The sequence below is a fragment of the Lysinibacillus sp. NPDC096418 genome, assembly GCF_044762775.1.
GTDB lineage: Bacteria > Bacillota > Bacilli > Bacillales_A > Planococcaceae > Lysinibacillus.
This window is the reverse complement of sequence record NZ_JBIWEY010000014.1, coordinates 1-57671: the sequence shown is the minus strand read 5'-3', so window position 1 is coordinate 57671 and position 57671 is coordinate 1. Positions and strand designations below refer to the sequence as shown.

39 protein-coding genes and 1 pseudogene (1 of these 40 running past the window's edge) are annotated in these 57671 nt (G+C 35.4%); 30 read left to right on the top strand and 10 right to left on the bottom strand.

Features of this window, described 5'->3' with window-relative positions:
- A protein-coding gene (locus ACIQZG_RS12465) for a DEAD/DEAH box helicase (RefSeq protein WP_402755512.1) crosses the window boundary here: on the bottom strand, positions 1–2002 show its 5' portion. 773 nt of this gene lie to the left of the window's left edge; only the first 2002 of its 2775 coding nucleotides appear in the window; it begins with the start codon at positions 2000–2002; its stop codon lies beyond the left edge, outside the window.
- Positions 1999–3573 (bottom strand): hypothetical protein, encoded by a 1575-nt coding sequence (locus ACIQZG_RS12460; RefSeq protein WP_402755511.1) that lies wholly within the window; start codon positions 3571–3573, stop codon positions 1999–2001. Before ACIQZG_RS12460 ends, ACIQZG_RS12465 begins: the two co-directional genes overlap by 4 nt.
- A 161-nt stretch (positions 3574–3734) precedes the next feature.
- On the opposite strand from ACIQZG_RS12460, the gene ACIQZG_RS12455 reads away from it, so the two are divergent.
- From ACIQZG_RS12455 to ACIQZG_RS12355, 21 genes and pseudogenes are all read left to right on the top strand, one after another.
- The gene (locus tag ACIQZG_RS12455; RefSeq protein WP_402755510.1) at positions 3735–4208 is read left to right on the top strand and encodes a transcriptional regulator; all 474 of its coding nucleotides are present in this window, start codon (positions 3735–3737) and stop codon (positions 4206–4208) included.
- Positions 4209–4424: 216 nt separating this feature from the next.
- The gene (locus ACIQZG_RS12450) at positions 4425–5258 is read left to right on the top strand and encodes a flagellin N-terminal helical domain-containing protein (RefSeq protein ID WP_402755509.1); all 834 of its coding nucleotides are present in this window, start codon (positions 4425–4427) and stop codon (positions 5256–5258) included.
- A 242-nt stretch (positions 5259–5500) separates the two neighbouring features.
- Positions 5501–6454 carry a nuclease-related domain-containing protein gene (locus ACIQZG_RS12445; protein WP_402755508.1) on the top strand — a complete coding sequence of 318 codons (954 nt, stop codon included), beginning with the start codon at positions 5501–5503 and terminating at the stop codon, positions 6452–6454.
- Between the two features lie 241 nt (positions 6455–6695).
- Positions 6696–7964, top strand: coding sequence for a nucleotide sugar dehydrogenase (locus tag ACIQZG_RS12440; protein ID WP_402755507.1), 1269 nt, complete (start codon positions 6696–6698; stop codon positions 7962–7964).
- On the top strand, positions 7964–8680 hold the full coding sequence (locus tag ACIQZG_RS12435) for a WecB/TagA/CpsF family glycosyltransferase (RefSeq protein WP_402755506.1): 717 nt from the start codon (positions 7964–7966) through the stop codon (positions 8678–8680). The genes ACIQZG_RS12440 and ACIQZG_RS12435 overlap by 1 nt, the downstream gene beginning before the upstream one ends.
- 428 nt (positions 8681–9108) lie before the next feature.
- A complete protein-coding gene (locus ACIQZG_RS12430; RefSeq protein ID WP_402755505.1) occupies positions 9109–12753 on the top strand; it encodes an S-layer homology domain-containing protein in 3645 nt (1214 codons plus the stop codon).
- Between the two features lie 298 nt (positions 12754–13051).
- Complete coding sequence (locus ACIQZG_RS12425; protein ID WP_402755504.1) at positions 13052–13549, top strand: tetratricopeptide repeat protein; 498 nt, start codon at positions 13052–13054, stop codon at positions 13547–13549.
- Between the two features lie 17 nt (positions 13550–13566).
- Positions 13567–15126, top strand: a complete 1560-nt coding sequence (locus ACIQZG_RS12420) for an O-antigen ligase family protein (protein WP_402755503.1) — start codon at positions 13567–13569, stop codon at positions 15124–15126.
- Positions 15110–16036: a Wzz/FepE/Etk N-terminal domain-containing protein gene (locus ACIQZG_RS12415; RefSeq protein WP_402755502.1), complete on the top strand. Its 927-nt coding sequence runs from the start codon at positions 15110–15112 to the stop codon at positions 16034–16036. The genes ACIQZG_RS12420 and ACIQZG_RS12415 overlap by 17 nt, the downstream gene beginning before the upstream one ends.
- A gap of 22 nt (positions 16037–16058) precedes the next feature.
- Positions 16059–17870, top strand: coding sequence for a polysaccharide biosynthesis protein (locus tag ACIQZG_RS12410; RefSeq protein WP_402755501.1), 1812 nt, complete (start codon positions 16059–16061; stop codon positions 17868–17870).
- Positions 17871–18035: 165 nt separating this feature from the next.
- Complete coding sequence (murJ, locus tag ACIQZG_RS12405) at positions 18036–19586, top strand: murein biosynthesis integral membrane protein MurJ (RefSeq protein ID WP_402755500.1); 1551 nt, start codon at positions 18036–18038, stop codon at positions 19584–19586.
- A gap of 1 nt (position 19587) precedes the next feature.
- Positions 19588–20412 carry an aldolase/citrate lyase family protein gene (locus ACIQZG_RS12400; protein WP_402755499.1) on the top strand — a complete coding sequence of 275 codons (825 nt, stop codon included), beginning with the start codon at positions 19588–19590 and terminating at the stop codon, positions 20410–20412.
- On the top strand, positions 20405–20977 hold the full coding sequence (locus ACIQZG_RS12395; RefSeq protein ID WP_402755498.1) for a sugar transferase: 573 nt from the start codon (positions 20405–20407) through the stop codon (positions 20975–20977). Before ACIQZG_RS12400 ends, ACIQZG_RS12395 begins: the two co-directional genes overlap by 8 nt.
- A 70-nt stretch (positions 20978–21047) precedes the next feature.
- Complete coding sequence (gene asnB / locus ACIQZG_RS12390; RefSeq protein ID WP_402755497.1) at positions 21048–22850, top strand: asparagine synthase (glutamine-hydrolyzing); 1803 nt, start codon at positions 21048–21050, stop codon at positions 22848–22850.
- 15 nt (positions 22851–22865) lie between these two features.
- Positions 22866–24029: a UDP-N-acetylglucosamine 2-epimerase gene (locus tag ACIQZG_RS12385; RefSeq protein WP_402755496.1), complete on the top strand. Its 1164-nt coding sequence runs from the start codon at positions 22866–22868 to the stop codon at positions 24027–24029.
- Between the two features lie 188 nt (positions 24030–24217).
- Positions 24218–25198, top strand: a complete 981-nt coding sequence (locus ACIQZG_RS12380; RefSeq protein WP_402755495.1) for a hypothetical protein — start codon at positions 24218–24220, stop codon at positions 25196–25198.
- Between the two features lie 679 nt (positions 25199–25877).
- Positions 25878–26924 carry an N-acetylneuraminate synthase gene (neuB, locus tag ACIQZG_RS12375; protein ID WP_402755494.1) on the top strand — a complete coding sequence of 349 codons (1047 nt, stop codon included), beginning with the start codon at positions 25878–25880 and terminating at the stop codon, positions 26922–26924.
- A complete protein-coding gene (neuC, locus tag ACIQZG_RS12370) occupies positions 26917–28053 on the top strand; it encodes a UDP-N-acetylglucosamine 2-epimerase (RefSeq protein WP_402755493.1) in 1137 nt (378 codons plus the stop codon). The genes neuB and neuC overlap by 8 nt, the downstream gene beginning before the upstream one ends.
- A 109-nt stretch (positions 28054–28162) precedes the next feature.
- Positions 28163–29284, top strand: a complete 1122-nt coding sequence (locus ACIQZG_RS12365; RefSeq protein ID WP_402755492.1) for an N-acetyl sugar amidotransferase — start codon at positions 28163–28165, stop codon at positions 29282–29284.
- Positions 29285–29338: 54 nt separating this feature from the next.
- Positions 29339–30034, top strand: a complete 696-nt coding sequence (locus ACIQZG_RS12360) for an acylneuraminate cytidylyltransferase family protein (RefSeq protein ID WP_402755491.1) — start codon at positions 29339–29341, stop codon at positions 30032–30034.
- A gap of 288 nt (positions 30035–30322) precedes the next feature.
- Positions 30323–30910: pseudogene (locus tag ACIQZG_RS12355) on the top strand (ABC transporter ATP-binding protein).
- 81 nt (positions 30911–30991) lie between these two features.
- Here the strand turns inward: ACIQZG_RS12355 and ACIQZG_RS12350 are convergent.
- Both ACIQZG_RS12350 and ACIQZG_RS12345 read right to left on the bottom strand, forming a co-directional pair.
- Positions 30992–31252, bottom strand: a complete 261-nt coding sequence (locus ACIQZG_RS12350; protein ID WP_402755490.1) for a hypothetical protein — start codon at positions 31250–31252, stop codon at positions 30992–30994.
- Between the two features lie 474 nt (positions 31253–31726).
- Positions 31727–31906: a hypothetical protein gene (locus ACIQZG_RS12345; RefSeq protein ID WP_402755489.1), complete on the bottom strand. Its 180-nt coding sequence runs from the start codon at positions 31904–31906 to the stop codon at positions 31727–31729.
- Positions 31907–32138: 232 nt separating this feature from the next.
- Here ACIQZG_RS12345 and ACIQZG_RS12340 point away from each other — a divergent pair, with 232 nt between their 5' ends.
- Entirely contained in the window at positions 32139–33167 is a 1029-nt protein-coding gene (locus ACIQZG_RS12340) for an acyltransferase family protein (RefSeq protein ID WP_402755488.1), read from the top strand.
- 69 nt (positions 33168–33236) lie between these two features.
- Here ACIQZG_RS12340 and ACIQZG_RS12335 read toward each other — a convergent pair whose 3' ends face one another.
- Positions 33237–34418, bottom strand: coding sequence for an alginate O-acetyltransferase AlgX-related protein (locus ACIQZG_RS12335; RefSeq protein WP_402755487.1), 1182 nt, complete (start codon positions 34416–34418; stop codon positions 33237–33239).
- Between the two features lie 10 nt (positions 34419–34428).
- On the bottom strand, positions 34429–35853 hold the full coding sequence (locus ACIQZG_RS12330; protein ID WP_402755486.1) for an MBOAT family O-acyltransferase: 1425 nt from the start codon (positions 35851–35853) through the stop codon (positions 34429–34431).
- Between the two features lie 393 nt (positions 35854–36246).
- Here ACIQZG_RS12330 and ACIQZG_RS12325 point away from each other — a divergent pair, with 393 nt between their 5' ends.
- Both ACIQZG_RS12325 and ACIQZG_RS12320 read left to right on the top strand, forming a co-directional pair.
- On the top strand, positions 36247–39141 hold the full coding sequence (locus tag ACIQZG_RS12325; protein WP_402755485.1) for an S-layer homology domain-containing protein: 2895 nt from the start codon (positions 36247–36249) through the stop codon (positions 39139–39141).
- 522 nt (positions 39142–39663) lie between these two features.
- Positions 39664–41157 (top strand): S-layer homology domain-containing protein, encoded by a 1494-nt coding sequence (locus ACIQZG_RS12320; protein WP_402755484.1) that lies wholly within the window; start codon positions 39664–39666, stop codon positions 41155–41157.
- A gap of 258 nt (positions 41158–41415) precedes the next feature.
- Here ACIQZG_RS12320 and ACIQZG_RS12315 read toward each other — a convergent pair whose 3' ends face one another.
- Together ACIQZG_RS12315 and ACIQZG_RS12310 are read right to left on the bottom strand one after the other, a co-directional pair.
- Positions 41416–42663 (bottom strand): HlyD family secretion protein, encoded by a 1248-nt coding sequence (locus tag ACIQZG_RS12315; RefSeq protein WP_402755483.1) that lies wholly within the window; start codon positions 42661–42663, stop codon positions 41416–41418.
- Positions 42663–43340: a hypothetical protein gene (locus ACIQZG_RS12310; RefSeq protein WP_402755482.1), complete on the bottom strand. Its 678-nt coding sequence runs from the start codon at positions 43338–43340 to the stop codon at positions 42663–42665. The genes ACIQZG_RS12315 and ACIQZG_RS12310 overlap by 1 nt, the downstream gene beginning before the upstream one ends.
- A gap of 347 nt (positions 43341–43687) precedes the next feature.
- Here ACIQZG_RS12310 and ACIQZG_RS12305 point away from each other — a divergent pair, with 347 nt between their 5' ends.
- From ACIQZG_RS12305 to ACIQZG_RS12285, 5 genes are all read left to right on the top strand, one after another.
- Entirely contained in the window at positions 43688–47659 is a 3972-nt protein-coding gene (locus tag ACIQZG_RS12305; protein ID WP_402755481.1) for a cell wall-binding protein, read from the top strand.
- Positions 47660–47727: 68 nt separating this feature from the next.
- The gene (locus ACIQZG_RS12300) at positions 47728–48390 is read left to right on the top strand and encodes an S-layer homology domain-containing protein (RefSeq protein ID WP_402755480.1); all 663 of its coding nucleotides are present in this window, start codon (positions 47728–47730) and stop codon (positions 48388–48390) included.
- 379 nt (positions 48391–48769) lie between these two features.
- The gene (locus ACIQZG_RS12295; protein ID WP_402755479.1) at positions 48770–49840 is read left to right on the top strand and encodes a CAP and S-layer homology domain-containing protein; all 1071 of its coding nucleotides are present in this window, start codon (positions 48770–48772) and stop codon (positions 49838–49840) included.
- Positions 49841–50065: 225 nt separating this feature from the next.
- Positions 50066–50998, top strand: a complete 933-nt coding sequence (locus tag ACIQZG_RS12290) for a C40 family peptidase (protein ID WP_402755478.1) — start codon at positions 50066–50068, stop codon at positions 50996–50998.
- 260 nt (positions 50999–51258) lie between these two features.
- Positions 51259–53148, top strand: coding sequence for an N-acetylmuramoyl-L-alanine amidase (locus ACIQZG_RS12285; protein WP_402755477.1), 1890 nt, complete (start codon positions 51259–51261; stop codon positions 53146–53148).
- 925 nt (positions 53149–54073) lie between these two features.
- On the opposite strand, the gene ACIQZG_RS12280 is transcribed toward ACIQZG_RS12285, so the two are convergent.
- Both ACIQZG_RS12280 and ACIQZG_RS12275 read right to left on the bottom strand, forming a co-directional pair.
- Positions 54074–54760, bottom strand: coding sequence for an S-layer homology domain-containing protein (locus ACIQZG_RS12280; RefSeq protein WP_402755476.1), 687 nt, complete (start codon positions 54758–54760; stop codon positions 54074–54076).
- 71 nt (positions 54761–54831) lie between these two features.
- Complete coding sequence (locus ACIQZG_RS12275; protein WP_402755475.1) at positions 54832–56004, bottom strand: hypothetical protein; 1173 nt, start codon at positions 56002–56004, stop codon at positions 54832–54834.
- 266 nt (positions 56005–56270) lie between these two features.
- Here ACIQZG_RS12275 and ACIQZG_RS12270 point away from each other — a divergent pair, with 266 nt between their 5' ends.
- On the top strand, positions 56271–57551 hold the full coding sequence (locus ACIQZG_RS12270; protein ID WP_402755474.1) for an oligosaccharide repeat unit polymerase: 1281 nt from the start codon (positions 56271–56273) through the stop codon (positions 57549–57551).
- Positions 57552–57671: the final 120 nt, after the last annotated feature.

Here is a 57671-nt window from a genome sequence, read left to right as displayed (position 1 = left end):
GATCTCGCTTTGTTCGACGCAGTAAAAACGGCTGAATTTTGGCACGTAGTTTTTGTTTATGTTTATCGGATTCATCACGTTCAATTGGCAAGATGAATTCTTCGTTAAAGCGTCCAAAGCTTCCTAAATAGCCCTTATGAATAAAATCAAAAATAGCCCATAACTCAGATAAACGGTTTTCAACAGGTGTGCCTGTTAAAGCAATATGATGAGCACCATGTAATTTACGAATGGCTCGAGATTGCAAAGTTTGCATATTTTTAATGTTCTGTGCTTCATCAAGTACAACCGTTGTCCAGTCGATTTCTTGTAAAAACTCAGTATCTTGTGACACTGTGCCGTACGTTGAAAGGATTACTTGTGGCATTTCTCGCTCGATAATCTGGCTGAAATCCTCACCCTTTGCTCGATTTGCCTGATAATGTGTATAGACTGTTAATGATGGTGCAAAACGAGCTAATTCCTTTTGCCAGTTACCAAGTACAGACGTTGGACAAATGATAATTGTAGGCTCTGTCGCGTTAGATGTCTCATATACGTGCAGTAAATACGAAATGAGCTGTACGGTTTTACCAAGTCCCATATCATCGGCTAAGCAGGCACCAAAGCTTTGTTCTCGCATAAAGACAAGCCACTCAAAGCCTTCTTGCTGATAAGGCCGCAGTTCCGCTTGTAGTGAAGCGGGTGGAGGAACAGCTGGTAAGCCTTTTTTCTCTTGTAGCTGATCCATATAAGATTTGAGTGATTTTTGTAGTTCAAATGCAAATAAGGGATCATCTCGCATGGCGTCATCTGCATCTTCTTCAAGAGGCGGGGACAAATCTTCCGGCATTTCACGGAAAAGTAATTCGCGTACTGTCCAGCTCTCATTCTCAGCTTGCTCCATAAGTGCGCGCATTTCCTGCATCCAGTTGGCGTCAACACGGAACCATTCTGTACCAATACGGATAAATTCACGTTTTTCATCGACCAGCTTTTTAAATTGCTCAGCTGAAATCGATTCACCATTCATTGAAAATTGCCATTTGAATGTCAAAATATCATCGAGTCCAGCAACTTTTTTTGTCGCAACATTTCCAGTACTTACACGTACATGCATTTTAGACTGTTTTAAATCTTTTAGCCAAGCAGGCAGTACGACATCAAAACCAAGTGCTTGAAGTTTTGCTAAATCTTCACGTAAAAACGCTCGCACCTCTAAATCTTCAAGTGTCAGGTAAATAAATTGGTCACTTCGGACATCTTCTATTGAAAGTAGCTCTACAATTTGAGTCTGCTGCTTTTCAATCTCTGAAGCGTCCTCCTGCCATTTTGCAGGTAACACATCTTGTATCGGGTACATACGCTTTCGAACTGCTGGGGTCCAATATGTTTTGGTCGTGGCAGAGCTTAGGACTGTTTCAAGGAGCCAAACATCAGCGTCGGGTTCTGGTTCGCTTAAGCGAAGTGATACTTTCACAGCTCCAGTTTGGCGGTCCTGCTCTAGCGGCCATCCTCCACGAGAGAAAAATGGCAGTAGTTTGGGTAAATCAGATATGAAAAGTCCAGCACTCATAAGCTTTTGTGACACTGCGGCATCAAGCAAAACGTGGTCAATGTCATCAATCTTAAATGTAAGTGATGAAAAATCATCTGCAATAACAGCGTGTTCCCACAGTGATGGTTCTTGCCAATAACGCTGTAAAGTTACAACCCGCTCTAATAAGGTATTACTGTTTTCGTCCATACCAGTCCAATCGATAAAAGGATGTTGGTAGCGAGTCGAAAAGATGTCCAGTAATTCGGCGGTAGATACTTCTACAGATAATTCGGTACGATTAGCGAGCAAGCCATAAACATTCGCTTCGTATTTGAAAAAAAGCGACGAGATGAGTGAACCAGCTTCAAGTGGTACGCCACCCGCTGTAAAGCCCTGCACCGCAAAATAACCATCACGAACTGCTTCGATATGGAGTTTGATTTTCTTCATAAAAGAGGATGGGGCATTGCTTAAAGTCATCATACTAAGTTTCCTTTCTCGATTTCTTCCTGTAAAGCACGTAGACGTTTAAATTCTGCACGAATTGTGTGCATATACGTTTCAAAATAGGTCGTTTTACCAGCACGTTTTGCGGCACTGCGCATACTTTTCCAAATTCGTACGGCTTGTTTATAATTCATACGCGATTTTTGTTCCACCTCGGTCATTGCATAAACGTGATAAAGGGGAAGAACTGTAGCCGGGGCTCCCTGTAAGACATCCTTTAATCCGCACATTTCTAAATAAGAAAGCGAAGATAAGTTTACTTGGTGTAAGGCGGCCCATTCCTCGTAACGTTCTATTTTTATTAGAAAGAACGAAAATGGCTGTAACCCGTGCATACCGAATGCGCTGTAAAGAGAAGCTTCCTCGTCTTCCGTTAACGTGATTTCTTCATAAAGGTTCTGTAAATTCCGCACATATTGCGCTCGCTGTGCAACTGGAACAACCTCTTGTAAAAAGGGAGTTAGCAATGGCAACATGGCACGTAAAATAGTTGTAAGTGAAGCCAGCTCACCCGCTCTTTTTGCAAAAAGAGCAAGTTCAAATAAATCAAACATATTATCGATAGAAATTTTAGTCATATTAGATTGCAATAACTGTTCTTTTTGCAATAATACATAAAACATGAGCTTAACCGCATGAAAAGATACGTCAGAATTGTCCTTTTCTAACGCTAGCATTGCTTCTAATTCCTTTTCGCGGCGGGGCTTTTCATAAAAAATCACAGCCCAAAGTAGCATATAGATTTGTAGACGGTTTGCAAAAAGGTCTTGTCGCTCTACTAAAAACTCTCGAGTGATTAGCTGCAATGTGTCATAGAAAGGGTCCGTTGCAAAGAGACGAGAGCGTGCATTAAACTCACTAAATGTATCTTCTAGCCCATGTATGCATTGTTCTATGAAATATTTCATATAATGTGTATCCAAAGGATGGCCCGGTGTTTCATTTAAATGGCGCCAAATCGTATTGAGTATCGTCAATTCCATAAATAATTTATAGAGTGGTTGCCATTCTCGTTCAAAGGGCATGTGCCGGCGAAGGCGTTCTAATGCATCTGTCCGAATCGCAGATAATCCGTAACCTTCAAGAACGCGCCCCGGCGGAAGTAGGCGTTTCATGACTTCATCAGCCATTGCTTGCCAGCTTTCAGGACTACGTTCATCAGCAAGTGTTTTCAATTGTACTGATTTTTGCGCCCGCCACGTTGCAGACCAATTTTGCACAGAATCGAAATATTGATAAAGTGCAAGCAATGCTCCGACCTTGTGGCGACACCATTTTTCCTGTGGGCAATTACACGTTAATGTTTCACGAGCAAAATCAATTTCTAGTGAAGCTGGTCTTACATCCTGCACGATTGCATATAATATAGAAGTCGTTGGATTGAAGCGTTCAAATGCAACTGATTTATTACGTACTGAAAAAACAGCACGACGCACGAGCTCCTCGTCTTCCGTAGAGGATGGGTGTAGATGTTGCTCAGCCTCCTTCAATTTTGCGAATATAAATTGTTGATGTTCCTTAGCCAATTGTGAAATAGACAAAGCCAAAACCTCTCCTCCAAAAAAAAGACTGTCTCTCCATTATACGTTTAAAATCGGCGCATGATAAGTCGAATGATTAGAAATATGAAAATAGTGGAAAAGCGTGTTAACAAAAAATTTTTTATATGTTAAAATCTGAATAATCAGATAAATAGGAGGGATGAAAAATGATGCACGTTCAATATATGAAACCGTTTTATACAAAAGTAACAGGAGAAAAGCTGCGTCTAGTCTTTGCCTATCAATATTTTTCGATTTTAAAAGATGATGAAATTTTTCACTTCATTCCCATTGAAGGTAAAGAAATGATTATCAATCTGCATACGCAACAAATCGAAAACCTATCTGAGGTATTTGTATTTCAAAAAGGGAACCGATTCATTCGACTACCTCTCTATCAGCTCTTACTGATTACAAATGTTCATGAACACCTTGTACCAATACTTGAAGGCGCAACACCGAAACTACCTGAACCGATACATTCCGCTGTACCGGTCAACGAAATTGATCAGCTGATGGCAGAAATCGAAGAAAAAAACGTTGATTATCTAATTGATCGAGCACTATTAAATCGTGATGAAGCACTGTTCTACGAATTACTACAACAAAGAAACATTCAACTCGGAGGTTTCGAAAATTGAATACACGATATATCTAACAAGCACCCTTTTCCTAATGAGAGAAAAAGGGTGTTTTTATCTAAATTTAAATTTGGGGGTTATCCTAGGCTACGGGTATGAGTGCTGAAATCTAGAAAGTGATTGTTAAAAAATTGGTGTCCGCTGATAAAACAGTCTGCAATAGTTCGTATTAGAACCGATATAAACCAAAATATGTAATATAAAGGATGTGGGGAGATGCTTGGGAAATGGTCGGCAACAGGGATGACTATATTAAATAATATGAATCGGCATTATAATGCGATGAATAAAGCACTTTTACGAATATCGACGGGTTATCGCATTAATAGTGCAGCAGATGATCCAGCGGGTCTAGCAATTTCTGAAAAAATGCGGTCGCAGATTCGTGGGTTGAATATGGCTGCGAAAAACATTCAAGATGGTATTTCATTGGTTCAAACGGCAGAAGGTGCTCTCAATGAAACGCACGCCATAATACAAAGAATGCGCGAATTGTCGATTCAAGCGGCTAATGATACGTTGACAGATAGTGACCGTGAACTTCTAAATCTAGAGTTCCAAGAGCTAAAAAAAGAAATCCAGCGTATATCAAAAGATACGGAGTTTAACAAAAAAACATTGTTGAATGGAGATTATTCAACAGATGGACTTAAGATTCAAGCGGGGGCAAATGCAGGGCAGACGATTGAGTTGTTCATTAATGGTATGGGTGCGGGAGCGCTTGGTCTTGATGATACAGTGTCGATTGCTACACGTGAGGATGCAGACAAAGCTATTTCTACGATGGACAATGCTTTGAAGTTGGTGTCGAGTGAACGTTCGCGGCTTGGTGCTTACCACAATCGTTTAGAGCACGCATACAATGCAACCGTGAACGCTGCGGAAAATTTAGCGGAAGCTGAATCCCGTATCCGTGATGCAGATATCGCGAAAGAAATGATGAACATGGTGAAGGCACAAATTTTATTGCAGGCAAGTCAATATGCAATGGCGATGCATATGAATCAAGCGCATTCGGTTTTAATGTTGTTGGATAGTGGGAGGAAATAATTCAATTTATAAAAATTCCTAAATTTGATATACAACTTAATTAATAATTAAGTGAAAAAATCAGCGGTTATAAGCGAAGTGACACTTATCTATAATTAAGTTGTTTATCGATTTGGAAAATCTCGCTGTTAACACTTTTGAAATAGCTACTCTATGGGAAAAGTTATAGAAAAAATGAACAAACTTTTAATTTAGAACACCCTATTTTATCTAACATTAAATCTTGTTAAGGAGTGATGTTATTGATTGTCAAGCCATTCACGTCATCACCATTCATACTAGGGTTTCGAGCACTAATTATGCGTTTGCCCCCGACACATCCGCAGTTTGAAAGGCTTCAACAAGAATTGAAAATAAAAGAAGCGGGTGATTTCGGCGAGCATTATATCATGCGAATTCTAGAAAGTTTTTCATCACTACAAGACTTCCACGCACTCCACAATGTGATACTTCCCACTACACTTCCTATGCAAATCGACATTCTCGTTGTTACACCAAACGGGATTATTCTATTAGAAATCAAAAATATTCGAGGTCAAGTTCGTTTCAAAAATAATCCTCGTCAACTAATTCGTACAACAGAAAAAGGGGATACCACTGTGTTTACTCATCCAGAGGTGCAACTTGAGCAGTATATGCAAGCGATGCATCAATTTTTTGAGACGCATCATATTTCAATGCCGATCTATGGTGCTATAGTTTTTCCATTTAATAATGCGACTATTTATCATGAGGGAGATGGCTTGCCGATATTAATGGGAAAAGAGTTGCCGCTGTATTTTCATAAGCTTTCCGGGGGAAAATACAAGCAATCGGTAAATGAAATCACGCGCATAATCTTGAAACATATACGAGATCGAAAGCCATTTCCACTATGTGACTACTATAACATCGAACAGAGGGACCTGCATAAAGGAATTCTTTGCGAAAATTGTGGTCAGTTCGGTATGCAAAAGCTAAAAAAGGGTTGGTATTGTAAGAAGTGTCAGCATGTAAATCCACATGCACATGTGGGAGCATTACGTGATTACTATATGCTAGTTGGTGGCACGATAACGAATCGGGATTGTCGTTATTTTTTGAATATTGATAGTCCTGATGTGGCAAAGCGTATTTTGCAAAAATCTTGTGCGAAACGAAGTGGTTCTGGTAAGTATAGGAAGTACCATTTATCCAGCTTATATAGACATCGCTGAAAGAAGTGTGAAAATAGCCGATAGACTTCGGATCACCGCCGATAGAACTTCAAACATAGCCGATAGACCATTACAAACCGCCGATAAAATCTCAAAAATAGCTGATAACCCCAACGAAACGACAAATTTATTCACAGTTTCGGCTGAAAGATGTATACTATAATGCAGAACAAATGCGATTGCATTCGAAATACACACATAAAATATCAACTCGTTTTTGAAACGAAAGGAAGTTTAGATGATGACAAAATCAATTTGTGTTATTGGGCTTGGCTATATTGGTTTACCAACAGCAGTAATGTTCGCCAATTACGGCATAAAAGTACACGGCGTGGATGTAAATCCGGCAGCGGTGAGAAGTATTCAAGAGAAAAAGCTTCATATTGAAGAGACGGACTTGCAAGAGCGTTTAAATAAAGCAGTTGATGATGGATTACTAACAGCATCAACGACACCACAAGAAGCAGATGTGTTCATCGTTGCTGTACCATCACCGATCAATTCAGATAATACAGCGAACTTAGAATATGTGCGTCAAGCGACGGCGTCAATTGTACCTTACTTAAGAAAGGGCAATTTAGTTATTCTTGAGTCGACAGTACCACCAAAAACGGTAGAGCACGTAATGTTACCGGAATTGGTGAAAGCGAATCTTGAGTTTGGACATGATCTATTTGTATCGCATTCACCTGAACGTGTAATTCCAGGTCGTGTTTTTGAAGAATTGGTAAACAATGATCGTATCGTTGGTGGTATTGATACAAAATCATCAGAACTAACAAAAGAACTTTATGAAACTTTTGTAAAAGGCACAATTCACATTACAGATGCTACGACAGCAGAGTTAGTGAAAGTAATGGAGAATACGTACCGTGATGTGAATATTGCATTTGCCAATGAGTTAGCGAAAATGGCTGATAAGTTGGACGTTAACATTTGGGAAGCCATTAAATTTGCAAACTATCACCCACGCGTAAATGTGCACTTCCCAGGCCCAGGTGTAGGTGGCCACTGTATCGCGGTTGACCCTTGGTTCCTAGTTGAACTTGGTGGCGAGCAAGCACAAATTATTCATATGTCTCGTAATACGAATGACAGTATGCCAAGTTATACAGCACAAAAAACACAAGCAATCCTAAATCAAAACAAAATTGCTGGTGGAAAGGTAGCTGTTCTTGGACTTGCCTTTAAAGGTAATGTTGACGATATGCGCGAAAGTCCATCGACAATTGTTATTTCGGAATTACAAAATTTGGGCTTAGATGTTGTATCATATGACCCTCACATTAAAGAAAATAAACATGACACACAAACACAAAGTCTAGAAGAAGCAACAAAAGATGCGGATATCATTGTTGTATTAACAGATCACAATGAATTCAAAACGTTACAAGCAGAAACTATCTCTGCAAAATCAAAAATCGTGTTTGATACGAAAAACTGTCTAAACCGTGAAAACTGGGAGCAAGCTGGCTTCGAGTTCCATTTACTAGGGGATGCGAAAAACTGATGAAAGAAACAGTACTTGGCATCAACGTTAACACGGAAGGCTATGATGAATTAATGGATATGGCATTTCAGCGTATTGAAAAGAAAGAAAAAGCGCTCGTTGTTGCCATTAATCCAGAAAAAATCATTAAAGCGAAAGAAGACCCAGCACTAAAAAAGCTTTTAAATGAAGCGGAATTTCAAATTCCAGATGGCATCGGCGTCATCCTCGCTTCAAAAATTCAAAAAGGGCAAATTCGTGAACGCGTGACGGGCGTCGATATGATGATGAAACTTTGTGAAGAAGCGGCTAAACGAGGTAAGCCAATTTTCCTTTATGGAGGGAAACCAGGTGTAGCAGATGCAGCGAAGGTGAAGCTTGAATCATTATTTCCTTCTATTAAAATAGTCGGCACACAGGACGGCTATGAAAAGGACGAGCAAGTTGTGATAGATCGCATTAACGAAGCGAAGCCAGATTTACTTTTCGTTGCAATGGGGAGCCCAAAACAAGAGAACTGGATAAACGCGAATCGTAACCAGTTGCACCCAACAATCTACCAAGGGGTTGGTGGATCATTCGATGTTCTCGCGGGCACAGTAAAGCGGGCACCGGAAATTTTCCAAAAGTTTGGACTCGAATGGTTTTATCGATTGTTGAAAGAACCCAAGCGTATCAAGCGTCAAATGGCTCTACCATTATTTTTATTTGAGGTAGCACGAAAAAAAAGACAGTAAAGTTGAAAAATTGTATTGTCGTTTGAATTGGAAAATGTTAGACTATACGTGTATAGGAATTTCCTCTATGAAATAATAGAATTCCCTGCAAGGAAAAACGGTTGGTAGCCCAAGCGAAAAAAGCTCAAGCATATTATATGCTTGAGCTTTTTTCGTGTACAATGAAACTAATTATTTGTATGAAATTGTTGGAAACTAAAATTTGTTAAAGAAAATGCGTAAATATACTTGAAAAAAGTCTGTAGATGACCGACAATAGGAAAAGAGAGTCGATATCCTTTATTTTCCGGAAATTTTTATGGAAGTTTCCTAAAATGTGATTGACAACTTTTGGCGATACAACTATACTTTTATGTGTAGTTGTTTATTTACTGCATTACCATGTAGTGTAAACATAATTTTTGAACTTAAGAGGAGGAAATTTTTCTATGGCTAACCAACCAAAGAAATACAAAAAATTCGTAGCAACGGCTGCAACAGCTACTTTAGTAGCATCTGCAATCGTACCAGTTGCTTCTGCAGCTGAATTCAAGGACGTGGCAGGCAATACCCACGCAGAAGCAATCAACGCACTAGCTGATCAAGGTATCATCAATGGATACTCTGACGGCACATTCAAACCAAACCAAACAATTAACCGTGGACAAGTGGTTAAATTATTAGGACGTTGGTTAGAAGCACAAGGTCAAGAAATTCCAGCTGACTGGAAAACTGAACAACGTTTCAACGATTTACCTGTAACTGCTGAAGCAGAACTAGTAAAATATGCTGCACTTGCTAAAGATGCAGGCGTATTTAATGGTTCAAACGGCAACTTAAACTACACACAAACTATGCAACGTCAACAAATGGCAGTTGTTTTAGTACGTGCTATTAACGAAATCGCTGGTGTAGATTTAATCGCTGCTTATAAAGATGCAGATTTCAAAAGTTCAATCTCTGATTTAGATAAAGCTTACTCAGCAGAACAACGTGAAGCAATCGTTGCATTAGAATACGCTGAAATTACTCAAGTAACTAGCTTTAACCCAGCTAACAGCGTAACTCGTGGTCAATTCGCTTCATTCTTATACCGTACGATGGAAATGGATATTGAAGTTGCAGTAGATGCTTCAGTTAAAGCAATCAACAACACAACTGTTGAAGTAACATTCGACGAAGAAGTTGAAGATGTTAAATCTCTTGACTTCGCAATCGAAGGCTTAGAAATTTCTAACGCTGCTGTTAAACAAACAAACAAAAAAGTTGTTGTTTTAACAACATCTGCTCAAACGGCTGACACAGAATACACAGTAACTTTAGATGGCGAAAAAATCGGTTCATTCAAAGGTCTTGCTGCGGTAATTCCAACAGCTATTAAAGTAGAAACTCAATCTTACCAAGCTAAAGTTGGTACTCAAGTATCTATTAAAGCTAACATCGGTCAAGCTGCTGCTGGCGTTCCAGTAACATTCAACGTACAAGCTACAGGTAACAGCTTAAACGAAAACAAAAAAGTAGAAGTTACTACTGATGCTAACGGCGATGCAGTATACACTTACACTCAATACGGCGTAGCTGGTATTGACAACGTAACTGTATACCCAACTGGTGCTCCAAGTTTACTAGGTTATGCAAAAGTATACTGGGGTAAAGAGCAAATCTTAACTGTTGATTCTGACAATAAAGTAGTTGATAACGGTTCTAACCGTACTTACAAAGTTAAGTATTTAGATCCAACAACTGGCCTTCCAGTACAAAACCAAAAACTTAACGTAACATTTAAAGAAAACTTAAATGATATCGATGCTTCTAAAACGAACGATACAACTGCAAGTATCCGTAAAGATGCTGGTAACTATGTAACTCCTTACCAAGATAATGCAAGTGTTACTGGTACGAATCGTGAGGAATCATTCCAAATCGTAACAAACTCTGTAGGTGAAGCTACTTTCGTAGTAACAGGTAAAAACACAACAGCTACTCCAGTAATTTATGCTGATGCTAATGCAAACAACCGCTTTGAAGCGACAGAATTACAAGTAACTGCTGGTAACGTGAAATTCCAAGGTGTTCAAACTCCTTACCAAATCACGTTTGTTGATCCAACAGCAGATCGCGTAGCTGCATTAAGTGATGAATACGGTCAACATAACCCAGTTGAATACAAATTAAAAGTTGTAACTGATCAAAAAGATAAAGATGGAAATCCACTTCCATACATTGGTGCAACAATTAAAGTAGCTATCCAACAAAACCAAGATAATACTTTAACAAACAACTCACCTGCTTTAATTTCTTCAACTGAAAATGGTTCTTACACAAGCACAGGTGTAGTATCTGTTATTACTGACTCTAAAGGAGAAGCAAAAGTTTACTTAAAATCAAATGTAGACAATTCAAAAGCAACTCCAGTAGCATGGATTGATTTAAATGCTGCAGGTCAAGTTGGCTATGTTGGTAACGATAGACTAGAAGATGGCGAACCATTTGGTGTAGCTCCATCTGTTACATTCTTAAAATCAGTTGTAGTAGGTCCAAAAGATGGATTAAATGCTCCAACTAAAGGTGCATTCGTTGATGGCGATGAAATGAAATGGTCGGCTTCTTTACTTAACCAAAGTGGTAAAGTATCAGAAACTGCTGGCATTAAAAATGCAACATTTACAATTAGAAATACATCAAATGCAATTCAAACAATTAACCCACGTTTAGTAGATGGTGCTGGTAATAACTATACTGGTTTAACAGTTACTTATAGTGGTTCTACTCAAACTCAAGCATTTACTAACGGTACTGCTATTACATTAGAGCCAGGTACTACTGTAACAATTCACGGTATTGCAAGTGGTTTTGTACCAACATACAATACTGTTACTGAATATTCATCTACAAATGATGCGGTATTAAATATTGTAGCACCAAATAAAGACGGTAAGTTATCTGTATCTAGCAGCGTAACAACTGTACGTAAAAATACTACTCAATCAGACTACCGTAACAACAACAACACGTACTCTTACGATGCAAAAGAAGCTGAATATCTTAAATCTACTGATGTAACACCTTTAACAACTGCTGCAACTGCAACAGTAACTGGTGAAGTAATTGGTTTCGAAGTTGAAGATAACAAATTTGGTGGCACTAACTATGGCCGTGTAGTAATTAAAGAGCGTTTCACTGGTGATGTTAAGCATTATTACTATAACAATGCTACAAGTTTCAGTGTTGCCTTAAACGCTGATTTCACAGGCACGGATAACGTTGCTAGTGCAAATAATGCTACTTTATTTGAAAACTTATTATCAATTGGGGATCAAATTCAAGTAAACAATTCTACAAATACATTTAACGGTGTGACACCTGATGTTCGTCTATTCAACAAAGACAACAGTACATCAACTACTCAAGCAAAAGGTAATGGTGTAATTTCTTCTAATTCATATGTTGGAGTTGGACAGCATGGTCAAGCAGCAAGCGATGCTTTAGCTGCTAAGTATGTGAGCGCAGATGTACAAAAAACAAACTTCTCGAATGCTAAGTTCGATTTAATTGTTGATACAACTACAACTACTGCTAGCACAGTTACAATTGACCTTGTTGGTACTGATACTGCAGAACAAATTGCTGCTAAAATCAATACTAAACTTCAAGGAGTTACAAATGCAGCAACTGCAACTGTAGTTGGTGGACGCGTAGTTATTACAGCAGTAAAAGATGGGTTAACTTCTATCGAAATTGCTAACTCAACGGTTCCAACATTATTTAACGATAAGAAGGAATTACCAGTTTCACAAACACCTGAAGCGTTCGGTAGATATGTTTATAGTTTCCTAGGTGCTGTAGATATTAAACCGGGTCAAACAGTAACTGTTAATAACCTAACGTATACAGCAGGCACTGCAACAACTGGTAACTATACGTTCAACGCAACTGGAAGCTTAGCACAAGATTTACAAGCGTTAGCGACAGTAGTTACACTTACTGATTCTACAATTGATGCTATTTCAGATGCTGCATTAACAACAATTACTTTAACTGAAGAAGCTGGTAAAGCAGGCAAAGCTTCATTCGGTCCGATTGTAATTAAATAATTATTGTTTTTTCAAAACACTAGTTATATAAGAAAAGACTTTATAGAGTACACTCTCTATAAAGTCTTTCTTTTTGTTATTGTAGATTTTGAAAAAAACAGTGACAAATGAATTGATAAAGAAGAAAGTGTATTGAATAGTACTCGTGAGGTGTTGTTCCTCACGAGTATTTTATATACAGTTAAAAATGTATGTAACGAGTTATTTGTTTTATAAGTTATGCAACATGCATCTTATTGTTTATAGTATAATGGCTATATGTGAAAAAAATGGTATAAACTAAGGAAGGTTGGAATAAATGAAATTTACTGATCCTATTAGAAAATATATCTTATCTGGTATGGTTGCGTTTATCGTTATTGGTTTAATCGTTGCAAACGTAATGGCAAGCAAGCAGGACGAGAGATTTGCTGCTAATGAAGCGTTATATAACCATGCAATCCAGCTCCAAAGTAGCGGGAATATAGAAGAAGCATATGAATCTATCTCACAAGTATTGAAAAACAAACCCGATTCTGAAGTTGCAAATTATATGGCGGGTATTATTGCAGCTCAAAAAGGTAACATGCCACAAGCAACAATCTATATGCAAAAAACTTTAGATATTAACCCTCATAAGGTTGAGGATCCGATGTTTATGATTCAGCTGGGTGAGATTTTTGTAGCTGCTGAAAAATATGAGGAAGCAAAAATCGTGCTACTGCGTTGTCAAGAATGGGGATGGGCGCCTGAGGAACTTCCAGATTACCAAGCGCAAGTTTCATCACTTCTAGCACAAATCGAAAATTCGCAATAAAAGGAAGGTACATATAAATGAGTAAGTTTTACGAAAAAGTAGATTATCGTGATACAGAAGAAGATTTACGCTCTCGAAAATCAGTGGACAAATGGATTTTCGGTCTATTATTAATCGTCATTGGCTTCGTACCGTTAATTGTTATGGCAAGTGTAGAACAAGTGCAAACACCACTAATTACAAATATCAGCGCCTTAATAGGTGGAACAAAGGGGGATCTTTTCACACACTATAAGGCACTTGTGGTCTTAGTTATTACATTCATTGCTACTTTACTATTTTTATCGAAAATTTTGTTTATGAATGGTGAAATTCGTAAAACAAAATTGAATTATGCAGTTGGAGTATTTGCCATAGCTATTGTTTTATCTACAATTTTCTCCCCTAATATTTCAATTGCATTGAGTGGCATGTATAACCAATCAGAAGGTGCAATTAGTTGGCTATGTTATTTAGCATTATTTTTCATTGCAATGAATATCGACTATCCGAAAAAAGCGTTGAATTACATTTTATATTCTCTTTATCCTTTTGTGATCATTAACCTATTTGTTATTACAATGAACTTCTACGGGGACGATTTGTTACAAAAAGCAGCTGTGAAGAAGTTGATAATGTTATTTTTACCCGAGGGTTCAAACATTGCAGAAGGTTCTTTTTTAGTTGGTACGTTAAACCAATGGAACTACATGGGTGGAATGTTTGGTATTATGACAGTGCTATTCTTAACAGCAGCTATTTTAGAGAAGAATTTAGGGCGTGCAATAGTTCATCTTTGTGTGTCAGTGATGGCAGCTGCAGTTATGATGATGTCGATTTCAACAAGTGGTTTCTTAACAGTTTTTGTTATGATGTTTGTGATTTTGTTTGTAGCAATTAAATCTGAAAAAAAGGTACAAAGTTTCGCATTGATTGCAGCATTTGTGACTATTAGTGTACCAGTGTTTCATGAGCTAGCTTCTCAAAACCCACGAGTTTGGCATGAATCTATTGGTGTTATTGTAAAAACGAATCCATATATTGAAACAGCACCTGAAACGAGTAGTCTGAAGCCAGATACTCAATTTGAGTGGATGACAAAGGCGTACGCAGCTGAAAGGTTTGAATTACCAGTGTTGCCAGAAGTGGCAATGGCATCTGGTTCAGGACGTACCTATATCTGGAGTAAAACACTGGATTTAGTTAAAGAACGCCCTCTCTTGGGCTATGGATTAGATACATTTATGTACAACTTTCCACATTATAATATTGATGCTCGTGCTGGGCTACAATCAGAAAATAATATTACTGATAAACCACATAGCCTGTATTTTGGCTGGTTGTATGGTACAGGTATTATAGGTTTTATAAGTGTACTCATGGTACTAATACTTACATTACTTCTGCCATTAAAGCTAGCTCTAAAAAAGAATATAGCGGTTATTTGGATACTTGGTATTGCTTGGGGTGGATATTTAATACAAGGACTATTTAATGATAGCATCCCTGGTACGGCTGCTCCAATGTGGGTAATAGCCGGAATACTATTAGCGATGACTTTAAAGAATAAGGAGCAAATTGATGGAAGAGACAGTTGAATTACGAGAGATAATTGCTATTGTTTTGAAAGGAAAGGCTATTATCGCAGTATGTACGATTATATGTATGGTAATGGCGGGCATAATAAGTTGGTTTATATTAGATGAGAAATATGAGTCAAAAGGGATTGTTCAAGTGGCTAGCGGTGTGCAGGATACTGGTATTATGGCTAACTATATAGCAGCTGAATTCACCCCTAATATTTATGCACAACGTATACAGAATAAGCCAATTATGAAACAAGCATTACTTGAATCTGGAATAAAAATGAAATACGACGAAAAAAATCTAACTGCAACTATTGTTGCTGACCCTATTGGTAATTTAGTTGAATTGAAATATACAGCAAAATCGGCAGAGGAAGCACAGCAACATTTACAGGTATTGATGGAAGCAACAAAGCAAAAAATGAATGAATCTGTCCAAATGACGTTAAAAGATTTAGAAACAACTTATAGGTCCGAATCAACATCCTTATCCAAGGAAATGGAGACAATTATCGAGAAATATAACAAAATAATTCGAGATAATAATTTACCTGAAATTTTAATTTTACAAACAGTATTAAATTCTGAAATTGTACTAAATATTTCAGACGAACAAACCACAGCATTATCTAATATAAATGGTAATTTACAAAATCAACTTCTACAAATGCAAGCTCAAATTCAAACGAAATCTGAGGAGTATCGTAAAACGTTAGCTTACTATCAATCTGTAAAAACGGGACTAGATAGCTTCAAACCTGATCCATTTATTCGTGTTATTGCTGAACCAACTCTAGCAGAAGGGCCATCATCACCAAATGAAGTTTTAAATTTAGCGATTGGTTTAGTGCTTGGTGTAATGCTAGGATTAAGTATAGTATTCTTCCGTCATTATTGGAGAAGTAGTGTAACAGTGAAATAGAAATAAGAGAGGTTCGTTTCATATGAGTTATCAAATACGTTATATGTTATTTTTTATAATAGATTCATGTATTGTTCTTTCAGCAATCTTTATTAGCTACTGGTTATTACACCCTTCTCTTAATATATATTCAGATAAGATGATTGTCTTAAGTGCTGTAACACTACTAATTAGCCATCATATTGCAGCTTATTTTTTTCACTTATATGATCGTGTATGGAGTGTTGCAACTGCTCGCGAATTATTGACTATTGGATATGCAGTTACGATTTCTGTTTTAGCAGCAAGTTGTATGCAATTTATCGTCAAAAACGACATTTATTTTAGAGTGATGGCGATTACTTGGATGTTACATATCATTATGATTGGTGGCTCTCGTTTTTTGCTCCGTATAGTTAATGATAAAGAATCATTTCAAAATATTGATTATCTAAAACGTATACTTATTGTAGGTGCTGGACAGGGAGGAACAATGCTTGTAAGAAACTTAAAACATGCACCTAATTCTGATTCAATCCCTGTAGCATTTGTGGATGATGATCCTTATAAACAACAATTAAAAGTGATGGACGTTACAGTAAAAGGGACAACAAAAGATATACCTAAAATTGTCAAGGACGAACAAATTGATGAAATTATTATTGCTATTCCGTCGCTTGGGAAGTTTGGAATTCAGAGTATCTATGATCGGTGTGTAGAAACGAATGTCAAGGTGAAAACTATGCCGAAAATTGAAGATGTTATGACGGGTAAAGTGTCTGTAAATGATATGAAGGAAGTTAATATTGAAGATTTACTTGGACGAGACGAGGTAAAGCTTGATATGATTGCTATTTCAAAAAAAATTACAGATAAAACAATATTGGTTACAGGCGCAGGAGGATCCATTGGATCGGAAATTTGCCGTCAAATATTAGGTTTTCAGCCAAAAAAATTAGTACTTCTTGGGCATGGTGAAAATTCAATCTATAATATCCACATGGAGTTAGTTCAGAAAATATCTGATTACACAGAGTTAGTACCTATAATTGCAGATGTCCAAGACAGAGAAAGAATTTTTGAAGTTGTTAGAGAGCATACACCTGACGTAATATATCATGCGGCAGCTCATAAACATGTTCCAATGATGGAGTTTAATCCTCGCGAATCAGTTAAAAATAATGTTTTTGGAACTAAAAATATTGCAGATGCTGCACATGAGTTTAAGGTAGCAAATTTCGTGCTAGTATCTACAGATAAAGCGGTAAATCCTCCAAATGTTATGGGGTCTACGAAACGTATTGCAGAAATGATTATTCAGAATTTAGCACAATCAAGTACCACAAAATTTGCTGCAGTGCGCTTTGGAAATGTATTAGGTTCTAGAGGCTCAGTTATACCACTATTTAAGAATCAAATTGCAGCAGGGGGCCCTGTGACAGTAACACATCCAGATATGACGAGGTATTTTATGACAATACCAGAAGCTTCGAGATTAGTGTTGCAAGCTGGTGCATTGGCTAGTGGAGGCGAAGTATTTGTTTTAGATATGGGGGAACCAGTAAAAATTGTGGATCTAGCGCGAAATCTCATCCGACTTTCAGGATTTGCTGATGAAGAAATTCAAATTGAATTTACGGGTATTCGTCCAGGTGAAAAAATGTATGAAGAGTTGTTAAATGAGAAAGAAATTCAGGAAGAACATGTATTCCCAAAAATTCATGTGGGCCGTGCTACACCATTAGAACAAACAGAATTGTTTGAACTTCTTAAGAGTCTTCCTACCTTGGATATAGATGAATTGAGACATACCGTGATTGCTGTGGCGAATGGAAAGAAAATAAGCCATGTATAATCAAGGTTACTAGTAATTTTTTCTGGTAATAAAACCAAAATGCGTAAAATGTGTTGCATTACTAGTAATGCAACACATTAGTATAAAAATAACTTAGAAGATAAAAAGCGACGATAACACAAACGACGCTAGAGTTATTTAAAAAGTAAGGGAGAATTAATTTCAGTGGAAGATAAAAAAGGGGTAGCTAATAATATTTTTAAAGCATCAATAATTGTATTTATCTTAACTCTTGGAAGTAGAATTCTAGGTTTCGTAAGAGAGTGGATTATAGCTACTTTATATGGGACAGAAGAAAATGCGGATGCCTTCCATCTAGCTTTTTCTATTCCAGAGATACTGGATAGGTTTTTAATTACTGGAGCGCTAAGTTCTATATTGATTTCGTATTTCATCAAGTTGAAAGATGAACAAGATAAATTAGCGATAATTGAATTTTATACAGCAATAAAGAGAGTACTAGTAGTATTTTCATTGTTTTTATCAGTTTTAGTAGCAGTATTTTCAAAAGAGTTATTATTATTGCTATCTCCGAATTTAAATGAAAATATATTAGAATTAGCTATCCCCTTATTAAGAATAATGATATTTGCAAACGTATTTCTTAGCCTTACACTGCTTATCAAGAGTTATTTAGACAGTAATAAAAAATTTATTGTTTCAGCTTTTGCACCAATTATACAAAATTTGTTTTTTATCACGTTAGTTTTATTAACTGTAAATAAATTTAATATAAACTCATTAGCAATAGTATACTTAATTTCTGTAATTTTGCAATATTTGTATTTGGTTAAATTTAGTGGTGTATATAAAGAATTCAGCCACAAGGATATGAAAATAAGATTTAATAAAGATACTATAGATCTTTTTAAGATGGCCTTACCAGTAATATTTACAATGTTTCTAACAGAAATTAATGTGTTTATTGATAAAATAGTTGCAAGTAATTACTCTGTCGGTAGTGTGGCAGCACTAAGCTATGCGAATAAACTAATTCATTTACCAATTGGAATACTGGGTGGCAGTTTGTTAACAGTTTTCATGCCATATATAGCTAGTTCTATTAATACAAAAACATACGATAGTGCGGGACAATATCAAGCAAAATTATTTAGAGTAATAATAATTGTTACAACAGCAATGATTAGTTTTTATTGGATTTTCAGTTCAGAAATAATCACTTATATTTTCGGATATGGTAATTTTGAAGAACGGGCAATTAATCAAACTGCTTATTATTTAAAAGGGTACGCAATCACGATTCTACTATATCTTTTAATTTTAGCATTAATTCGTACCTATCATCTTCATTTAGATGTAGTTACACCAATGAAGATTGGAGTAGTTACGTTAATAATTAAATTTGCTTCAACTTATTTTTTAGTGGAAAATTTCGGTGTTACTGGTGCGATATACTCTACGGTGTTTTCAATGATCTGTGGAACGGCGCTGCTTGTATTTTTCATTTTTGATAAAATTTATTTTAAAATAGGAAAACGCACTATTTTATTTACTACTCAGTTAATTTTTGTCAATGGTATTTTTACTGCTATATTATTATATATGAAGAGTACGTTTTTGATTAATAGTAGTATCTATACTTTTATTTTTATAGTAATCCTGGTACCTATTATTTATTCAGTACTTCTATTGCTAGCTAAAGTAGATGAAATGAGAGATTTAATTAATATTATTAAAAGGAGAATTTTAAAATAACATGAAACTAATGTTTATAACTAATAATCCGGAAGTTTCTCAAATAGCCCAGGACGCAGGGGTGGATATTATTTTTGTTGATTTAGAACATCTAGGGAAATTGGAAAGACAAGGTCACTTAAATACCTTCATATCGAGTCATACTATAGATGACGTAGGTATAATTAAAAAAAGCCTAAATCAAGCTGAATTATTAGTACGTGTTAACCCAATTAATAAAAATTCGGAGAAGGAAATTGAAAAAGTTTTAGAAAATACACCTGACTATATTATGTTGCCGATGTTTCGAACAAAAGAGGAAGTTGAAACTTTTATTAGAATTGTTAATAAGCGTTCAAAAATAGTCCTACTTTTGGAAACAGCAGCAGCATTGGTCAGAATTGATGACATTTTAATGCTTGATGGAATTGATGTAATTTATGTTGGGTTAAATGATTTACATTTAGAACTGGGCTTAGATTTTATGTTTGAGATTTTATCAGAGGGAATTATTGACTGTATAGCTCACAAAGCTCAAGCGAAAGGTATAGATTTTGGCTTTGGTGGAATTGCAAAATTAAATCAAGGCGATGTACCAGCAGAATTAATTATTAAAGAGCATGAAAGATTAAAGTCCGAAATGGTAATTCTGTCTCGTTCCTTTATTGCAAATCGTGAAACTATTGATAATACTGAGTTGAAGAATGTTAGTGAAGAAGTAAAAAAATTAAGAAACGTCTATTTAGATGCAGCTGATCGTACAGAGTCTAACCAAAAAAGCGACTATTCTTTAATAGTTTCTAAAATTAGACAAAAAGCTAAGGAGTTAAGAAATAGAAATGTATAAAGAATATTTAAAACGTGTCATAGATTGTATATGTTCTTGCTTTTTATTTATATTGATTTCTCCACTTTTTTTAATTATTGCGGTTGCTATTAAGTGTACTTCAAAAGGCAGTGTTTTTTATAAACAAAAGAGAGTAGGAAAAGAAGGCGAGACTTTTGGCTGTTTGAAATTTAGAACTATGATTCAAGATGCAGACAAAGTTGGTGCCTGGTATACAAGCAAGAATGATAATCGAATTACTAAAATAGGTGGAATCTTACGTAAGACAAGTTTGGATGAATTACCACAAATAATAAACATTATTAAAGGTGATATGAGTTTTGTAGGGCCAAGACCTAATGTTATTCAACAATTAGAGGACTATACCATTGATCAGATAAATCAAAGAAATTCTTTGAAACCAGGATTAACAGGTTTAGCTCAAGTGAAAGGCAGAAGCCAACTTAGTTTTGAAAAGCGATTAGAGTATGATTTAGATTATGTAAAGAATTGTTCCTTTATATTGGATATTACCATTTTAGTCAACACAGTATTGATTTTATTAAAAAAGAAAAATGCTTGGTGATTTATTAAGTATATTTAAATCACGCAAAAGCTGAGGCGTATAGCAATTTGAAGAGGGGGAATTAATTTAAATGTGTGGTATAGCAGGTGTATGTAATTGTTTTAATGGTGTAGAGGGATTTTCTGATTTAAATAAAATGTTAGATGCTATTCACCATAGGGGGCCGAATGAAGAGGGAGTTTTCAACTCTAAATTCGTAAAATTCGGTATGAAAAGGCTAAGCATTATCGATATCAGTAACGGCAGCCAACCTATGTACAGTGAAAACGGAAGATACTCCATGGTGTATAATGGGGAAATTTACAACTATATAGAATTAAAAGAGGAAATTGAAAAAGAAGGGTATAAATTTAAAACAAATTCCGATACTGAGGTAGTTTTAAAATCCTTTGAATTGTATGGAGTGGATGCTTTCTCGAAGTTTAATGGTATGTTTGCACTTGCTATTTGGGATAACTACTCTGAACAATTAATTTTAGCAAGAGATAGATTTGGAAAAAAACCTTTACATTATATGATATATAATAACACTCTGTATTTTGGGTCTGAAATCAAATCAATAATAATTAACAATAATGTACCAAGAGAAATCAATAATAAGGCATTAGACTTATTGTTAACTTATAACTATGTGCCATATCCATATACATTGTTCAATAATATTTATAAAGTACCCCCAGGATCCTATTTGACTTTTAATAAAGAGGGATTCAATATTACTATGTATTATGATTTGAAAGCTCAGATTAACCAATCTATAAAAAGTATTAAGGAAACAGATGAAAATACAATAATTAAAGAAGTAAAAGATATATTATCTGACGCAGTTAAAATCCGATTAAGAAGTGATGTACCAGTAGGTGCATTCTTAAGTGGCGGGGTAGATTCATCGCTAATCTCATGTCTAATGAAGGAAAGTTTGGATTTCAAAACTTTTTCTATAGGTTTCCCAGAAGAAAGATTTAATGAGTTACAGTTTTCTCAATATGTTGCTGATTCTTTAAAAACAGATCATTACACAAAAATTGTAAAACCGGATTCTATCAAAGATCTTCCTGATGTAATTTGGCATACAGATCAACCACATGGTGATATTTCATTTTTGCCTTACGGGGAAGTAGCAAAACTTGCCTCAGAATACGTTAAAGTAGTTCTTACGGGAGATGGGGCTGATGAGATTTTCGGCGGTTATGATAAATATAAAGATTTATTAGATCAAGGCGAGAGATGGCAAGAGGAGTTTTTTGAGAAAAATGCCGTTTTTGATAATGTGATGAAAGAGAAAATATATAGTGATAATTTTAAAGAAGAAATTGATTTGAGTTTTGCATACAAAGAGTTTAAAAAACGATTAGATGGAATTGAAGGAGATAGTACTCAAAAAGTTCTTTTCACAGAAATCGATTTACTCTTAGAGGGTAATAACCTTGAAAAGCCAGACAGAATGACAATGGCTCACTCGATTGAAGCAAGGAGTCCATTTATGGATTACCGTTTAGTTGAATATGCTTTTTCAATACCAACAGCTATTAAATTTAAAAATAATAGACAAAAATCAGTTTTAAAAAGTATTTTAGAAGAATATCTGCCTTATGAATTTGTTAATCGAGAAAAATCTATGTTTACTGTCCCGATTGGAGAATGGTTTAAAGGAGAATTACAAGAATTTATAAGAGCTATTTTAATATCTAAAAGATTTGAAGAGAGGGGATTTTTCAATCAAGCCTTTGTAAAATCGATGCTTGATGATCATGTCTCTGGAAAACAAAATTATACTAGACAATTAAGATTATTGTTGATAATTGAACTGTGGTTTAGAATTTTTATTGATGAAATGTACGATAATGCTCCTACACTAGATGAATTGAATTAAAAGGAATGACAATTTATGAAAAAAGCTTTTTTAGTATCATATGGTGGCGGACATATTAATATTATTTTGTCTGTTGCTAAGGAGTTAAGTAAATATCTAGATGTAACAATATTAGGTTTAACAAATGCAAAATTAAAGGCAATAAATGCTGGTTTTAAAACGAAAACGTATTATGATTATGCAAGTGAAGATGAAATAAAGTTAGGGATGGAATATAAGTATTTACATGTAGACGGGAACAGTTTTGATCTTCAAGATACAATTGCTTATTACGGTGTTAATTTGCAATCACTAATTGAAGAAGTTGGGGAAACAAAAGCACTAAACCTCTTTAAAGAATTGGACAGAAAAGTATTTTTACCGGTAGAAAAATTTAAAGAAATATTTCAATTAGAGAAGCCAGATATAATTTTGGTGACTAATTCTCCTAGGTCGGAGTTTGCAGCATTATTAGCAGCTAAGGAAATGAATATCCCATCAATTTCCATTGAAGATTTATTTGGTATGGATCCTAGTGAATTTGGTTCTTTCCGAAAAATTAATAGATTTAAAATTCCAGATTACATTTGTGTAATGTCAGAAATAGTTAAATCAAACTTAATCGAAATGGGTGTAGAAAAGGATAAAATTGTTGTAACTGGCCAACCAGCTTTTGACGATATTCATTTAATTGATTCTTCACCTAACTTAATTGAAAAGGAAATACTATATGCGAGTCAACCTACCTCTAATACGCATTCGATTTTAGCAGCTTTAATAAAGGTTAAGAAAGAAGGAAAGATAAAAGAAATTACAGTGAAGTTACATCCTTCCCAACAAGTTGAAGAATATTCATATATAAAAGATGATGGATTAAAGTTAATTGAGGGGAAAGTTGATATAAAACAATTAATTACCAAACATCGAGTTGTTTTAACTGAATATTCTACAGTAGGATTAGAGGCTGTATTTTTAGATAGAGCATTAGTGACAGTTAGTCTATCAAGTGAAAGTGAGTTAGTCCCTTATGAAAAATTGGGATTGAGTTATAATGCTAATGATTTAAATGAACTTAAAACCGCAATTATAAAAGCTATCGACAATGGACCAACTGACTCAGCCCTGAAATGGAAATCTTTTGACAACGCATCTTTTGAAGTTTGTAAGTTAGTAAAGAAAGTAACAGGGTATATGGAATGAACGCTGTACTATAATAAAAAATAGGTTGTAAAATTCACTTAATTTGGAGAAGTTTAATGCACAAAATAATGATACACACTCTAAATTTCATATTGCTATTTACGGTGGGTTTACTACTTGCTGTAACAGAATTTGGTATATACTTTTTGCTTTTTTACTTAGTTATTCTAGTAGCGTTTTTTTTAATTATGAATCCTAATTTAATAAAATATATTATTCTAATAGTAATAGTATATATTGCTGGATGGAATTTAGGAGTTTTTGAGTTTATTTTTATTCCGCAAGTCTTATCACTAATCGGTTCTAATCCTATTGATTTAATAATGGCTGGACATCAATGGGGACCTAGATATTTGATAGCTTTCCCAGCGGTTTATATGCATGAGCAATTAGGTTTCAGTTTAGATTATAGTTATAGTATTTATTGTACGGTTATTTTGGCTAGCATTGTGGTTATCTTTGTGAAGGCAGGTATTATTCTTAAAAAGAAATATATAAATGCTCCAAATGTATTTTTTTTGGTATCAATATTTTCAACATTGATTCTAGCATATCTTATGAATGGAAGATTAATACCAGCCTATTTGGGGATAACAATAATCCTTTATAAGCAGTTTAAAGTTTATAATTCTAATGAAAATTTTTCTATATCAGATTATATAACAATGTTTGTTGGTTTTATGCTTTCTACAACAAGTAGTGGAACTATGATGGTTAGCTTATTGCAAATTTCATTAGTAAGTTTTATTTTAACTTTAAATAAAGGGAAGCATTTTGTACCTGTAATAAAATTTATTATAGTTAATAGTGTTATATATATTGGATTACTAGGTCCTTATATTATAAAAATGATCAACAAAAATCTAACTTTTTACGGTGGAGGATCTACCGGATTAATAAATATGTTATCTCATGGTTTGGGAAAGATTTTATTAGTTTCTCCTATTCTTGTTTGGCTTATTATTTTAAGTATACCTTTTATATTTATTTTTTGTGTATTCATTCAATTAGGTTTGAATATTGAATTACGGATAGTAATTTTAACAGTTTTTATTTGTTTACTATGTGGTATGTTTGGGATTTCTACCGCCACGATGATTATCCCAGTATTAATATTCTTAGTTGCAATGAAATCTTCAAAAATAGCTTCGAAGATAAAAATTATTTAATAAAACACTATTAATAATTAGGTAGTAAATTTCACATGAAATAATAGTAGTTATTTTTTTCTTTAGATTTTGAAGTTTTAAATATCCTTAAACTATTAGTATGTTAATCTTTCGAAGGGAGAAGAAGATTGAAAACAGACTGTTCGATAATTGGGAGTATAGGGGAATTCAACTTGATGATCTCACTTACACTAGAATAGTATTCCGTAATCATTATTTTTTACCAACTATAATAATATCTGCAATCAAATGATTATTGATTCTTTTGTTAATATTTATTGGAATTAATCAGGAGATCGATGGTAAAAGAGTATTGGCGTGTACAATTTAAACATAGTAAATTTTTAATAGGAATATTTGGTGTATATTCTCTGATTAAATGAAAAAAATGTATTTATAATCATTGAATGTAGTTGATTTTGAAGACGTAGCAGTTAAATATGTATGGGGTAAAATTGATAATTTTAACAAGGTAACCTAGTGATGAGATTTCTAAATATACTAAATCCGTAAACAGGCGACTAATTACTCCGCCAAATAGAAAATCTATGTAGTATGTAACTATTAGTAAAATAATTATATTACTAAAAATAAAGATGTTATTTTTTTACAATCAAAGAGATGGAATATATAATAAAAAGAGATTATAAAAATATTAATCTAAAATTAAGGAGACATTATGAATAAACCATTTATTAAAATAGGTGAAAGAACTATTGGAGAAAACTTTCCACCATTAGTTATTACTGAAATTGGAATAAATCATGAAGGTAGTCTCGATGTTGCGTTGGAGATGGTTGATGCCGCATTTAATGCTGGTGCAGAAGTTATTAAACATCAAACCCATATTGTAGAAGATGAGATGACACAAGAGGCTCAAAAAGTAATACCTGGAAACGCAGATGAATCTATATACGATATAATGGCGCGATGCGCTTTATCGGAACAAGAAGAGTTAGAATTAAAAAAATATGTTGAATCGAAGGGGATGATTTTTATGAGTACTCCTTTTTCGAGAGCGGCAGCCGATAGATTAGAACGTATGGGAGTGATGGCATATAAAATCGGTTCAGGCGAGATGAATAATTACCCTTTACTTGATCATATAGCATCATTTGGTAAACCTATGATCGTTTCTACTGGAATGAACAATATAGAAAGTGTAAAAAAAGCTGTGGAAATATTAAAAAGAAGAAAAGTACCGTATGCTTTGCTACATACTACCAATTTATATCCAACACCTCCTGGATTGGTGAGATTAGGGGCGATGCAAGAGCTACAAAAGAAATTCCCGAATGCTGTTATCGGATTATCTGATCATACAGTTAATAATAACGCTTGTTTAGCAGCAGTTGCATTAGGAGCGTCCATATTAGAAAGGCATTTTACGGATAGTAAAGATCGACCGGGACCAGATATTGTTAATTCAATGACTCCGGAAGAACTTCAAGGTTTAATACAAGGTTCCAATGAAATTTTTGAAATGCGAGGAGGAAAGAAAGAGGCCTCCAAAGAAGAACAAGTAACAATAGATTTTGCATTTTCTACTATTGTAACCATTGCGCCTATAAAGGCAGGAGAGGTATTTAGTAAAGAGAACATCTGGGTTAAGCGACCAGGTACTGGTGAAATAAAAGCGGAACATTTCGAAAGTGTAATAGGGAAAGTAGCTTTGAAACCCATTGAGGCAGATAAACATTTAAGTTGGGATGATATTGATGCATAAAAAGAAAATATTATTTTTAACTGGAACTAGAGCAGATTACGGGAAACTAAAATCTCTGATAAGTGCAGTTGAATATCATCCTCATTTTGAGTGCTATTTATTTGTTACAGGAATGCATACGTTACAGGCATTTGGCGATACCAAACATGAAATTGAAAAAGACGGATTTGAAAATATCCATGTCTATATGAATCAAATTACTGAAGAACCTATGGATTTGGTTTTAGCCAATACGATAAATGGTTTTAGTCGGTATATAAGAGAGTTAAAACCCGATTTAATTATTATTCATGGTGATAGAGTGGAGGCTTTAGCGGGGGCAATTTCAGGAGTCTTTAATAATATATTAGTCGCACATATTGAGGGCGGTGAAATTTCAGGTACGATTGATGAATCGATTAGACACTCTATTTCTAAATTAGCTCATATTCATTTTGTTTCTAATAATGATGCGAAAAATAGATTAATACAGCTCGGAGAGAATGATAATTCTATTTATGTAATTGGATCACCAGATATTGATATCATTTCAAAGGAGCCAAGTTTAGATATAGATTTAGTGAAAAAACGATATGATATAGATTTTGAAGAATATGCGGTGTTAATGTACCATCCAGTAACTACTGAGATTGATAGTTTGAATTATAAAATTAAACAAGTAGTGAAGGCGGTTTTAGAAAGCGAAGAAAATGTTATTGTGATACATCCTAATAACGATCATGGCCACAATTTAATATTAGAAGAATATAAAAAATTCAATTTGAATGATAATATTAAATGTTTTCCTTCAATTAGATTTGAGTTTTTCATAGAGATATTAAGAAATGCTAAGTATTTAATAGGAAATTCAAGTGCTGGTATACATGAAGCACCGGTAATAGGTATTCCAAGCGTTAATATTGGAACACGACAAAAAAATAGATTTATTTATGAATCTGTTATTAATTGTGATGAAGACTGTAAAGATATTTTATATGCTATTCAAAAAGCAAAAAAGATGCCCTATATCAAAAAAACTAATCATTTTGGAGATGGCAATAGTAAAGAAAACTTTTTGAAAATTATAGAAAGTGACCAACTTTGGTCAACTTCACGACAAAAGGTTTTCAATTCAATTAATTTGAAATAAAGATCTTGATGAATCTTAAAGTGATTCAAATAAGTATTTGTTGTAGCTATTACACTGATAAATAGTGTTAGTTTCGAAATTTAAGATGATATTACGGGGAGTGGAAAAGATGAATGATTTTGTTGAATTTTGTAAAAAGTGTGTGATGCCCAATACGCGACCAGGTTTAACTTTTGACGAACAAGGTGTATGTGAAGCCTGTAACAATTATGAAAAAAAATTATTGACTAATTGGGATGAAAGATTTAAACAATTAAAAGATTTATGTGATCAATATAGAGGATGCAATGGTGATGGTTATGATTGTGCCATTGCGGTTTCCGGTGGAAAAGATTCAACTTTTCAAGTATACGTAATGAAAGAATTAATGGGGATGAATCCCTTGTTAATTTCTGTAGATAATTGGAGTTGGACTGAAACTGGCAGAATGAATAAGGCCAATATTTCTGAATCGTTTGGTTGCGATGTTTTAACATTTGCATTGAATAAAAAAGTAGGGAAGAAGATGTTATTAAAGGGGCTTGAAAAACTAGGCTCTCCAACATGGTATGTGGATGCAGCAATCTATGCAGCACCTGTTAGATTGTGTATGAATATGGGATTAAAATTATTAGTCTATGGTGAAAATGTTAACTATGAATATGGTGGCTCACAAAAAGAAGAAACATATTCAGCTAAGGATCAATTTAATAATGATGTGGTAAAACCTATAGATTGGAATGAATGGTTAGAAGAAGGCATTACGATGAAGGATTTAAATAGTATAAAGAATCCGACTTTTGAAGAGATTCAGAAGGCGGAGTTAGAGCCAATCTATCTATCTTATTTTATAAAGTGGGATACGCACAATAATTATGAAGTTGCTAAGAGACACGGTTTTAGACATATGGATCATGAGTGGATAAGAGAAGGAACGATTGAAAATTATAATCAGATTGATAGTCCAGGCTATTTATTAAATCAATGGTTTAAATATCCGAAATTTGGTCATTCTAGTGCAACTGAAATGGCTTCTAGATATATACGTGCAGAAAAGTTAACTAGAGAAGAAGCAATTAAATTGGTGAATGAAAGAGATCACAAGTTAGATCAAAAAATACTAGACGACTATTGTAATTTTGTTGGGATTACAATTAAAGAATTTTGGGAAATTGCAGATAATTGGTACAATACAGATTTATTTGAACAAGATAATTATGGAGTTTGGAATAAAAAATTTAATTTAGAATAATGCGTAAATCAATGGTTAGAAAAGATAGTCTTCTATTTGAAAGGACTAGGTTTTATGTATAAATATAACAAAATATTAGCTGTTATACCTGCAAGAGGTGGAAGTAAAGGAATCGCGAGAAAGAATATCGTACATATTCATGATAAACCTTTAATTCAATATACAATTGATGCTGCTAAAGATGCGAAATATATAGATAAAATAGTAGTTTCAACTGACGATGAAGAAATTGCGAATATTTCAAAGCAGTGTGGTGCAGAAGTACCGTTTTTAAGGCCAAAACATTTAGCTACCGATACAGCTAAAACGATAGAAGTTTTAATCCATACTGTTGAAAAACTAAATGAAGTCGGTGAATTCTATGATTATTTAGTATTATTGCAACCGACACAGCCAATTAGAACTAGTGATATTATTGATGAAGCGATTCAAACGATAGTTGACAGAAATGAAGAGGGTTTAGTAAGTATTTCCGAGGTTTCAGAGCATCCCGTTTTAATAAGAACAATGAATGAGTCTGGAAAGCTGCAAAATATATTAAACATAAATAGTACACTGAGAAGACAAGAGTTTCCTAAGTATTATAAAGTGAATGGTTCAATATACATTAATAAAATTAATGATAATTTTACTGTAAACACAAGTCTTAACGATAATAATTTAGGTTTCATAATGGATAAAAAGTATGACATTGATATCGATGAAGAAATTGATTTAGAATTTTTAAAGGTTTTATTGGAAAATCAATAGTTGAATTTAGTGTCACACGATGCTTGATAAGATACCGTGATTCGATACCTATCAAGTAGATAGTGAAGAAAATAATATGTTTAGCCGGTTTGGTCGTTAGTACTAAATACTATACTCTTTCTAATGAGTTGAAGACGTGAATCAAACACTTTCATCATTCATTAGGAGGTTTTTTCATGATTCAATCAGAATCAACTCTAATGGTACTCACGTACACAAGCCTTTCAAGATAGCGGTGAAACGAGTGTAATCGTCAAATAGCTCCCACCTGTTACTCAGGGGACCGCTATTGAAATCCTAATTTGTTATCCAGAAGAAATAGAAGTAGCACTGAAAAATATTAACCTCGCGATAGAAGAAGTGGAATTTGTTGTTTTAATAGGGAAATCGGGGTGTGAAAAAAGTACGCTATTAAAGCATTTGAAGTGTGAACTTGCCCCGCTTGGTAAAAAAAGTGGCTATATTCTTTATCGAAATGAGCGGTTAGAGGATTTAGATATGAAAATAGCTGCATTAGAGGCAGGTTTTGTCCTACAATTTCCGGAAAATCAAATTGTCACAGATAAAGTATAGCATGAGCTTGCATTTTGTTTAGAAAATTTAGGGCTAGATACACAACAATTCGAAGACGTGTAGCGGAAATGGCTAACTTCTTTGGTATTCAAAGTTGGTTTTGTCAAAAAAACAGTGGGGATAACTGGTGGACAAAAGCAATTATTAACTTTGGCAGCGGTGATGGCTATGAAGCCTAAATTATTGCTATTAGATGAACCGACCTCGCAATTAGATCCGATTGCGTCGATGGAATTTATCACGACGTTGCATAAATTAAACCAAGAATTAAGGTTAACTGTTATATTAATCGAGCATTGTTAAAAGGAACTTCTCCCACTTGTAGATACGGTTGTTTTAAAGGTGCATTGTGAAATTATCTATACGGGATATCCAAAGGAACTTTTAACGTATATCCAAAAAAAGCACGATATGCATGATGCTCTTCCGACTGCAATGCGAATCTTCCATGCCTGTGAGCGGGAGGGGGTTTACTTGAGTTGTGTCGTAATTATCAATGCAATTCGAGTCATCTTCATAGGCCTTACATACAACACCTTCAAATGATTCATCTTTGCTGACGACGCTATTCTTTTGAACACCTTCATCAAATGAATCTAAAAAAGAAATTTTGGTTGCTGTAAAGTTATTATTTAGTGCTTGCATAAATGCTTCTTTATGTATTAATAGTAGACCTGTTGGAAGTAATATTTTATCATCGTTTATTAAACGATAGTTGTCCTTTAAATATAGGTTTGACTTGATTCGGGTCTCTCTAGATGAAAAGAATTTGTCTAGGGATCAACTGTTGTATCATTACTCTACTTTGATATAAGTTTTGTCTAAAGTTTAATAGAACACACTTGTTATCATCAGAAGCCTTTAGAAGATTAACTTCATATGAGATTGTATTAGCCCCTGGTTGGAAATCGCATGTGATCAGTATTTCCTTGCCATCTTAACCTTTTAGAATTCCATGAAAGGTAACCTCGTAAAAAACGTATATTCATATGGGGATTTTATCAAATGTTCCTGTTTTTTGTCAGTAATATTGTATTTTCCTATAATATAGCCGTATTTTTCATGAGCACAATACCTTAGAGCATATTCAGGGATTTGATCGCCATCAAAATCGACAAGTTATTTATCTATTACGGGAAAATTATTAGTAGTTTGGAGGTAAGACTCGCTTTCATATACTAAGCTTTGCAAATCCTCGAAAGATTGAGGGAGTAATACTTCGGTAGCTACATCTTCTTCAGTTGTCGCAATTTCTTCGTTGTTTGTACATGCTGCAAATAAACAGGCAACAATGAGCATTAAACATTTCCTAAATATTTTCTAGGCCCCTCTTACTTGTAAATAAAATATTTAAAGTTTTAATTATTATACATAATATTACTATTTGTGAAGCGGCTAAAAATACCTACTTTAATCTTATACAAGAGTTGAAAATGTAGATTTTGAGTATCAATATAACATCTTCTTTGCATTTCATAGCAAAATATGAAATCCTTATAGATATAGAGAAAAAATTTTTAGGAGAATGCTTGTGATTAAAGAGTGGGATATGCTGCGGGTGGTGGCGTGTCTATCAATCTTGCTACTACATGTATCGTCATGGATTATTTCGACGGTCGGGAAGGCACCAGAGCATGAGTTGTATATGTTTTTACGGGTTTCCCTTTGTTTTGCGACGCCAACTTTTATTGTGTTGTCAATATTAATATTGGCTAATCGATATCGTGAGCAGGTACCAACTGGTTATTGGTCAAGCCGGTTACAGTTTATCTTTGTTCCTTTTTTAGTGTGGGCGTTTGTGGATGCCCTAATAGTAGAATCGATTTATCGAAAAGGATTGTTAGTGGAAAAATATATAGAAAATGTACTGTTTGGTGGGTTTACAGGCTGGTTTGTCATAATAATTATGCAGTTATATGTGATCTTTGCCTTGATGAAGCACTTTAAGTGGTCGCCAGCTTGGTTTTTACCGATGTGTGTACTAGTTTCGCTTATTCATCATACGGTCATTTTGCTGCCTTACCCGCTTTTCGAAGATAATATACACATCATGCGTTTATTCTTTACTGGCTGGCTTGGCTATTTTGCGTTAGCTTATTTGATCGGCATGTATTATTCACAAATTGCAGTCTTTGCAAAAAGATACCGCATTGCGACGATTTTTCTAGTATTGTTATCAGGTGTATATCTATATATTCGTATTCAGCTTGGTCATACGGAGGTATATTCGCGCCGTCTCGATTTAATACCGCTCGTGACAAGCATAGTATTGTTTGTCATAGCATGGGGACAGTCTATACCATATGTTGCGCCAATACGCATAATTAGTAAGTATTCGTTTGTGATTTATTTAATTCATTGGCAAGTTCTACGGTTTTCGACAGACTGGTTTGTAGAGCATTTTGACAATACATTAGTCCGAGTACCTTTGCTAGTACTATGGACTCTTTGCGTTAGTATCATACTGACGAAGTTTATTTCAATGTTTCCCTTCAGTAAGTGGATTGTTGGGAAAATAAAAAGCACGGATAATAAAACAAAAGCAACGATTTCTGATTAAAGGAAATCGTTGCTTTGTTTATAGCTAATAGGAAAGTAATAATAGCTGATAGATCTTACAAAATCCATGTTATTCCGGCATCAGTCGTAGGTTGCGATCATTATAAGCAAGCACAACATAATCAGGTTGCATGCTTTGTAAATAAGAAATAACATCTTTCTCTAGGTAACGCAAATCTAAAATAGTTAGTGTTTTAAAATGACTTGCTACATGGAACTGGATAGCGTTAAAGTACGAATCCTTAATAACAACGAGGTGTTTATCACTGGCATAATCTTTATTCACAATCGTCAGCTCTGCGAAGTCGCGACTATAGGCGTCTGCATAGTTTACTAGCATACTAGCATCCATTTGTTTAGCACGGCCGTATATTGCCTCATAAGGTGCTGTGACGCCCCCTTCGATTGTTCCATCATATATTATAAACTGTGTAGCAAAGGAAGTGGGCTCGTTGTAGCAAATTTGGTCGCTATTTTCGACGGTCAGGTAGAGAATTTTATTCCATGAGCCAGCAAAGTGATTTGGCAAGCATGTTGTATTCGCTTCAACATATGTGACCGGTTGTATTGCTTCGCCAAGCCTGTCGCTTAGTGTTGTGATTAGTGCCTCGTAGCCAGAGTAGGCACCGTGCATTGTCCAGTGGTGATCGGTTTTAAAGAAATTTCTTTCTGCCGAAAAGTCGTCAGTCATATGATCTTGTAACTTAATATTATCCACACCAGCAGCTGTTAATAGTCTATGTAGCTTAGCATTGTTTTTTATACCAGCATCAGCTGGCATAAAATTCGGACTTGGCTCACGTGAGTAGGTCGCTTTTGCAGGCAATGAATAATATGTAAACGGGATATTTTTTGTCGCTAATACTTCACTTAGCTTTTGTAAGTCTGTGGCAAAAGAAGCTAGCTCTTGCTCATTTTTAGCAGGAGCAGGCTTAGAAATTATCCAGCCACTCGCTTCATCGACAGCGTATTTATCATTTAAGAAAGTTTTGCCCATCGCACGCTGAAAGAAGACGTAGTCACGCATCCACCAGTCACGTGCAGGGAACTGATCAGAAATATAAGCCTCGACCTGCTTTGACCATTTGCCTGAAAAAATTTCTTTCACGCTAGGGGAAATATTTGCTGACTCGAGTTGTCGATTTTCCATTTCAGACTGTGGGCGATCCACAGTTAATACATGAATCAAAAAGCCACCGAAAACAATGCAAAAAAACGTAATAGGAAAAAGGTAATATTGAAATTTTCGCATGATGTACCACCTAGAATCTAAAGTAAATGAATGGATTATGTGTTGCGTTCACTAAAAACATTGTGATGAATAGTAAAAGTGCTCCATAGTAAATTGCTTGTACTAAGCGTAGCCCCCAGTCAAAAGATGTGAATTGTGTAGCCTTTTGCTCGCTCCAATTTTGATAGACTTTATAGATTGGTAACGCAAAAATAAGGGCGACGATAAAGTAAATCACATAGTCTTTTGCCAGTAAAATAGTTTCGTAATTATAGAGGCCAACATCTGTTAGGCCAAACATTGTTTTAATGAACATAAAAGCATATGTAAAGTCATTCGCTCTAAAGAATACCCAGCCAATCATCACAATGATCAGCATATAAACATGACGTAAGAATCGTGGAATGCCGTCCAGCCATTTCAGCAGTAACCACTTTTCTAAACAAATTAAGATACCGTAGTAAAAGCCCCATGCCATAAACGTCCAACTTGCCCCATGCCAAAAACCAGTTAATGTCCAAACGACGAGTAAGTTTCGATAAAGCTTCCATTGATGATTTACACGACTACCCCCAAGTGGGAAATACACGTAATCTCTAAACCAGCTACTCAGTGAAATATGCCAGCGACGCCAAAAGTCAGTGACAGATTGTGCGATATACGGATAATTGAAGTTTTCCTCAAATTTAAAACCGAAAATGCGTGCAAGCCCAATGGCCATGTCACTGTAACCAGAGAAATCAAAGTAAATTTGAAGTGAATACGCTAATATTCCAAGCCATGCTGTACCTGTAGTTAAATCTCCACCAGATAGGCTAAAGACATGATCTGCTACCTCGCCCATAGGATTTGCTATGAGCACTTTTTTTGCTAAGCCTTGTACAAAACGACGGGAACCAACCATCCAGTCCTCGGCGGTAGAAAGTCGCTTTTTAATCTGTTCGGCAACGGTTTGATAACGTACAATTGGACCAGCGACAAGCTGTGGAAATAATGTAATAAATAGTGATAAATCTAGGAAATTTCGCTGAGCTTTAACATCCTTTCGGTACACATCAATGACATAACTTAGTGCTTGGAATGTGTAAAATGAAATGCCTATAGGTAACGGCACAGCCTGCCATTCAAGCGGCTTATCCACAAAATTGCTCACTAAATCCACAAAAAATCCTGCATATTTGTAATAGCCTAAAATCGCTAGGTTACTGGCAATAACGAGCCACAGTAGTGTTTTTCTCTTAGACTGAGATTTAGTATTTTCAATAACGATCCCAAAAACATAGTTCAGTAAGATAGATAGCATCATTAGAAAAACATACTTCGGCTCGCCCCATGCATAGAAGAATAAACTAGCCAACAGTAGAATTGTATTTCGTAACATCCTAGGGGATATGAAGTACAAAATTAGTACTAATGGTAAAAATACATATAAAAAAATAAGACTACTAAAAACCATTTCTTAAAATCCCCATCCTTATAAAAAAAGTGAAAAAATATAGTAAATATGGTCAGAAAAAAATGAGAATCAATCTATCTTATTGTAACGTAAAATTAGTAATTGTTCACTATTTTTATCCAAGATATACCACAAATACTCACTATTTAAATCGAAAAATTATTCATGAAATTTATGTAATTATGGCATTAATACACAATACATTTAAAGAAAATAATTCTTTTAACCCATTGTTTTTATAAAAATGTATACAAATGTCATGATTATCACCCTAAAATTTGATTACCAAAATATTCCCTCCATATCTTACCTTTGATACCTTCTCTCTCTTACCCTTATACTATTTTTAGTAGTCACATATTAGTTGGCTAAATTTGTTTTGGAGGTTTTACAATGAACAAGACTAAAAATAAATGGGTTGTAAGCGCAGCATCAGCGGCATTAGTAGCATCAGCTATCGTACCAGTAGCAAGCGCAGCAAGCTTTTCAGATATCGAAAACAATGATCACAAGGATGCAATTCTAGCTTTAGCTGAAGCTGGAATCATCAGCGGCTACACTGACGGTACATTTAAGCCAAACGCTGTAGTTACACGTGGTAACGTAACAAAATTATTAGGTAAATGGTTAGTATCTGAAGGTTATGAAATTCCAGAAGATTACAAAACTGTAGCTCGTTTCGATGACTTAGCAACAGATTCAGTTGACCAAGAGTTAGTACAGTATGCTGCACTTGTTAAAGATGCTGGCGTATTCAAAGGCTCTAACAACAAATTAATGCAAGCAAACAACATGTCTCGTGAGCAAATGGCAGTTGTATTAGTACGTGCTCTTAACACTGTATACGGTGTTGATTTAGTAGCTGATTATAAAGCTGCTGACTTCGAATCTAAAATCACAGATTTAGATAAAGCAAATGCTGACGAAAACCGTGAAGCGATTATCGCATTAGAATACGCAGAACTTACAAAAGTAACTGCATTCAATCCGAAAAACTCTTTAACTCGTGGTCAATTCGCATCATTCTTACACCGCGCAATTACTAACGTTGCTCCGGAAGAAGCTGAGTTAAAAGTAGAATCAGTAACTGCAGTTAACGGTTCATTAACTGTTAAATTAGCAGAAGCTGCTAAAGAAGTTTCTGTAGAAGATTTCAAAGTATCTCAAGCTATCAATGGTGGTACAGCTACAGAAGTAACTCCTTCTGCAGTAGTTCTTTCTGAAGATGGATTAACTGCTACATTAACAGTTGACCAAGTAGTTGCAGCAGAAACTACTAATCAATCTGTTGTTTACACTGTTAACGAAGTAGCTGCACCTGCATTCGTAGTTGAAGCTTCAACTCTAGCAGTAGAATCAGTAAAAGCAATTAACGCTACTCAAGTTGTAGTAGAATTCAACAAAGCTGTTGATAAAGATACAGTAATTGACTCTACATCTAAAGCAGTTAAGAATGTTACATTTAAATCTTTAGATGGTAAAGTAGTAGAAAATGCTACTGGTGAATTATCTAAAGATGGTAAAACATTAACTATTACTGCTGGTAAAGCTACTACAGGTGGCGCTCAAACTGTATTCGAAGGTCGTTACGACATCACAATCGATAAAGTAAAAGATACTAACGGTAAAGATGTAGTAAAATACGAAGCTAAAAACGTTGATTTTGGTAAAGATACAGCTGCGCCAACGATCTTAAATGTGGAGAAAGTAAACTCTTCTAAAGTAAAAGTAAACTTCTCTGAGCCATTATCTGTTGAAGGTAACTGGACATTTACAGATGCTAAAGGTGATGCAGTAGCAGTTACTAAATCATTCACTACAGGCGATTCTGCAGTAGTATTAACAATTGATGGTGCTATTAAAGCTGGTACAGAAATCACAGCTACAGTTATTGGTGCTAAAGACCAAGCTGGTAACTTAATCAACCCTAACCCAACTTCAGTGAAGTTCACTAAAGGTGATAAAGACAGCGTAGCTCCAGAAGTTACAGAAGTAACAGCTAAAGGCTTAAATAAATTTGAAATCAAATTTAGCGAAGAAGTACAAGGTTTAGCTTTAGAAAACATCTTAGTTGACGGCACTGCATTAACTTCAGCTGACGTTGCAGTTGTAGATAAAGACGATAAAACAAAATACAATGTAGAGCTTAATAGTGCATTAGCAGCTGGTCTTCACAAAGTAGAAGTTAAATCAACTACAAATTCACCAGTTACTGACTTATCAGGTGAAGCATTAAAAGACTTCTCAAAACTAGTTGAATTTAAAGCTGATACATTAGCTCCAAAATTCGTGAAATCTGAAATTGTTGTAGATGCAACAACAAAAGAAGAGAAATTAGTTTTAACTTTTGATAAAGAAATTAAAGAACCAGCTTCATTCACAACTGCAGCTACAGCTGCAATTGAATTAAACAAAGATTTAGTAACAACTGAAGGTAAATTAACAGCAGGTCAATTAACTGTAAATGCAAAAGATAAAAAGCAATTAGAAGTTGCTTTAAAAACTGTTAAATTCACACCAGCTAATGGTACTGAAGCTTCTTTAGCGAAAGACGCTACTTACACAGTGAAATTTGCTAAAGGATTTATTGCTGATACTAATACAACAGCAAACCAAGCTGAAGCATTCACAATCACATTCAAACGTGGTGAAGATGGTACAGCAACTACTTCAGATAAACCAGAAGTAACATCAGTAACAGCTACAGATAGCAATACTGTAACAGTTGTTTTCGATAAAGAAGTTGATGGCGTTTCTGCAACTACTGCAGCGAACTACGCAATTTCAGGCTTAGAAATTGAAAAAGCTGCATTAAGTAAAGATACAAACGGTGTTGCTAATACAGTAACATTAACACTTAAAAAAGGTACAAACACATTAGATGGTGACCGTGATCTTACAATCCAAAACGTAAAAGCTAAAAATGGCGTAGTAATGGATACAGTAACTAAAACAGTTGCTAATATGAAAGAAAACGTTGCACCAACAGTAGTAACTGCGAAATACACTAACACAACTGCTGGTGAAGTAACTGAGCTTACTCTTACATTCTCAGAAGCAGTAACTGTAAGTGCAGATGCATTTGAATTATTTGTAGGTGACTCTACAACTGGTACAAGTGTGACGAATACAGCAGTAACTTCAGCGGCTAAAGAAGTAAAAGTTACAGTAAAATTATCAGCTGACCAAATCGCAAAAGGTATCACAGTGAAACTAGCTGATGGCGCAATTGTAAAAGATGGTAATCTAAATGAATTAGATTTCACATCAATTAAAGCAGCTTACTAATTCGTAAGAAAATGTTAACTATAAAAAAGGCTTAGGGTAACCTAAGTCTCAGACTGTAGACAAAGTCGATTTTTTCGACTTTGTCTATTATTTTTAAATTAGACGGCTATAAGCACAATTCTTTTTAGATTTTCTAAACCCTTTATTTTCAAGGATTCAGAAAAACATTTGAACATAGAAAACAAAAATCAAATGCCGACATATGATAACTTTTTGTTACGAATTTAGTTTGTCGACACTCTGAGGCTTAGGGTAACCTAAGTCTTTTTTACATTTTAGAAAAACAATTATTTTTGAAAGAGCTCTAACACCTCATTTCAGGTGTTAGGGCTTATTTTTATTTTGAGGAATATATAAGGGATTCCAGCAATAAATAAAATAGAGCAGAAACTACTACTAAACTTGAAGCGAATAGTTATTAGCTGTAAGTGATGAAGTTGAATATGGAAAAATCTGATACTAAAAAGGCAGTTTTAGCGTATTATTAATAATAGAATATAGAAACATTAAGGGGATGGACTGGTGAAAAATCAAAAACTATTTCAAGGAGCACTTATAACAGCGCTTATGACAAGTGTCATTGTTGCCGCACCAACTGCTCATGCAGCAAAAGGATTTACTGACGTTGACTATACAAAGGAATATGGAGCCGCTGTACAAAGTTTAGTAGAGCGAGACATAATTAGCGGTTATGCTGATGGGACATTTAAGCCGTTTGCGGATGTAACACGTGGACAAGCTGCAAAAATTTTAGCAGGGATATTGAAGTTAGATACAGAAAAAGTAGACGATCCCAAGTTTTCAGATTTATCACCTAATGATGAGTACTACGGTGCGATAGCGGCGTTGCAAAATGCCAATATTGTGTCCGGATTAGCTGATGGATCATTCGGAGCGAATCGAGCAATTACGCGCGAGCAACTGGCAAGTATGCTAACGTCTGCATTTAATTTATATGAGTATGGCGGCACATTGCCATTTAAAGATATTGTAAAAAATTCAAATGCCTATTATACAGTTGGACCTCTTTATGAAAATAACATTACAAAAGGTGTGACTGCTGATACTTTTGGTTTGAAGGAAACCGTGAAGCGTTCACAGTTAGCGTTGTTTATTCAGCGAATTGAAAATTTGGAGAAAGATCGTGTTGTGCAATCGTTTAAAGCGAATGATTTTGGCGCAAATGCTCTAGAGGTGATTGCAGCAAGCAATTGGATAGCAGGGACAGCAGATGAGTTTTTCAGTGTTCGTTCGCAAAGTGATAAAGTTGAAGTTGAGGCTTTACGTGAAGGGACAGGTTCTTTTGTAGTAGCTTCTTATAAAATAGATGGTGATGGAAATTACGAGTATATTGGGTTGAATAAGTATCAAGTAACGGTAACGAAGGTTGATGGCAAACTGCAAATGGTTTGTCAGGAAACGGAGGAATTGACACCGGGTACCGTGTTGTTTTTTGAGCAGGATCATGGCATAAACGCCAAGAATCTGAAGCTAGAAACAAAGGATGGGCATACAGTGAGCCCTAAAGTATATTCGTACAAGCCATATCGTTTTGAAGGCTGGGAAGAAGATAATATTCCAAACGGCGCAGCTTATGAACTAACGTTGTTGCAAGCAGGTGAGTACGTTGCAACATTTTCAGATGATAAAGGGAAATCTGTCCGTGTTGGTATTCATGCAGCTGTAGATGGCTATGATATTTACTTAGCAGAAGCGATGGAGAAAATAGAGTTATTTATACCAACAAAAGAAATTGGCTTTGAAGTACAAAGTGTGAAAGTTGAGCAGTATACAGGTGCTTTAATTGATGAGGAGCTTTTAGATGTCAAGTTCTCTAAGGATGGCGTGAAGGTCAAACGAGTTGGTGCAGGTAATAATGCCATCTTTTCAGTTCGACTAATGGGTGAAAATGGACAGAAGTTATACGTACACGGCTCGATTTACTCAGTAAGTGGTGTAACATCGATGTACTATGAGCTATCTACACAAGAAGAAATGGAAGAACCGTTATATTGAGTAAATAGAAAAACTCCCCATGAGTGGGGAGTTCAGAGTGTCGACAAACTAAATTCGTATCAAAAAGTTATCATATGTGGGCATTTAATTTTAGTTTTCTATGTTCAAACGTTTTTCCGCCCCCTTGAAAATAAAGGGTTTGGAAAATCTAAAAAGAATTGTGCTTATAGCCGCTCAATTTAAAAATAATAGACAAAGTCGAAAAAATCGACTTTGTCTACAGTCTGAACTCCCCATGAGTGGGGAGTTTTCTTCTATCTAAAAGGTAATGTATTTAATATACTCTTTCCAGCCTAGCTCTTTAAAATGTTGCCATTGAATTTTTTCAATAGGCATCGTACGGAATGAGCGTGCCATAATATTACGCTTTTCATTAGAAAGCATCGGTGTTCCTTCATCTAAATAGCCAGTGAAAATAGTAGAGTTTGCTGTTTCAAATTCGACCTGAATATCTTCGAGGCGAATTTTCCCATCTTGACCAACGATATAAAGGCTGTGAGTATCCTTTTTTGAAGATTTCACCCAATTCTTATCTACTTTAAAAGAATCTGCAGCTTCATTGACAATAATAGAAGCTTTTCCGACTGTTGAAAATGGAATTTCTTCTAAAATAGCGTCTTGTTGTAACGTCACTTCGTAGTTTGAAGGGTGTGGTAGCTTCACTGATTTGGCTAATTGATTAGCCCAAAATGAATCGTTATTAGTTGCAATCATTTGCTTTTCAATGACTACTCCAGTTAAGTCATCCTCGAAATGCTGCAATTCAAAATCCACAGTTTGTCCAGCCATCACTTGCTGCCACTCATCTTCTGATAAATAGGCGAGCATTCCTTTTTCAGAAGAATAAATTTCAAATGTGACTGAGCCAGCCTCTTCCGTAATGTTTGCTATAACACCATCGACAGGACTAATCACACCTTGACGAGCTTGTAATTGTGCTATTTGCGCGTCTATTAATGCAATTTGTCGAGTTGTCTCGGCAATATGTCGATTTAAAATAGCAATTGCTGTCGATGTCGAATTTTGACCGGCCAACTCCATTTCGACAGTGACGGCCAATTTGTCGCTTATTTGATCTGTATTTATAGAACTTGTTGGATCGGTAGCGTCAGTTTCGATTTGAGATAGCGCTGATTCTAAGTCACTCAGCTCTGTTTCATAAGCGGCTTGTTCTGCCTCGAGCTTTGTTAATTCATCATCTACTTCTTCCGTTTTATAGGTAGCGAGTAAGTCAGTTGTAGCCACTTCTTGACCACGTTTTACAGAAATAGCTGATAAGCTTGTTGCATCAGTTGTGATCGTGTACGTTTCTGCCGGTGCCACGATTGTTTCCTTATTGATGCGTTCTACATTGTCGCGTGTATACGCTTTTTGAAATTCATCGATAAAGTAAGATCGTGCAACCTTGCTATCATCTTTAAAAACAAAATATGCATTCAATCCTATTAAAATAGCCACAGCGACAACGGTAATGCTCGTCCAAGGTCTCGCTTTTAGAAAGTTCATTAACCTAACCCCCTAATAAGCCATTCTTGAAGAGGTAAAACGCTAACCATGCCTACGAAAATGGCCATGATGATCTGTAAGAAAATGATTTTTGCCAGTAATGATTTTCTACTTGCTTCGTCCTCCCATTTTGAGAGGAATGTAAATTGTACAAAAATTGTTAGTACAGTTGCGACTGTTAGCTGATTAATGGCGAATAATACGACATCCGTACCAATAAACTGCTGTGCCAGTGGAGCAAGTGAAAAGAATGAGAAGGTAGTTGAATAGCCAACAGCATAAAACACAGCAAATAAAATTGCTTTCTCAAGTAGCAAGAACGTTACGACATAAAGCTGAACTTTTTGAATCCATTTAAACGGAATTTCCGTTAGCTGATGTAAGAAATACGGTACACCATAATAGTGGAAGCAAAAGTATAAAATGGCCCATACGATTGTACCGACCATAGAGAGTAGCCGAGCCGTATAGTATTCATCTTGGGAATTCATTGCGAATAATGTTGTTAAACTTTCTGTGCCCATTCCCCAATATTCGCGTGTAGCAAATAAGAGAATAAACAAAATGAAAACCGTGAATGAACGTTTTTTGTATCCTGCTATTTCACCATTCTCTACAATTTGTGTAAAGTAGGTTGGGTGTGTTAGGCTATGCCAAAATTTGTAATGATAGAACATACACAGCTTCCTTTCTATAAAAATAGTAAATATCAAAAATGAAGTATACACCTTGTTCGATGATAATGACAGATGAAAATCGCTGAATTTTAACGTTTATTCCACCGATTCATTCAAATAAAACATCAGACAAAACAATTATATAGTATTATGAAAATAACTTCCTTTATTTACAGTATATTAACACCAAAAAATATAAAATGTTCTAAGGTTACGATAGAGTGGAGAGAGGGTTGTGAAAATAGCTTGAAAACGGCTCATTCAAACCGATACTAAAGTAAGGAGTATAAAACGAGAATGTACATATCCATTTTCCTATATAAAAAATACGTGAAAGGGTGAGTCTTTTGAAAAATAAATTAAAAGCGGGCGTATTAACAAGCTTATTATTAGCCCCAGCAACGATTGCTAATGCACAGGAAGTTGAAGCACCATCTCAAATAAAACCAAGTACTGAGCAAACTTCATCTATAGATATAGTAGCGGCAACGGACATAAAGGAAAGAATAATTGCACAATTCGGTAAACTGTCTGTGAATTCAACACCTGATGAAATGGGCGTAGCAGAAGGGGATGTAGCTATCCTTGGTCAAGCAGGGTTTAATCCGGATGAGATTACATTTATTACTGCAAAATATGACTATATTGTAGCGCAACGACGTCTCCTAGCAGATTTGAAAAAAATTGGTGGGAGCATCAATACATTAAACTATTCAAGTAAGACATTCTTAAAAGATGTTGATACGATTAATATTTCCTATACAAATTTTTTAGGTAAAGAAACAGCGCTAGACGCATCTTATTTAGCTATCCAAGAGATCTATAAAAAAGCTGTGAGTGTAGCATTAACAAATGGAGCAAGTACTATTGCTCAAACTGTTCGTGGTACTTCCTTACAATACAGCTATAATGAGGCGGATCGTAATAATTATTTTAAAACTAATGGAGCGGATATCGCAAAGCTTTTCAAAATGGTTGATGATGCAAATGCAACAGAAACAGCGATTAAAGAGCTAGATAGTCTGGTTGCGCTATTAGATGATTCTACAGCGGTTTCTGCAACGATTAAAGTAGCAGTAGACAATGTAACGAAAGCGTATGACGCTCTTACGTCTGATCAAAAGAAAATTGTTGTAGCTTATAATCCAAAAAATGATGCGGTGACACCTTACAAAAAGTATACGAATACGTTAACGAATTTAACAGCAGCAGAAAAAGTAAGTGCGAGCATAAGCCAGTTCGAGAAAAAGAATCCTGCAGATTTTTCATCGGCTACAAATTTCATCAGTGCAGTGAAAACCATTGAAACAACTTACAATAAGCTAGATGAAGAATCGAAGAAATTAGTAGGAAATTATAATCTGTTTGAGCCATTTAAGGAAGCTGCCGAAGTATCAAAGCAAATTGCAGACCTACGAATTTCAAGTGACGCGGCGTACCGTGAAGCCGTGAATGGTCTAATGATAAAATACACTGCGTTAGCCAAGAAGGAATACGTAAAAAATGTTGTGGATTTAACAGCTGCAGAAGCAAATATTCAGGCTGCTGTGGCAATTGAAACACAAATTAATGCAATTAAGGATGCACCGCTTGCAGATAAAGTGACAAAAATTAATGCTGCACGTGAAGCTTATAATAGTCCTTCGACGACAGCAAATGTAAAGAAAATTATTAATAACCTAACTGAATTAACAGATTGGGAAAAGAAATACAGTGTTTCTTTAAGTGTTGATAAATTAATCGCGGCACTAAATCCAACATCATCTACATTTGAAAATCAAACAATTTTAGCCAAAGCAGCTTTCGATAGATTAGGAGATACAGAAAAAAGTTTAGTGAAAGATGAAGAAAAGCTTAAACTTTATTTTAGTTACGCGGATTTATCTAGAAAAGTGAATGCATTTAAGTCGACACAAGCAGACTATAAAGCACAAATTACAGCGCTACAATTAGAGGTGGGTAAATTAAACTCATCAACTGCTGGGGAAAATGCAACAGCATTAGATGCCATTAAAACGAAGCTAAGTGAAAAGCTGACTAATCTTTTAAAGCTAGAAACGGACTTGGAAACTGTTATAAAAAAAATAAATGATTTACCTAGCACTCAAAATCTTGTGGAAGATATGCTAGAAGCAAGAAATATATATGAAGCACTTGACTCAGTTACTAAAAAGCGTGTAACAAACATAAAAGTGTTAACGGATTTTGAGAAATCTCAAAAATCTATGTTAAACGTGATTGCGCTTATAGAAAAGTTAGATCATTCGAATAAGGACTATATCAAAAAAGCAAAATCAGCAAATAGCGCATACTTAAAGTTGGATGAAGGAAAGCGCACTTTTGTGAAAAGCTATAAAGGTCTAAGTGATAAAGTCGAAGCAATAGGTGTAATTGCTCAAATCGACGCATTAAAGATTACGAAAAAAACATATAAAGATGATGTACTTGCCGCAGAGAATGCTTATGCAGCATTAAAAGATCAAGTACTCGTAACAAATTACAGTGCACTTCAAGCAGCAAGGGGCTATATAACGGAGGCAAAAGCGTTTGATGATCGTATCGATGCATTAGCAAATGAGCCTGTAGAAACATTTGTTGCAAAAGTAGCAGCATTAACTGCTGAATATAAAGCAATGAACAAAAATTCGAAAAAGCTAGTAGAGAAGGCTAAAATTTTATCTACTTATGAAAAGAGTAATAAAGATGTTGTGAAGGTTATTAATTTAATTGCAGCACTTAACCCTAATAGCAAAGATTACACGAAAAAAGTACTTGCAGCGCGTAAAGCATATAACGCATTAGATGAAATTTCACAAAAACGTGTAACAAACTATGCAAGTTTGACTGCTGTAGAGGATGTGGCGTCACTTATTGGCTTAATCGCTTCATTAAAGCCGACAAGTAAGACGTTCCTAAAGGATTTAGAAACAGCACGCGCAAATTATGATGCACTTCCTGAAAATAAGAAGGCGGCCATCATTAACTATGAACTGCTTGTAAAGGCAGAGACTGAGCTTACGTCGGCCCATACAGTTATTGCGCTTATCGATGTAGCTTTACCTGGAGAAGATGATTATTTAACAAAGCTGATGAATGCACGTATTGCATATGATAATTTATCATCTGGTCAAAAAAAATTAGTGTCCAACATTAAAGACTTAACAAACCGTGAAAGAGAAGTTAAGCCAATCTTAAATGTAATGGTACAAATTGAAAACTTAGATCCCGAGCAGAAAAACTTTGTAAGTAAAGTAAATTCAGCACGTAATGCTTATGACAAATTAACAAAAGATCAGAAGAAGTATGTCAATAATATTGCTATATTACAAAATTATGAGCCGGTATCTTCAGTAATTGAGTTAATTGGTAAACTAAAATCATCTAGTAAAACGTTCCATGAAGATACAATAAGAGCACGAGCACTGTATGATGCACTTTCCGAAGATTCGAAGCAATATGTATCGAACTATTACTTGCTACAAGCAGCAGAAACAAGTATTTTAGGTGCTTCGAATGTATCGCGAATGATTAATGATTTACCTTCAGTAGATCCGAAACAATATATTAAACGTATTGAAGAAATTAGAGCAGCTTATAATGCATTGCCGAGCGATCAGAAAAAAGCGGTCGAAAATTACCACATACTACAAGAGCAAGAAAAACTGCTTAAACCAGTGATAAGTATTGTTGCAGATATTGACAAGCTGATGACATCGAAAGATATCGAAAGTCAATATCAAAAGATTTTAAAAGCTTATGATAAATTGTCAGCTATGCAACGAAGATATGTTTACAATGAACAAATTGTATTATCACTAGATAGTGTCATTAATGTTGTTAAGAGCATTGCAGAGTTAAAACCGAGCGACAAAATGTATTTTAGTATGATTGAATCTGCGCGTAGAGATTATAACAGTTTAAGTTCTACGGATAAGCAAAAAGTTGTGAATTACTCAATCTTATTAGATGCAGAGGAAAACATGAGTAATGTAAAGAAGGTCGTGTCTATTATTGCAGGCTTATCGACGTCTTCTAGCACATATGTACAAGATGTAGCAAATGCAACGGCAGCCTATAAAGCTTTAGATTCAAAGTTAAGAGGACAAGTACTGAACGAAGATGTATTGAAAAAAGCAGAAAAAGATGTAGCAGCCGTGTTAAAAGTAGTGGATGCTATCGCTGTTATTGACCCAGAAGATAGAAGTTTTGAAAAGAAAGTGTCCGCTGCGCAAAAGTTATATAGCGGATTAACGATTGAACAACAGGGTCTTGTATATAATTATCGTGTACTACAAGAATATCTGGACATGCAATATTAAGTCATAATGAAGGAGCTGTCCTAAAGATACTTTAGGATAGCTCTTTTACTAGTTAGGGAGGTATAATCATGAAAAAAATTAAGAAGTCGAAGTATATGCTAGCTCTAGCAACTTCAGTATTAACGGGGGCTGTTGTATATGCAATGCCAACAACAGCAGCAAGCATACCGTTCTCGGATATCAAAAATGATAGTAGTGAAGAGGAATTGTATAGGGCGGTTAGTGACTTATACAGTAAAGGCATTGTCTTTGGTACCACTTCTACAACATTTAGTCCGTATGAGAATTTGACTCGAGGAGAAGCTGCGTATTTTTTAGCGGAAGCCCTACAGTTAGATACGAAGAATGTAGAGAATCCAGGTTTTAAAGACGTCCCGACTACTCATACATACTACGGGCACATTGCAGCACTTGCGGCGAAAAATATTATTCAAAAAAGCGAAAGTTATAATCCGAGTAATCCGATTACACGAAGTCAAATGGCTAAAATTATAACGCTTGGATTTGAATTGGAGCAGGCGTCAAGAATTTTGGCACCCTTTACAGATTTCACAAATGATATTGAAACAAATCGATATATTCAAACATTAGTAAACTATTCAATTACGCAAGGAACTTCCACTACGCAATTTTCTCCTTATACGTATGTGAAAAGAGGACAAATGTCGTTATTCATTTATCGTGCGCTTGAAAAGTTTGAAGATGATTTTTATATTACGGGTATTGAATAAATAGAAAATCACTCTAATAATGTCATGAATATGTCATTAATAGAGTGATTTTTTTTATAATCTATAGGAAAAATAAGTAAAAAATGTTATCTTAGTATTTGCGGTTTGAAGATATCATTTGTACTTTTTTTGTTTAATACCAAAAGTCGAGGTTGACATTTGATTAAAGTACTTATTGAATATAAAATGCTTGTTGATTGAAGTGGAGGTTAGGCGACTCCTGGGGGGAGCAGCGTCCTAGATGAGACCTTGGAGCGAGGCTTGCCGAGTGAAGCGGCTCATCGGACGCCCCCCGGAAAGCGCCTAGCCGGAACGGAAATCAACACGTAGTTATGGTGATGGATCACTTTTTTACAAGTAATGCTTATAGGAGGCATCTATGTATAAAAAAATAACAAGCATTATCTTATTCTCAATTATTTTACTAGTTGGAAGTTTCGCGAACATTGATACAGCTTTTGCAAAACATAACCTTCCAAAAGATGTACCAATGTCACATTGGGCAAATTCGGTTATTCAACAAATGTTAACAAAACAATATATGACTACATACGCTGATGGGAATTTTAAGCCAGAACAAGCGATTACGCGTGCTGAGGCTGCTGGTGCTATAGCTCGTTCTATGCAAATAGATGTAGAAACTTCTTTTTTGCCTAACTTTAAGGATGTATCTGTAACGCACCCGTACTATAAAGAAATTTGTAAATTGGTAGAACTTGGTGTATTGCGAAATGAGGATACTTTCGAGCCAGAAGCACCTTTGAAACGTATGCAGATCGCAAAAATGTTAACACTCTCATATGAAATTGAAGTGGACGCCAAAAATAAAAGTAAATTTATTGATGTTCCATCCACCCATTGGGCGAAGGATTTTATTGAATCTTTAGCAGATGTAGGTGTTATTAAAGGCGTAGATGGGCAACATTTCGCACCTAATAGCTTGGTGACACGTGCACAGTTAGCTGCATTAGTGGAGCGCAGCGTCGATTTTCGTCAAAAAGTGACGAATCTTGAAGTAGCTTACGATTATCTAGCAAAAGATTATATTCCTACAGTTAATTTTTCGACAGAGTGGTCAAAGGAAGTTGTTCGGTTAATAAATGCTGAACGACAAAAGCGGACACTAGAGCCACTTTCGTATGATGCAGCATTGACACAAATCGCAGTCATTAAAGCACAAGACATGGTGAATCGAAAATATTTTGAGCACGAATCACCCTTTTACGGCGCGCCATGGGATTTAGCGACATTATTTGATTATACCTATACTAGTTTTGGCGAAAACATTGCAAGAAATATACCATTACCGGTAGTGGCGGTAAAGGCTTGGATGACTTCAGCCTCACATCGAGACAACATTTTGAAAGCACATTATACAAATACCGGTGTAGGTGTTGCAAAGGATAGCAAAGGAAATTACTACTGGGTTCAAATGTTTTCTAGTCAATAAGTCTTTGTGTAACAAAGCGTATCATATGTTACAGGAATGTTACAAAGGATTGGAGAATGAGATAAAAAAATCCATTTTAAAACGCTGGTATACATGGTAAACGTTGGTATACCAGCGTTTTCACTTGCATTAAAACCGTTACATAAATGAAAAATTAAATCGATAAATTTTGTGTTAGTCTATACATAGGCAAAAAAGTGCAGTCGAGAGGGGTATAACAAAAGTATGAATAAGAAATGGTTATTACCGATTTTTGCATCATTTATGTTATTTACAGCTACGCCAATAGATAACGCTGAAGCGGCTACTGCAGCTGATTTATCCGCAACAGCGACAAAATATTTAGGAACTCCATATGTATATGGTGGTACAACAACTAGCGGTTTCGACTGCTCGGGCTACACGACTAAAGTATTTGCAGAACTAGGCATTAAACTTAATCGTACATCTGGGTCACAATATCAACAGGGTACAGCAGTTGCGAAAAGTGATCTTCAAGTTGGAGACTTAGTTTTCTTTAATACGAGTGGTAGCGGTAGCATCTCTCATGTTGGGATATACATAGGTGACAACAAAATGATTCACTCACAAACTGGTCAAGGTGTTAGTTATTCAAATGTGAACGACCCTTATTATTGGGGACCACGTTATGTAGGTGCAAAGCGTGTTACAACATTAGATAGCGAACAGCAAGAACAAGTAGAAAAAGTTGCAGAAGTAAAAGATTCAGCTATTGATTTTTCAGTATATGCTTCTCGTGCTGAAGTAGCGGTTCAAATTGCAAAAGCATTAAACCTCGATACATCAAATAAAGAAACTGGTTTTATTGACGTAAAACCAACGTACGAACATGCAGGAGCGATCGCTGCTGTTGCAAAATTAGGTATTTTCCAAGGTGATGCAAACGGGAAATTCAACCCATCTTCACCAATTACACGAGCGCACATTGCTAAAGTATTAGTAGTGGCTTTTAATATTGAGAACCTAGGTGAAGATATTTTATTTACGGATGTACCTGAAAATCACTGGGCTACTAAGTATATTTCAATTCTAGCTTCTAACGGCATCACATCTGGCAACGATGATGGCAGCTTTGGTTTTGACGAGATGTTAAAAGTAAAACAATTAGAAACATTTATTGAGCGAATTCAAAAATAAGCACATTTATTATCTTTCTTTTCAATTTAAATAGGGGCTATATTTAAGTTGAATAAATGCAGGGAAAGTTCTTTTAAATAATGTATAATTTGGAGAGGGTTTGCACATGCGAACTCTCTTCTTTTTATGAAAATATATAATTGTATGAGGTGAGTCGAAAGAAAAAGAATGCTTAAGAGTTATATATTGTATGATGCGTAGTCTAGCGAATTTTGATAGAATATAAAGGTTAAGAGAACAGGAAGGGAGGAAATAAGACATTGAACATTAGAAAAATCAGTCTTATTTTATGCGTCTTATTAATTTCAGCTTCTATGTTTACTATACATAGTGCAAATGCAAGTGGAGGGTTTCAAGATATACCCAAAACGCATGAAGCTTATGAAGAAATCAATTACTTAGTTAATTTAGGTGTTATTAAAGGTTATACAGAAAACGGAAAACAATATTATAAACCTGCTAACAGTGTGACAAGAGGGCAAGTAGCGAAAATGGCGGTTATTGCCTCAGGGAATAAGCCATTAGTCGTAAGTAAGTCTAGTTTTTCAGATGTCCAAGTAGGAACAGAGCTATCAGGTTATGTGGAACGTGCTATACATTTGGGCTATTTTGCTACAAATACAAAAGGACAATTTCTACCGAATAAACCTATTACGCGTGATGAAATGAGTCATGTTTTGACGAAGGCATTTAAATTAGATACGAGTGAATATGAAAAGATAGATTCTCCATTTTTGGATGTTGGGATCACACATCCTTATCTTAAATATGTGAATGCGATTTATTATAATGGGATTACAAGAGGCAGTGGACAATATTATAATCCAAATAGTTCAGTAACTCGTTCACAATTTGCATTATTTGTTGCACGTGCAAAGAGTGAAAAGTATCGTTTAGAGCTACCTGTAAAGGGTGAATCAGTACCAGATACGTCGCAAGTGATTGGCTTAATCCAAGTAACTGGTAATAGCGTAAATATTCGTAAGTCAAAGGACACAACTACTTCTGCAAATATTGTGGGAACTGTCAATAAAGGCGGTAAATTATCTGTGTACGCTGTTGAAGGTGACTGGTTGAAAGTGACGTATAAAGGCGCATATGCATATGTTCACAAAAATTATACTCAATTTTTAGACGCTGATGGACAAGTTTTAGGGTCCGTTCAGAAAGAAGTGACATCAGCAGCAGCTATCAATTTATACGTAAAAGCAACTTCTACTTCTAAAATCATTACAACTATTAAAAGAGATGTGAAATTACCGGTTTATAAAACTGTTGGTGGATATTATTTAACAGTAGTTGATGGTCTACCAGGCTATATTGTCGCAAATAGTACCGTTGATGTTGATGTGGAAGAGCCAGGTGAACCAACTCCACCACCTGTTTCAGGAAACGTATTAGGACGAGTGACGGTTGACAATTTAAATATTCGTAGTGAGGCAAATAATTCTTCTACAGTTGTTGGTAAACTGAAAAAAGGAGAGTATGTCCAAGTTGGTCAAATTAATGGTTATTGGGCAGAAATCACTTTTAGCGGTAAAACAGGGTTTGTCCATAAATCATATTTAAAAATCTTAAATCAAACTGGTAATGCATTGCAAAATCGAATCATTGTTATTGACCCAGGTCATGGCGGTAAAGATCCGGGCACTGTATACGGTTCGAATTCAGAAAAAGCGATTACATTAAAGGTCAGCACACTGGTGAAGCAGAAGCTTGAAGCTGCTGGTGCGAAGGTATTAATGACACGTACAGGTGATACGTATCCTTCTTTACAAGATCGTGTAGATTTTACAAATGCAAACTATGGTGAAATTTTTGTTAGTATTCATGTGAACTCGGCTGCAAATACTTCAGCACAGGGCACTGAGACATTTTATGCTGTGACAACTGGTGATATGCATCAGGAGGATATTGATTTAGCTACATTTGTTAATAATCAAATCGTGAAGAATTTGGATATGAAAAATCGCGGTGTTAAAGAGCAACAATTCTATGTAATTCGTAATCAGTTAATTCCTGCGATTTTAGTAGAGCTTGGTTTCTTAACGAATGATTCAGATCGTAACAAACTAACGAATGAGCGTTATGTAGAGTTATATGCGCAATCTATTTACAACGGGATTTTACAATATTACACAAAACAATAATGTATAGATAGAATAGGGATACCTCAAGGTCAATGCCAAGGTAGCAATTCTATTAAATAAATAAAACAGCGATTTCCTACTTTCGGAAATCGCTGTTTTTATACTTTGAAAAATAATTATAGCTCTATACCAGGTGTATTGATTAACTAATTTTATCCTGTCTTAATAATGGAAAGTGCGATTTCCGCTACGGGCTACTCGCTTTCCCGCGGGCGATCACCGAGCCGCTTCCTCCGCTACAATCTATAAGGGAAGCGTTACTCACACGGTAAACTTTTATGGTAAAGCAGCGGAATAGCGATGAATACTCTACAATAGTTTCCTAATCAAAACGCTAGCTCTACATTAAAAACTTCACTTGATAGCACATTCCACTAGAGGTGAACGTGACTTGAGTCGCTTCGTCACAAAATACTGCTCCAGCGGGTCCCAAAGTTGTTCGCTGATAAAGTCGTTGAAGAACTTTAAACTAGGATTATTTTATAGTGTTTTTTGCTTAGTGATATTTTACTATGCAAGGATTTTGTGCGACGGCGAAAGTTTTCCGCACGAAAGCAAAGCGACGGCGGCGTGAGACTCCTGCAGGCACACTTTTTTGCGACGAAAGCCTGGCCGACAGGAGCATGCACGAAACGTATGACGAGACAAGCTGCGAGTAGAGTGAGTTGCAGCATACGCTGTGCCTGCGGAAAGAGAGAACTGGAGCGTATAATTCTTAGGTCATACTTTTATTAGAGAATTTATCAAAAAACACTTTTTCAGCGGCCTTTATCTAATCCGCTTGGAGTCGTCGCCTTCCCACTCCAATCAAAGGATGTAAGCATTCTATTAAAGATTACATTAATAGAAATAGGTTTTTGGAACGGAAGACAACTTTCACTTTAATAGAAATAATGAAGATTAGGTAATCAACATACCTGTAGTGTTATTTTGAGTTTGCGTATAGTGTGCGATTGACGAATTGTGCAAAGTTTTGTCGCGTTACAGTGTTAGTTGGCTTGAATGTATTGTCTGCGTAGCCTGTTGTAATACCAAGTGCATAAAGTGCTTGAACATCTTTATAATAAGCATGTGAAGTAGGTACATCAGTAAATGTATTAGCCGAGAATCCTTGTAATTTGAAGCCATTTACTAGTGCACGAGCCATATCAGCACGTGTCATTGGGTGATGTGCATTAATCTTGCCATTTTCTAAGGCAATGATACCATGGCGAGCGCCAGTGGCTAAAACAGCGTAGCCATAGTCACCAGGTTTAATGTCACTTGCACTAAGTGTAGTGGAACCAGAAGTGGTGATACCAAGTGCTCGTAGCACCATTTCAGTTGCTTGAATACGTGTTAAGGTACCTTGTGGATTGAACTTTCCACCACTGCCTTTAATAATACCCAGTGCATGTAAGTTTTTAATGTCATAATAGGCACCACCTGAAGTAGTTACATCTGCAAATAGTGGTGATGTACCAATTGTTGCTTTATTGGAACCTTTTACTCGTGAGAGCGTTTTAATTTCTGCGACCGTTGCAAATTTTTCATCGGCATTTTTACGATCATCGCGACCTTCAACAAATGAAGTACGGATTGTATAAGTGCCTACTGCTAAATTACCTGGCATAAAAATTTGGTACTTTTCAGAATGCCTACTAAGATCTTTTTTATCGGCATTATCAGTAGTGTTGTCAGCAGCTAGGCCAGAGGGAGATAGCGCTCATGTCCTTTACCGACAACATTGCCATTTGTATCTAGAATTTCTACTTTTAATGTTCCGCGTGCAGGTACATTACCGTTGTTTTTCACAGTGACAGTGGAGTAGAAGACAAATTTACCGGATGGTGCGAGATAGCTTTGTACGCCATCCGAAGATAAAGAAATGTAATATTTTCTTGGTGAATTGTCGTTATGGTTTTCTGCAACCCAGTATAGTGAGTGCTTCATGAACGCTTGTGCATCCTTATCGCCTTGTGTTGTAGAGAAAGCAACCCCATTTTCTCCATCTTGCCAATCTGCTTTTTCAGTAATACTAATGTAGTCGAAAATTTTAAAACCAATTTGTACAACACGACCTTTGCCGTATTGAATAGCATGTGCAGCACCAAATTCATTTTTCTTCATAGTTTGTGGCTTGTCCGTAGAATCATAGTTTGAGAAGTACAAAAGCGGTGTAGCATTTCCACCTTGCCAAGGCTTAATAATTTCAACCCACTCTGTGTCAGATTTTTTCAGATTTAATGTGTTTTTTCCAAGTTCCTTTGTGGCATTTTGAGTAATTGGATGTGCTGTGTTTTTGTTACTGATTGTTGAGTTACCTAACTGTACATCATCGATAAATCTAGCGCTAAATACTTCAGTTAAGTTATCCCATTCCATTACCCAAGAGTCTACATCATAAATTAATGGCGATAAATCCATTTGACCTGGTTTTGGGAATTTAGCAGACTCGTTACGTGCAGTTTGGAAAGCAAAAATAGCACCTCCACCATTACGTACGTACATTTTTACATTTTCTCGCTGCTTATGATCCATCATGACGGTATAAGCAAAAACGATGGCGTCATATTGACTTAATTTCTCTAAATTATTTAAGTCCTTTTCGTAAACCTTTTCGATATTAAAGCCTTGTTGTTGATAGAGAAGGAATGCTTTTAGCTCTTTGTTGTAGGTCGAGCTATAATCTACTTTAGGAGACACATTTTTACCTTCATATTTACCGCCGGGATGTATAGTATTGGCATATTTCTCACTGCTTTCTGAGAAAATGACACCAATTTTTTGAGTTGCTGCCTGAACTTGTGTAGGGGATAATGTTGTAAATAGTATGAAACCGCAAATTAAGATAAGTAAAGTATAGATTTTGTTCATAATTTCCTGCCTTTTTTTGGTATTTTTCATTTTTTAATATAGCACATAATTTGTCGAATAATAGATAGTATATGGAAATTGTAGAAAGGTGGAATTATTGAATTTATTTCTTGCGAAAATGGTCGAATCCTTTCTATATGTCTATTAGTTTTTATGATATAATAACATTTGTTTTGTTGGGGAAAATAAAAAGAACAGCATTGTTGAACGCAATGCTTAATTTACAATAGAGGAGGGCAATAGCATCTTTTAGATGTATTACACGTATGAATAAACTGAAACAAACTTTTACAAAGGTCAATAAGATAGATACATTTTCACCGTATTTTTTCTTACCTTTTATTTTAGTACTGTACTTCTTTACAAGCTTATTTGATTTCCATCGATTTGACTTATTCAATGTACGTGTGTCGATTTGGCCTGCTGTGATTTTAGCACTTGTCTGCTATTACATCGGTGTGTACGTTATTGATAAACTGCAATGGACAATTCCGTCATTCGGACTTTCTTTCTTTGGGAAATATGTAGTCCACTTTATTGTACTGTTAACTTTGATTGGATTAGCTTCTTATTTAATGATGGTTTTTGGTGGTGGGCTAGGTATTTCTGATGAGTCGAATCGTCGAAATCTTGATCCAAAGCTAAACTTCTTTAGCCAATTATTATGGTACGGCATTTTGTTATTATTATCGTACAAAATGATTTTAGAAAAGAACATGACATGGAAAAAGGCCTTAGTTTATGGTTCGATTTTTGCAGTTGTAATGTTCCTATTCTTGTTAATGGGCTACCGTACGCCATTAATTATTATGCTATTTACAGGCATTATTATTTTCCATTATGTTGTGAAACGTGTGAAATTAACTTGGTTCCTTTCGGCATTATTCGTTATTGGAGTGGCATTCACAATGTTCGGTTTCATGCGTGTTGTGACTGAAGATACATCGAAAGATTTTAATGACCGTAGCCAACCTGATGTAGAGTTGACTGTTGAAGAAGAAGAAAAACTATTGACGGTTGAACAAAAGGTAAACTTAACACCAAAATGGATGCGCGCACTAAATGGTGAAACTGTAACTGGCCATATTGTGTTGAGTAAAATTATCGAATATACACAAGAAGAAGGTTACTTAAAAGGCGAAATTCACCGTGGAATCTTCAATACCGTGTTACCTGGTGAGCAAATTTCACCACGTATGAAAGTAACAGAAGTTGTAAACTCGTTAAGTGTGGAGGAAGGTAAGTATATTACACGTCCTACAAGAACGACGACACCTACATTTATAGGTCAATTGTTCTTAGATGGTGGTTATTTACTAGTAGCAGTTGGATTCCTATTATACGGTGTACTGATTTCACTTATTTACAATAAAGTAAAACAAAGTGGTATCCGTAGCTTCCATTCAGTAGCTTACGCATTTGTTATTACATTATTTACGGTATCGATGCATACAGGTTTACTCGATTTAATATTTATTTTAATGCTAGGCTTCGTTATAATCGCGTCGTCGGTCATTAAAACTAAAAATAATAAAGTTCGTTATTAAAAAGGTGATATCCATCGTTGCTTATTAATGTGGTACCTAAGTCAAGGACAAACTAAAAAAAGAGATTAAGCAGCTAAGAGATGGTTTCTGTATTGTACAGGAGCCATCCTTTTTAGATTC

Coding starts and splice junctions, on each gene's coding strand:
- ACIQZG_RS12395 (WP_402755498.1), top strand. CDS start 20,405: ATGTATAAAGAATATTTAAAACGTGTCATAGATTGTATATGTTCTTGC.
- ACIQZG_RS12365 (WP_402755492.1), top strand. CDS start 28,163: ATGAATGATTTTGTTGAATTTTGTAAAAAGTGTGTGATGCCCAATACG.
- ACIQZG_RS12430 (WP_402755505.1), top strand. CDS start 9,109: ATGGCTAACCAACCAAAGAAATACAAAAAATTCGTAGCAACGGCTGCA.
- ACIQZG_RS12270 (WP_402755474.1), top strand. CDS start 56,271: ATGAATAAACTGAAACAAACTTTTACAAAGGTCAATAAGATAGATACA.
- ACIQZG_RS12360 (WP_402755491.1), top strand. CDS start 29,339: ATGTATAAATATAACAAAATATTAGCTGTTATACCTGCAAGAGGTGGA.
- ACIQZG_RS12290 (WP_402755478.1), top strand. CDS start 50,066: ATGAATAAGAAATGGTTATTACCGATTTTTGCATCATTTATGTTATTT.
- ACIQZG_RS12420 (WP_402755503.1), top strand. CDS start 13,567: ATGAGTAAGTTTTACGAAAAAGTAGATTATCGTGATACAGAAGAAGAT.
- ACIQZG_RS12450 (WP_402755509.1), top strand. CDS start 4,425: ATGCTTGGGAAATGGTCGGCAACAGGGATGACTATATTAAATAATATG.
- ACIQZG_RS12295 (WP_402755479.1), top strand. CDS start 48,770: ATGTATAAAAAAATAACAAGCATTATCTTATTCTCAATTATTTTACTA.
- ACIQZG_RS12280 (WP_402755476.1), bottom strand. CDS start 54,760: ATGCCAGGTAATTTAGCAGTAGGCACTTATACAATCCGTACTTCATTT.
- ACIQZG_RS12350 (WP_402755490.1), bottom strand. CDS start 31,252: ATGCAAGCACTAAATAATAACTTTACAGCAACCAAAATTTCTTTTTTA.
- ACIQZG_RS12425 (WP_402755504.1), top strand. CDS start 13,052: ATGAAATTTACTGATCCTATTAGAAAATATATCTTATCTGGTATGGTT.
- ACIQZG_RS12300 (WP_402755480.1), top strand. CDS start 47,728: ATGAAAAAAATTAAGAAGTCGAAGTATATGCTAGCTCTAGCAACTTCA.
- ACIQZG_RS12310 (WP_402755482.1), bottom strand. CDS start 43,340: ATGTTCTATCATTACAAATTTTGGCATAGCCTAACACACCCAACCTAC.
- ACIQZG_RS12400 (WP_402755499.1), top strand. CDS start 19,588: ATGAAACTAATGTTTATAACTAATAATCCGGAAGTTTCTCAAATAGCC.
- neuB (WP_402755494.1), top strand. CDS start 25,878: ATGAATAAACCATTTATTAAAATAGGTGAAAGAACTATTGGAGAAAAC.
- ACIQZG_RS12410 (WP_402755501.1), top strand. CDS start 16,059: ATGAGTTATCAAATACGTTATATGTTATTTTTTATAATAGATTCATGT.
- ACIQZG_RS12440 (WP_402755507.1), top strand. CDS start 6,696: ATGACAAAATCAATTTGTGTTATTGGGCTTGGCTATATTGGTTTACCA.
- ACIQZG_RS12415 (WP_402755502.1), top strand. CDS start 15,110: ATGGAAGAGACAGTTGAATTACGAGAGATAATTGCTATTGTTTTGAAA.
- ACIQZG_RS12345 (WP_402755489.1), bottom strand. CDS start 31,906: ATGCTCATTGTTGCCTGTTTATTTGCAGCATGTACAAACAACGAAGAA.
- ACIQZG_RS12335 (WP_402755487.1), bottom strand. CDS start 34,418: ATGCGAAAATTTCAATATTACCTTTTTCCTATTACGTTTTTTTGCATT.
- ACIQZG_RS12325 (WP_402755485.1), top strand. CDS start 36,247: ATGAACAAGACTAAAAATAAATGGGTTGTAAGCGCAGCATCAGCGGCA.
- asnB (WP_402755497.1), top strand. CDS start 21,048: ATGTGTGGTATAGCAGGTGTATGTAATTGTTTTAATGGTGTAGAGGGA.
- neuC (WP_402755493.1), top strand. CDS start 26,917: ATGCATAAAAAGAAAATATTATTTTTAACTGGAACTAGAGCAGATTAC.
- ACIQZG_RS12315 (WP_402755483.1), bottom strand. CDS start 42,663: ATGAACTTTCTAAAAGCGAGACCTTGGACGAGCATTACCGTTGTCGCT.
- ACIQZG_RS12385 (WP_402755496.1), top strand. CDS start 22,866: ATGAAAAAAGCTTTTTTAGTATCATATGGTGGCGGACATATTAATATT.
- ACIQZG_RS12330 (WP_402755486.1), bottom strand. CDS start 35,853: ATGGTTTTTAGTAGTCTTATTTTTTTATATGTATTTTTACCATTAGTA.
- ACIQZG_RS12455 (WP_402755510.1), top strand. CDS start 3,735: ATGATGCACGTTCAATATATGAAACCGTTTTATACAAAAGTAACAGGA.
- ACIQZG_RS12275 (WP_402755475.1), bottom strand. CDS start 56,004: ATGAACAAAATCTATACTTTACTTATCTTAATTTGCGGTTTCATACTA.
- ACIQZG_RS12435 (WP_402755506.1), top strand. CDS start 7,964: ATGAAAGAAACAGTACTTGGCATCAACGTTAACACGGAAGGCTATGAT.
- ACIQZG_RS12380 (WP_402755495.1), top strand. CDS start 24,218: ATGAATCCTAATTTAATAAAATATATTATTCTAATAGTAATAGTATAT.